We start from the raw sequence: 57,671 nt of genomic DNA, 5'->3' as shown, positions 1-57,671 counted from the left end.
AATAGCCTATGAACGCCACGACAACCACTTTCCCTTCTACACTCAAATTGAAAATTGACTTAACTGATGAGCAATTTTTCCAGATGTGTCAGAAAAATAGTAATTATAGATTTGAGCGTACAGCATCAGGGGAAATATTAATTATGCCACCTACAGGTAGTGATACTGGCAACCGTAACTTTGATATGGTTGTTGAATTAGGAATCTGGAATAAACAGACTAAATTAGGCAAAGGTTTTGACTCTTCAACTGGTTTCACCCTACCTAATGGCGCAGAACGTTCTCCTGATGTTTCTTGGGTGAAAATTGAGCGATGGAATGCTTTAACCCCAGAACAACAAGAAAAATTTGCCCCAATTTGTCCTGATTTTGTAGTAGAGTTGCGTTCTCGTACTGATTCCTTGAAAGAATTACAAGAGAAAATGCAGGAGTATATCGAAAATGGTACTCAATTAGGCTGGTTAATCGATCGGAAAAACAAGCGAGTGGAAATTTATCGTCCAGGTAAAGATGTAGAAATATTAGACAATCCTACTAGTTTATCAGGAGAAAATGTACTACCTGGGTTTGTGTTAGATTTACAGCAAATTTTGTAATTTTATTGATTAGGATAGATATAGCGCATTTCAAAACGACTTTGTTCCCAAAGTGGAATTAAAGCTTGTTTAGCAGCACTTAACTGAGCTTGTGAAAAAGATATTTTACCATTTTCTATAATCCAAATAAATATCCGAGTGATTAAATCTGCTTTGAAACTATTTTCGTATTCACTATTATTTATTCTTACTACTTGCCGTTCTAAGCAATCTATAGCATATTTAAAAGTTAAATTTTTCCAGTCTGTGGAATTGCTATAATTTTCTTCTGGTGAATTTTTCCACTCAACTCGCCGCAAATTTCCGAAAATATAGTCTATGCCTATTATGGAAGAATCTGTGTTACGCACTAAATTTGTATAAGCTTGGTAATATGGTTTCAATAGTGAAGCTGCAATATTTTCCACATAGATATGTAGCCAAGATTGGATGTCACGAAGATAAGGTACTAAATCTATAATATTATCAATTTCTTTAATCAGCGCACATTCTCTTGTGTCATTTGTTATTTTTGCTAGCAATTCAGCTTCAGATAATTGAGAATTTTCTGAATAGTAATTAATAACCTTGGGAATATATTTATCTAATAACCACTGTTTGGTATATCTAGCTGTCCAAGTTCCTCGTACTCCAATATCTTGCTGCCACAAGCCAAATTTAGCTATTTCAATAGATTGTAAATTGATATCATTTAGTTCGTAGATTATATTAACTTGATTGCTTGGTAATAAGGATAAATCTCTGTTAAATTTTGGGAAGAAAAATGTATGATCGCGAATTCCTCGACTCACTTTAATTGATATATTTTCTCTATGAAATAGATGCCATTCTGACTTACCTTTCTTATAATCAAATTCCTTAGCGAACTGCTGCATCAACTCCCATAACTCTTGTCTGACAGAAAATAGCATAAAACCGCGAACTTCTGAGAACTTTACAAATTCAAAATCCCATGTTTCTAGAGCATTCTCAAATTCCATTATTAAATTTTGATATTTCTGACAAATTTCATCAACACACAAACACAAGTCTATTGCTTCTAACTTTGATAAAATGACTGTTATTTGACCCAAATTTACTGTAAAACTATCTTTATCTATCTGTTTTAAAAAACGACGACACCCCCAATCTGGTTGAGTGTGCAATCCCGTCATTAATTGACCTAAAATATCTTGATTATTTAAGTGAATTTTTAAACCTTTAAAAAGAATACTACTGAATTCTATTTGACAATTACCTTCTCCAAAAGCTTTGGGTAAATTACAGGCGATCGCTACTTTTGGTTTAACAACAACTAAGTGGCAGCCTTCTAGTGTAATAGAAGGCTCAAAATCAGATTTTTCTAAAAAATACTGTAAATCTGGATGGCGTATAATTAATTTTTCTATTAAGTTATATTTAGAATATGTCAAAATATCGTCTGTATTTTTATCGATATTTTTAACTACATTAAAATTGAGTTTATTATAAAACTTGGAGGCAATATCGTTATTTTTAAAAGCATCTATATTTAGATCGAATACTAATTCTTCTTGATTATAATCTAGGCGCTGAAAAACCTTAATTTCATATCCATTGGTGAGAATAAAAAATAGTGTGTTAAAATGATTACTATAAAATTTAGCTTGCTCAATAGCTCTATTTAACTTAGTTGTATGCGGTTCTATCACTTCTACAAAAATGAGTGATGTATCTGTATTTTGTTTCTTAACATCATCTGTGGCAAAATAAATCTGAGCAATTTCTGGATTTTTAGTGTGTATTTCTGATTGATATGTTTTCAAAGAGTATTCACGATGACATCTCTCTGGATAGCAGAGATAGTGAAACATGGGCAAAATCAACTTTTCTTTGATATCATCTTCATTCTGTAAAACACGACGATCAAAACCTTGTATCCATGTAATGAATTTTTTAATTGACTCTGGAATAGTCATCAGATAATCTACCTGCTTGTATAAATTTGCTATGCCTTATTTTGTTCGTGTAATTAGCAATTTATCAAGTCAGTTTGGATTATGTCGTGATTGTAGATACTAGAATGGAACCATTTGGCTGAAACTTAACCTTGGCAAAACTTACACCAATAAAAGTTACTACCTTTAGAATTAAACATCTGGTGAAAATCAGGTAGGCAAAATTAATGAATTGTGTATAACAAGGATTTTGGCCAATGCATAATAAATTGCTGGAGATGTCTATGATACAAAAAGGAGTTAGGAGTCAGAATCTAGAATTTTCCTGACTCTCTGAACTTCTGATGCCTAATATATCTATTTACTCTCTTTGGGTAGCGATCGCTAATTTAGCTCCCGGAACCTGACGTACCCGATCCATTACCGCCACCACCCGGCCATAATCAACTTTTTCATCAGCATTAATAATCACTAATACTTCTGGGTTAGAACCAACTAAAGTCCGCACTTGCGCTGTCAAATCATCAACTGCAATTGGTTTACGGTTCAGGCTAACCTGTTCTTTTTCATCTACCGTAATGGTAATTTTAGTGGGAACTTGCTGTTGTTTAGCTGTGGCGGCCTTCGGTAAATTTACTGGCAAACCTTCCGAACGTGTTAAAAACAAAGTTGACATGATGAAAAATGTCAAAATTGCAAAAATCACGTCAATCATCGGCACGATATTGATCTGTAGTGGAAGTTCTGGTTCATCTGGTAGACGCATAGGTTTTTTCTCCTCGTTCATAGCGACGGCGGTAAAGTAATTCTAGCTGTCCTCCATACTCCTGAATTAGTGCAATTTGCCGTTGGTACAATCCCCGGAAGGTATTGGCAAACATGAGTATGAATATCGCAACGATCAATCCTGATGCTGTTGATACTAGAGCCTCACTAATCCCAGCCGTAACACTTGCCGTTTTACTACCTCCCACGTCACCAAGATTTAGGGAAGCAAAAGAAGCTATCAATCCTAACACAGTGCCGAGAAGACCTAACAGTGGTGCCAGACTAATAATTGTCTCGAAAATGTTTTGGAAACGTTTGAGTACAGGTATCTCAGCTTGCGATTCACTTTCTAAAGCCAAACGAAATTCCTCTGGATTTGGCTCTTCTAATTCTAAAGCCGCCAGAAAAATCCGAGCCAGTGGCAAATCTGCGTTTTTCTGAAGTTTATCCATTGCACCGACAATATTATCGAGACGGTAGAGATTCAAAACGTCTCGCACCACCCGGTTTTGACGCTTATTGATCCTTACCCAAAACCTGATCCGCTCAACGATCAGCGCCACACCCAATACCGAAAACGCCAACAGGGGCCACATGACCACACCGCCTGCTGCAAACAAATTCTGAATTCCCATGTAGTGCCTCTATAACGTCGTCCACAATACAAAATCAGACTACCAGAATCTAGAGAAAAGCTGAAACTTTTTCTCAATAAAATATAAAATATAATGATAATTTTTTCAAATGTAATGCTGATGATTTTTATTTAATTGTTAGTTTGTTTTACATAAATTAATTTAATTAAATTGCAACAAAAATTAATTTTGTCCAAAAAGCATGATATTGGTACTTCAAAAAGATATTTTTGTTATTGCAGGGTTCCGTAGAGCGATCGCAATTAATTTTAATTTTTTACTTGATATTTGTAACCTTGCATTCTAAGATAGCTAAATTAGTGAGAATAGGTAGCAATAGCTATGAGCTTTTCTGGCATTACTGTCGAGCAACGTTCCAAAGAAGTTGAGGCTCTCAAGTCTTTTCTGACTTACAGTCTGATAGGTTCACTGGCGCTGCATATCGGCGTACTGTCTTCAGGCATCAGTAATTATTTGACGAGAGTGCCCACAAGAGAAGAAGAACCAGTAGAGATCGCGATCGTGGATTCTCCGACTGCAAAACCAGAAAAACCAATTGCAGAGATTCCAAAAGAAATAAAAAAAGAACCAGAAGTTGTCCAAAAACAGCCTATAAAAACTCCACCAGTAGAAAAATTTGAACAGATTACAGCGGTCCCTCAGAAGCCACAGCCGATAGATACGCCGCCAAAAGCAATTCCGATCGAGCCAGAAGTTGCTGTGAAATCTGCACCTATTCCACGAGCGGTACCAGAAGTACCTGTGAAATCTGCACCCATTCCACGAGCGGTACCAGAAGTACCTGTGAAATCTGCACCCATTCCCCAATCAGCTCCGTCTGAAGATTCCAAAGCAAGTTCAGCAGGTGGCGGTGGCGGTGGCGGCGGATCTGGTGTTGGTTTAGGCTCAGGTAGTGGTATTGCTGTAGGTACAAATAGCGGTACTGGCCCTGGCGGAGGAACTGGCACTGGCACTGGAGGTGGCATTGGCAGTGGAACTGGAACTGGCACTGGTAGCGGCACTGGTAGTGGAACTGGTAGTGGCATCGGCAGTGGCATCGGCAGTGGAATTGGTAGTGGAATTGGTAGTGGCACCGGTAGCGGCATCGGCAGTGGAATTGGTAGTGGAACAGGAAACCGTCCCAGAGTAGCAACAGCGCCTACACCTCCAAAAATTAACAGTTCAGGTAATAGTAATGGTCGTGCAGCCTGCCGCGAATGTAATGCCAAATATCCAGAGGCAGCAAGACGGCGAGGAGTTGAAGGCAGAGTAGAAGTAGCTGTAGATACTGATGCAGAAGGTAATGTTACCAATGTGCGGATTGCTCGCTCTAGTGGAAACCGCGACTTGGATGAAGAAACCGCCAGACAAGCGCGTGACTGGAAATTAAAACCCACAGAAGGTGGTAGACAAGGGGTATCTATAGCCACTGAATATGCTATCAAAGGCTCACGGCGATCGCGCCAAGTTCAAGAACGGAAAACACAAAGACAAGCACAAGAGACACAAAGAAGTCAGCAAACAACGGCTGCTAACTCTACACAGGAAACTCCAAGACGTAGGCGCAGAGAGTTGGCACCCCCATCAAAACCAGCAATATCTGGATTTAGTCGGCGACTGGAACCTCAAAGAGCAGAAAGTCCTGCAAGAAATTCATCATCTGAAGCTAGAACAACTCCTACTCAAGGAACTGCAAGAGAGTCCCTACGCGGCATCCAGCGCGAGCAAACGACTACCGATTCATCACAAAAGCCACAAACAACTATAAATCGGCGGCGGCGAAGAGATAACACTAGCCAGAATAAATTGCGGGACTCTTTGCGTAGTTTACGCCAACAACCTCAATCACAACCTACTACTCCCAGTCAGCAGTAATCTGTCAAGTTGAAATTTATCGGTTAGTAATCAGCGCTTGAGCGCTTAACAAAGGACTAAAGTTCTGACTACAAAGTTATTGACCCCGTGAAGTTGACTTGACATACTACTAATAGAGGGATCAAACTTATTGGAATCATACTTTGATTAACAACGATCGCCGCCTCCTGTTTTAGGAGGCGGTTGTTCTTTAGACAGGAATGGGTTCATTAAGCATTACCCATCTAGCATGAGGAAGAGGGGTTAGGAGTGCGGTAATTTTATGATGGGCTATTAGAGACACTGGCGATCGCTTGATTTGCCAATCAATAGTAGTGCAAGTAAATAATCCTGCACTTTCTCCTATCAACTTTTATGAGCAAGGCAATGTAAATCGCCTACGCTTGAAGAATGATAGTAGTGTTTGCTCATCACCAATTATATGCTGAGAGATATAGTCAACAGCTAACTCTCAAATTGCTCATCTGCACTTTATGTCTAGATGTCAAATTCACTAATTTGAATAAAACTTCTACATAAACACACACTGATGCAGTTTGATTTGCTTGAATAGCTATATTGATAGGACATTGATAACGTCGGCAATTCACAATTCCTGATTATGGCAAGTAAATTCATTGATGTTAGAGAATATACTGTCAGGGCGCACAAAAGACAGATTCATACTCGTGTTTTCCAGTTTGTCTGTAAAGAGTGTAACGATCTGACAAAACGCGAGACTTTCGGTCCTCGACCTTTATATTGTGAGAGATGTCGCCCTCCCCAACCGCCTAAGAAATCTCAGCCAGCATCTCACAAGGCAAAACCCAGAGCAATGTCTTATAAAAGTGACATCGATTTAAATTGATTAAAGCCCTATGACTCAAAATGGACAATTAGAACCGCCTCCGGGCACCTTTCTCTCACCACTGTTGGAATTACGAGACTATTATGCTCGCCTGACAGAAGAGTATGAACGTCTCTTTGTGCAGGCGCGATCGCAGCTCGATCATGTAGAAGCGTTGTTGTCTAACTGGTCTTATTCTGATACCAACAAGCAGATATCAAGATTAACGGCGGCTGATGAAACCTCAAATCATTCTGGAGAAACTTCTCTGCGGTTTTTATCACCTCTTGATGACATCGGCGAAATCAACTTGGTGGAATCTTTAGAGTCAGTAGAAAAAGACTCAGATCGAGTTGAGATAAATAATTCTTTTTCTGCTGTTGATACAAAAGAGAGTCAACCTCAAACGACATCAACAGATTCAAAGATCGCTCCAGACAACAACGATAGTTCAACGAAGGTAGTGGAAATTCCGATGCTACCTCAGTATCAGCACGCTATCTCGCGAATGGAAGCCATAAAACAGCTATTGCAAGAACAGATAGGTACTGTTTGTCATATCGATTTTATCGTGCGATCGCTTTATGGACAGTTAGATCCCTATCTATTCAAAGTAGTTAAAGGTAGAGTGCAATCTTCCCTCACCCAAGGTAGAGAAAGGAATTACTGGGTAACTATTCCCGATGAGCCAGGTTGTTATACTCTGGATTTAAGTTTGGTAGCCCCAAATAATCGCAATGCTGCTTCTAGGAATATCAAGAACAAAAACAAGAAGCCTTTCGTTCCGCCGACAAAAACAGTACCGATGCTCAAAGCTTTTGAGGGTCAATTTTTAATTGATGCCCTCACCTCTCTGTTAAAACAAAATCCAGGTAAAGTTTTCAGCGTGGCTGAAGTCATTACCGGAATTTATGGAGAACTAGATTCTCAGCAAATTAGAGAGATCAAAAATAAGGTGCTGAATGAACTATCTAGAGGCTATCGCACAGGTAGATTTGCTAGGGTTCCTAATCAAATCGGCTTCTATACTTGGGACTCAAATCTGATATCGAAGGGGAATTCTCGTTAAATTGGGGACTGAGCATGGAGAAGAGACAAGGGAGACAAGGAAGAGGGGGGGAGACAAGGGGGAGATTTATTCAATAATTCTCCCTTGTCCCCCTTGTCTCCCTTTTCTCCCTCATCTTCCCAGTCCCCAGTCCCACCTATCCCAAAAACAGCTTGTATGCAGGATTCTTGTTTTCATCCCAATAACGATAGCCCAGATGGTCGAGAAAAGCTTGCCACTCTTGCATTTCGTGGGGAGGAACCTGGATACCAACAACGATCCGACCGTAGTCTGCGCCGTTGTTGCGGTAGTGAAAAAGACTAATATTCCAGTCGGGACTCATGGAAGTCACAAATTTCATCAATGCGCCGGGACGTTCGGGAAACTCAAAACGGTAGAGTAATTCATTGTTAGCTAGGGGAGAGTGTCCACCCACCATGTGCCGCAGATGTAGTTTAGTTAGTTCGTCGTCTGTTAAATCAAGGGTTTCAAATCCATGAGCTTCAAAGATTTCTACCATCTTGACAGCATCAGCACGGTTTTGAATTTGCACGCCGACAAAAATATGGGCTGTTTTTTCGTCGGCAATGCGATAATTAAACTCCGTCAGATTGCGGTTGCCGATACATTCACAAAACTGGCGAATACTTCCCCGTTCCTCTGGAATTGTGACTGCAAAGATTGCTTCGCGGCGTTCGCCTAATTCTGCGCGTTCTGCAACAAAGCGGAGGCGATTCGAAATTCATGTTTGCACCACAGGCGACAGCAATTAAGGTTTGTCCTTCGATTTGTTCTCTTTCGGCGTAGGCTTTGGCTGCTGCGATCGCTAATGCACCAGCTGGTTCTAAAATGGATCGCGTATCTTCAAATACGTCTTTAATCGCAGCGCAAGTATCATCTGTACCCACCAAAATAATTTCATCTACATACTGCTGACATAAACGGAAGGTTTCTTCACCGACTTCCCGCACCGCCACGCCATCAGCAAATAACCCGACTTGAGACAAGCGCACCCGATGTCCGGCTTTAAGTGATTGAGACATGGCATCAGCATCTACTGGTTCAACACCAATAATTTTGATTTCGGGACGCAACCGTTTTACATAAGCCCCAATCCCAGAAATTAAGCCGCCGCCGCCAATTGCTACAAAAATTGCATGGATGGGTTGCTGATATTGCCGTAAAATTTCCATCCCAATTGTTCCTTGTCCAGCAATTACATGAGGATCGTCAAAGGGATGAATAAAAGTCAATCCTTTTTCTATTTCTAATTCACGGGCATAGCTATAAGCATCGTCATAAGTGTTTCCATGTAACACCACTGCTCCGCCCCTCATTCTCACCGCATCTACCTTGACTTGGGGTGTGGTTACTGGCATGACGATAATCGCTCTGGTTCCCAAACGATTGGCTGCAAGGGCGACTCCCTGAGCATGGTTTCCCGCAGATGCAGCAATTACACCCTGCGCCAATATATCTGGGGGCAGTTGCACCATCTTGTTATAAGCACCCCGCAGTTTAAAGGAAAATACTGACTGCATATCCTCACGTTTCAACAGGAGTTGATTATTCAGCCGTGCAGACAAATTCGGGGCATATTCTAGTGGTGTTTCCTGGGCAACATCATACACACGGGCAGTCAGGATTTGGATCAGGTAGTCGCAAAACATGGGCGTGAAGCTGTTAGCAAATGCTGGATGGAAACTAATTTTACGTTACAAGCGATCGCACTGGTTTTATTGGTTTGTTCTCTCTCGAAACTTTGATTGAACAGAATCTAAAAATTACCAATTAATATTCTTTGAAGATAAATTAAGTTCAGTGATGAAAATTGTTTGATTGCTGCATATTTGATGCGATCGTTGATAGGTTGATTTGAAACTAGTTTTGCCAACTATCTGAGTACTTAGCTCGACAGATTAAGTATAGTGTTACCTAAAAACATAACTTCTCCATTTATGTTAAAGTATGCATGGAAGATGAAATTCGGCTGTACAGTTTGTTTTTATATATATTTGTATTACAGACCTCTCCGGATCTAAATCTCTACACCCTCTGATTCTGGAGACATTCTATGTCAATTTACGTCGGCAATCTATCTTATCAGGTTAAAGAAGATGACCTCCGGCAAGTCTTTGCAGAATATGGAACTGTAAAAAATGTTCAATTGCCTGTCGACCGAGAAACAGGTCGGATGAGAGGTTTTGGGTTTGTGGAATTGGAATCAGACGCAGAAGAACAAGCGGCAATTGATGCCCTTGATAAGGCTGAATGGATGGGTCGAAGCTTAAAAGTTAATAAAGCCAAACCCAAAACAGAGGGCGGTTCCTCTGGTGGTAGACGAGGAAACTATGGTGGTGGTGGTGGCCGCTATTAAGGTCTAAAACCAAAAATTTAACTATTAAGTCTTAAGGGGCAGACAAGGAGTCTGCCTTTTTTCTGCTTCGGTTAAATAGACCTCTTGCAAAAAGCACTTTTGCAAGAGGGGGAAAAGGGTAAAGTTTAAAGGGGAAGGGGACTTTTGCAGTACCTTTTCCCCTTCACCTTTCCCCTTTTCCCGACAAATGCCAAGAAGTCTAACCTCCTGCCTTTCTCCGATGAATGATTTTTGCTATATATGCCTGATAATTAATAAGGCAATCTACAGATAGCAAAGATGCAGACTCTCCAAAAACTCTCACTCCCAAGCATGGGCTGCGGCACTTGGGCTTGGGGCAACCAACTGCTTTGGGGATATGACGAAAGTATGGATGAGCAGTTGCAAGCCGTCTTTAACCTTTGTGTAAGCAACGGTGTAACTTTATTTGATACAGGTGATTCTTACGGAACGGGGAGATTGAATGGTCGGAGTGAGTTGCTTCTGGGACGATTCAACCGAGAATATGTAGGTTCAGGCAAAGAAAATATTTGTATTGCAACTAAGCTTGCTGCTTATCCGTGGAGATGGACGCGTCAATCAATGGTGAGGGCTTGCCAGTCATCTGCTCAACGCCTGGGAAAAAATGTTGATTTGGTACAGATGCATTGGTCAACAGCAAACTATGCTCCTTGGCAAGAGGAAGGACTTTTAGATGGTCTTGCCGATTTGTATGAGCAAGGACTGGTTAAGGGCGTGGGATTATCCAATTATGGACCAAAACGGCTGATGCGAGTGCAGAAAAAATTCGCCCAACGAGGCGTTCCAATTACAACTTTGCAAGTTCAATACTCTCTATTGTCTACATATCCTGTCACCCAACTCAAGCTCAAAGACCTTTGTGATGAGTTAGACATTAAAATGATTGCCTACAGCCCTTTAGCTTTGGGACTACTGACAGGAAAATACTCTGAGCAAGGCCCTTTGCCTAAAGGCATTCGAGGTCTGTTATTTAAGCAAATATTATCAGGAATGGCAAGAGGCAAAGCGGCTTCTGCTGGTAAATCGCTTTTGGAATGTTTGCAAGAGGTGGCACAATTGAGAAACAAAACTATGTCACAAGTAGCAATTAATTGGTGCATCTGTAAAGGAACTATTCCTATCCCTGGAGCAAAGAGCGTCGAACAAGCGAAGGAGAATCTTGGGGCGTTGGGTTGGCAATTAAACGCTGGTGAGATTGCAGAGTTGGATAAGGCGGCGAATGCAGACAAAAAAATGATACAAAATATCTTTCAAACGAAGTGAAATTTCAACGTCGCTGAATTTGAAAAGTATTAAATGTAACGATAGGCTCAGGAATATCAACGAAAATCGTAGTGGTGGTAACTAAACTCGTTATTTCACTAACAAATTGGTAATATTGTAACGAAAATAATTATGTTTGTCACAAAAATCGTAGTGGTAGTAACTAAACTCGTTATTTTAGTAACTTAAAGCGATGATTCTCAATTAGCCCCTTAACCCGCCCAGAAATAAATTTCCTGGCTAATAGCTAAAGTCCACTCAAGTGGACTAAAACTTTTTTTCTTAGTCTTCTTTAGAAGACTTTAGCTATTAGCCTTAGAATTCATTTTGAGGCGGGTGTTGCAACCATAAAAAATATTTAATTTTTTACTTTGAGCGAGATGAAAGCATTGAAGTTGTGCGGATTCTGGATGCTGGGCAAGATATAGAAAGGATTTTAGAACAGGATTGATATTGATTAGCGATCGCTTGTATGATTGCGTTGCTGGAGCGATCGTTTAAACAAATCCCACAAATCATACATCCTTTTCAGTGTCTATCTCCGATACATTCAAACCTGTTAATCTCGCTACCTGTTCTACTGTCATCCCAGATTCAAGTAAGTTGCGTGCAGTTTGCAATAACTGCGATTCTGCTTTGTCTGCCCTTTGGCGTTCTTGTTCTGCTCTTTGACGTTCTTGTTCTGCTCTTTGGCGTTCCTTTTCTTCAGGAGTTGGTAGTAATTCTCCTGCCAAATTTGCCCAGCGTAACCAAGTAGCATCAATACCTTTATAACTTCCCTGCCACAACTGCAATCCTAACCCTAAAGATTGACTCACTAACTGATTTTGAGCATTGAATATAATAGGTTGATAAGCTCCTTTTTCATTAGAGAAACCAACAAAATCATCAGGGTTAAAAGGGTCATACCAGAAATATTCTGGTACACGCATTTGATTTTGATAAATCAGCTTTTTCTCATTTTTGTCTGCTTGGGCTGTGCTGTCAGAAAGCAATTCAATGACTACATCTGGTGCTTTCTCCTCTTCCCAAACCACCCAACTGCGACGTTCTCCTTTCGGGACTCCCAACACAGCAAAAAAGTCTGGCCCTTTAAAGTCTTTGTTTCGCACTTGGGCCAGACTGTAGTAAACAAACATATTACCACCGATAAACCCATCCTCTCGTTCTTCCAACCAAGGTATCAAAGCATCTATCAGCAAATCCATCTGGGCTTTGTGTCGTGCGCTTTCCATCGGAATACCGTCATCGTATGGTAATTCTGCCTGGGTGGGTGGGAGCTGAATATCTGGTGCAGCTAGGGTGGTTTCTGACATAGCTTTTCACCTTGTGGTTAGGCGTGGCGGGTATTTTTATGTTAAGCGATCGCAGAAATTTCAGTTAATTTGTTTTCGATAGTTTTGCAATTTGTCCAGTAAAGTATGCTTCTTCATGTTTGAGTTGTTGCGCCAGTTTTAACCCTTGTTGAAAAGCTGTTAATGCTTGAGGAAATTCTTTGCGTTCTAGATACAATTGCCCAATTTGGTCATAAGCTTGCATCATTCCGTAAAAGTTGGCAGCTTGCGCCTGTATCTGCACCAGAATTTCGCTAGCCTGCAAAGCCTCCTGTGTTTGTCCTTGGGAACGATACAACGCAATTAACTTTTGCAAAGCATCACCAGCCCGAACGTACTCCTTTAATTGCCAAGCAGTGGTATAAGCTTCTTGATAATTATTAAAAGCTTCTAGCAGTAAGTTAGGATCTTTCTTAGCTAGAGATTCGTAATCTGAAGCGATCGCTAGCTTTAATTTTAATATTTCCGTAAGATTATTTTCATTGGCATAAATTTCTGTTAGTTTGTTAAGTACATTCAATGACTGCTGCGGTTGGTTTGTCTGCTCGTAAATATAAGCCAGCTGTTGCAGATATGTTACCTCGTTTACGCGATCGCCAAGGGATGTAGCGAAACTCAACAATTCCTCATAGATTGGTGCAGCTTTGCGATAATCAAACCAACTCAAATGCAGTTCTCCAATTGTTTTGAGGGTTTCTAATACTGCTGTCTGGTCTTGTTGTTGTCGCACTACTAGCAAAACTTGGTTGTAAGCTTCTATGGCTAGTTTAGACAATCGCACATTTTTGTAAGCTTCACCTAGCGATCGCCACAATTCTAGATCGATTGGAGCAGCTTTTTTCTGAGATTGGGCTTGTTTTTGAATTGCTTGCAATCGTTCCGTAATATATTGTACTTCTTGTCCATCGTTTAGCTTCCAAGCAATCGCCCCAACTCGTGATAATGCTTGCACTTCTGCTAATGAACCTAAAAAGCGCCGCAAACGTAATTCTCGGTTCCAAATTTCAAACGCCGCCACCTGTTCGCCTGCTTGCAGTTTCGCCGCCGCTTGTTGATTTAGGGCATCTAACGCTGGTTCTAACTTTTGCCGTTCTTGGGGAGTTAACGGCTGTTTATCCTTGGGCGATCGCGGTGACAGTGGATCGGGTGTGGTAATCTCTAGAGGGCTGGGAGGAAATTTATCGGGTGGTTTCGGCGGTTTACTCGCTGCCAGTGTTAAAGAATTGCTAAAGAGTATAGTAGCAGTAGCGATCGCAATTAAGTGCTTGAGCATTCCTTCCTTTACTTTGCCTTGAGTGATTTGCATGAGATAATTAACAATTATCCCCATGCCTATTATTGACTAACTATTCTCCAGCTTTTCTCCAGCTTTACAAGAAAAGCCTACCTGAGAGCAATCTGGCTTCAGCACACAGAGAAAAGATAGTGTAGGGATTTTGCCAAAATAAATGCTTAACGAGTTCTAGTTGTTAGGTACAAGATGTAAAGTTTCACGTGTACTCAAGCGGCTAATTTTCTCCAATCAGAGCATCTATCCTAGATATAATTTAAAAATTGCGATCGCAACCAGGATTTTTGAGTCAGGGGAGTGTCAAAATAATCCTAGATCGTATTTAAGTAACTAGTCAATCGTTTTGTAATGACTCATTCTACTGATATCGCCACCTTAGCCCGTTGGATGGCAGCTGACTTTAGCAATCAAGAACAAGCTTTTGAAAATCCGCCTTTTTATGCTCATATCCGCGTCTGTATCCGTCCCCTTCCCTTAGAGTTGTTCTCAGGGGTAAGTTTGTTTCTCGAACAAGCTTATGATTTTTTGCTCAATCAACCCTACCGAATGCGGGTAATGAAGTTAATTCCGGCAGAAAACCACATTGCGATTGAACACTACACCGTTAAAGAAGAAGAGAAATTTTACGGTGCATCTCGCGAACCCGAACGCCTCAAAGAATTGTCTCTTGACCAATTGGAAAAAATGCCAGGTTGCAACATGATTGTAGAGTGGACAGGTAAAAGCTTCAAAGGCAGAGTTGAACCTGGTAAAGGCTGCATAGTGGTTCGTGACGGCAAAAATACTTATCTAGATAACGAATTTGAGATTGACGCTAAAGAATTTTTCAGCCTCGACCGAGGAAGAGATTTAGACACCGATGAACGTCTCTGGGGTTCTATCGCTGGCCCATTTCACTTTCTCCGCTGGGGTAGTTTTGCCGAAGAAGTAAAAGTGTAACAAGCTAGGAGTGAGGAGTGAGGAGTTGCAACTTTCTTTAATCAGCTAAGATTTGTTTGTGCTGCGATCGACTTGCAATCGAAATTTTATCGCGATCGCCTAAAGCTTACCAAAAACATCCAGTTAACCTACTATCTCTACCTCAAAATCCTATGCTATCATGGTTTAACTAGTGTCCTATGACTGCTAAATAGCTGCTAAGATACCTTAGCAACATAAAAGTAGTTCAGGGAATCTTGCTGTGGCGGCATAGCCAAGTGGTAAGGCAGAGGTCTGCAAAACCTTCACCCCCGGTTCAAATCCGGGTGCCGCCTTTATAGAAATATAAGCATTACAGGGCTTTGAAGCCCTTTTTTAATGGTTGTTGTAGGGCTTGTTTCCAGAGCCTTACAATAATTTTGGGTAGTTTGGGTAAAGAACTGGGGTAAAACTGGGGTAAAAATGTGAGGTAGAGGTTTTTACCCCCAGTTAATTATCCTTATGGAATCTCAAAAATCTCAAAGTATTGCCGTCGGGGTTCAGTGCAGATTAAGAACTCTAACGGCAGTCTCCAATTAGTTTTTTCTCATCCGATTATTACGCCCACTGGAAAGCTAAAAACTAAGCGTTTCTCTCTATTCGTGCAACAACGCCTATCGTGAAACAAATCTGGAGTTGATTCGCAAAGATACTCCATCTTCCGATAAATCTAATTTTAGTGGTTGAGGATTATTTTTTAATCGCTCATTGCCATCTATCCATAAAGCGAACCAAAAATATTGATTTATTACCTGCTTTAAAGCATTAATTCTTTGTTGTGTCGGTGGATGGCTGCTAATTTCTGTGTAGTCTGAAGGTAAACGCGAAAACAGGTTCAAGACTCGCAAACCTCCATTTATATCATAACCAGCCTTAACCATATACGTGTAACCAATTTCATCGGCTTGAAATTCATGCTGGCGACTTAATGCTTGCATGGTTCTCTCAAACTCTTGTTTTTTCTGGATAATAATTTGTTGTTTGATGACATCTTTTGTAGCGGGTGATATGGAAGTTTTCGATTTTCTCCGTTCTTGTACAATCCAATTGTTATATTCTGCTTCTGCTTCTTGGAGTAATTTTTCTTGTAAACTAGCTTCTGCTTCTTCTTGCTGTGCAGAATGCCGTTGTGTATGGTGGGCTAATTCATGACTGATAATAAAAGCTAAAGCTGCATCATCACCGTGTATTTGGTCTAACAAGCCTTTATAAATTACGATTTTGTTTAACTCATCTGCGTAGGCATTGATATCATATTCATCAGTGATTTGTAAACGCCAGGGATGATCGTCAAGTCCATTAGCACGAATCACTCTTTCCGCTACACTGTAAACCCATTGTAAGTTAGTCTTTTTAGGTTGTACTCGTGGAAGATAAGTTGAAGGATTTGTAGTAGTTGAAAGTGATGGTAATGGACTTATTGCTTGCGCGAAACCTGGTGTATTGAGGTTTAATAAAACGCTACTGCTAAAACCTAACGTAGTGAAAAAGATGCTGCGAATGTATGAGGATGTCATAATCGTAAACGCCTATTTGCTTTGTTTGAATGCCTTTGATTATGTTTACGCTCAAACAATGGTGTATTTACGCATTTTCCATTTTTATAGTAAGATATTTTTTACTAAAAAAGCGGGCAAGATGCCCGCGCTATAAGTTTGAATGAAAAATATTCAACACAACAATTATATAAATAATTACTTTTGCTACTACAAAATTTTAAAAGCATTAAAAAATCTACTAGCGTCACCAACAGCAGGGTTCTCAACAAAGAGTACATATATGCGTTGATCGGCTAAAAATACTCTAAGTTTGGTAATTTTTTGCCCCTCTTGATATGTATATTCCTTACCAGGATAACGACCTAATGAGATATTGCGAGTTTCCAGTATTTTTTGAGATTTATCTTGAAACTCGCTGACAAATGCAGTCAATAATTCCTTTGGCTCGACTTGGCTGATATCCATCCGATACTGTCCGTAAAAAATCCCATATTTACTTTCATCGGTTTCTGCTAGTTGCGCCTCCATAAGTATATATTCATTATCTAATTTCATTGTCATGACACCTGGTTCAACAGGTAAGATACCAGAGAAATTCCAGGTACTAGAGGAAACATTTTTCCATCCAGAAATGGTATTGGCTTGTGCTAATACTAATTGCGATTGGGATTGATTAGTTTGGGTTTTTGATAAGTTAATGGCTTGTGCTTTGGGAAGGCCAGCTAGAGTTCCTAACATCATAATTACCAATGTAAAATTCAATGATTTCATGATGATGTATCTCCTATGAATATTGTTGAGGTATTGTTGAGGTCAGTTATATTGTTTGAACCCCTTCATAGGAAGATACGAATTTATTTACGTGCAATTACGCAGTTGGTCAAAAATTTTTTTTGGGGTTGGGTATTGGGAAAAATAAATGTGGTGAATATATTTGACAAATTTGATTAGATGTGTAGTAATAATACGCGATCGCGCTCATCAAATTTGCTGCCACCAAATGCTACGATCGCAGCAAATCGTCAAAGATACCCAGAATTTTAACGATCGCAAAAATTGCGAGCGCACCTCACAAAACTTTACCTATCGCTGTTTTATTCATTACTTGCTAACCCACAGCAAAATCTGTAAATTGTCTTTTATAAGGTGAATGAAATCCGATAACAATGTCTTGTTTTGGAACTCCCATTAAAACTAGCTCTTCCGCAATATTTATCTCTGTTCCATTCCACTGAATCCAAATTTTTTCATTCTTGATATCTATGTGTATTGAACAACCATATACACGACGTTTATTTTCCCAACCTACATGAACAATTTGATAATGGTCGCGTACAGTATCAAATATTTGTTCTACTTCTACATCACCATAAGAAGGTTTATAACTACCATATTTTGTCAAAACTTGCTGAATGCATTCCCTATATTTTTCTAACTTATCCATCTTACTATCTCCTCAGTTTCAGTATCGTAAATCACTAGCTTTAATTGAAATTCTTGAATTTGAAGCTGTATAAATGTCAGCGTAAAAAAATTATTATAAGTTTCTATATCAACAGCTAAATATAGGTGACGCTCTGGTTCTTTCTCTCTCAGAGCAGTACGATAATTAAGAAATTATCCGAGAGCAACATGAAAATCAGTGATAGCTGATGGATTTAGAAAACTTTTGATTTCAACAGCGATTTTTTCTCCTGACTTTTCTGCTGCAAGTAACTTCTCTGCTCCCAAATCGATACGCATCTGAACTTGACCAAAATCAATATACAGAGGGTCGTTTGTAATATTCCACCCGTCTTTTTCCAAAGCTAATCTCACAATATCGTGAAATTTGTCCTTCGCTGACATAACTTACTTTATTCATCTGGGAGTATTATTATTCTACCCCATAGTTAAGGTGTGCAAATTACTATTAGCTCCTACCTAACTTATCAAGCGATCGGTCAAAATTTGAAACTATTTTACCAATTTCGTGGTAAAGTTCCTCATTAGATATTAAAGTACGACATGTAACAAACTGCTCCCTAATCACAGTTTTGTTAGAGCAACAATTGGACGAAGGTGAATGTGAAGCAATAGCTTTAGCAATTGAATTTAATGCAGAATTACTATTTATCGACGAACGGCGAGGAAGAGCGGAAGCTGATAGGTTAGGATTACGAATTACTGGGTTGTTAGGGGTTTTGGTTGAAGCGAAACAAAAAAGATTGATTGTCGCTGTCAAACCTGTGATGGATGGGTTGATTGCAACAGCAGGGTTCAGAGTTGCAGATGCTTTGTATACTCGTATTTTGCAGATAGTGGGGGAGGTGAATGATCTCAACGCTTGATGTTGTCACACAAACGCCTATCTTCTGCGCTGACATCAGGGTTATTTTGCAGGTAGCTTCGTATCAAGCCACACCCCCGCACTAGTAAATTATCTAAATCAAAATTCCATAAAATCACTGTTTTGTCTTCTGATGCGGAAGCAAGGGTTTTTCCATCTGGGCTAAAGCTGACTTCTGTAACAAGGAATGTATGCCCTTTAAGGGTTTTAATTTCACGACCACTGTTGACATCCCATAGTTTCACCGTGTTGTCCGAAGATGAAGAAGCAAGGATTTTTCCATTTGGGCTAAAACTAACGCTATTAACCTGAGATGTATGCCCTTTAAGGGTTTTAATTTCACGACCACTGTTGACATCCCACAATTTTACTGTGCCCCCTGATGTAGAAGCAAGAGTTTTGCCATCTCGACTAAAGCTGACACTCCAAAAAATGTCTATCTGTTTAAGGGTTTTAATTTCACGACCACTGTCTATATCCCACAGTTCCAATGTATTGTCCCAAAATGCAGAAGCAAGGATTTTGCCATCTAGGCTAAAGCTGACTGTTGCAGTAGGGAATACATTATTACCTTTAAGGGTTTTAATTTCCTTACCACTGTTGATATCCAACAGCTTCAGCGTATTGCCCCGATTATCCCAAAATGCAGAAGCAAGAGTTTTGCCGTCTGGGCTAAAGCTGATGCTATTAACACCAGATGTATGCCCTTTAAGGGTTTTAATTTCCCTACCACTGTCTTTATCCGACAGTTTCACTGTACCGTCTTCTGATGCGGAAGCAAGGGTTTTGCCATTTGGGCTAAAGCTGACGCTATTAACACCAGATGTATGCCCTTTAAGGGTTTTAATTTCCCTACCACTGTCTGTATCCCACAGTTTTACTGTTTTGTCCAATGATGCAGAAGCAAGGGTTTTGCCATCTGGGCTAAAGCTGACGCTATTAACACCAGATGTATGCCCTTTAAGTATTTTAATGTCCCTACTTCTGTCTTTATCCCACAGTTTCACTGTACCGTCTTCTGATGCGGAAGCAAGGGTTTTGCCATCTGGGCTAAAGCTGACGCTATTAACACCAGATGTATGCCCTTTAAGTATTTTAATTTCCCTACCACTGTCTGTATTCCATAGTCTCACTGTATTATCATCAGATGCAGAAGCAAGGATTTTGCCATCTGGGCTAAAGCTGACGCTACTAATACCAGATGTATGCCCTTTAAGTATTTTAATTTCCCTACCACTGTCTGTATTCCAAAATTTCACTGTTTTGTCCCATGATGCAGAAGCAAGGATTTTGCCATCTGGGCTAAAGCTGACGCTATTAACCCAGTCTGTATGCCCTTTAAGTATTTTAATTTCCCTACCACTGTTTGTATCCCAAAATTTCACTGTTTTGTCCCATGATGCAGAAGCAAGGATTTTGCCATCTGGGCTAAAGCTGACGCTTCTAACATAGAATGTATGACCTTTGAGGGTTTTAATTTCCCTACCACTGTCTGTATCCCACAGTTTCACTGTACCGTCGTCAGATGCGGAAGCAAGGGTTTTGCCATCTGGGCTAAAGCTGACGCTATAAACTGGGTGTGTATGCCCTTTGAGGGTTTTAATTTCCTTACCACTGTCTTTATTCCACAGTTTCACTGTGCCGTCCAATGATCCAGAAGTAAGCGTTTGACCATCTGGGCTAAAGCTGACGCTATTAACACCAGATGTATACCCTTGAAGAGTTTTAATTTCCCTACCACTGTCTGTATCCCACAGTTTCACTGTACCGTCGTCAGATGCGGAAGCAAGGATTTTGCCATCCGGGCTAAACCCAATATTACTAACAGAGTTTGTATGACCTTTCAGGGTTTTAATTTGGAACTCGTCTACTACTTCCCGCAATGTAGATACAGTCTGCATCTGAGTTTCCTCTGCTATCCAAAGTTTCCAAATGCTTCCTTTGATAAGTTTTCCAGCTTTAATTGCTTCAGTTAATGCTGCTTGATGGTCATTTACTTCAAAATATTTTTCTGCACTGCCGCTTAATCTACCAATTTCCGCATCAGTCCTACGAATTTCACTAACCGTAGCAAATCCCGAAATCACTAGCAAAGCACAAACCAATCCAGCAATAATACTCCGTCGCAACCTCTGCTTCTGCTTCCTCTCCCTCTCCCGCAACGCCACACCCTTCTCAATAAACCGTCGTTGTGCCTTACTAACTTCCCCACGCCGTTGCTGCAACCAATTCTCCGCCACAGCCAAAGTTGCACTCCGCAACAAAGCCCCATCATCTCTATTACTATCCACCCATTGCTGCAACGCCACCATCAACCCTTGTTGCCAAATGCGAAACTTGCGGTTCTCCTGCATCCATCCCCGCAACCGTCCCCAATGGCGAATCAACGCCTCATGGACGACTTCCACCGTTTCCTCATTGGTAGACTCATTGCGGTTCGTCACCACCAACCGCTTATCCGCCAAGCGCGTCACCAAATCCCAATTATCTCTCCCCACTTCCTCACTCGTCGCCAACCTGCGGGTATCTTCCGTTCCTTCCCCTGGTTGCACCAACTGAATAAACACCCGTTGCGCTTTTTCTCGTTCCGAATCACTCAACTTTGCATAAACCGCATCAGCGTAATTTGCCAGTGCTTTCTCCACACCGCCAATATTTTTATACGCCTGATGCGTCAACCTCCCAGAATGCTGCTGCTTCCACAACTGAGTCAGGGTAAACTCCAGCAACGGCAAACGCCCATCACCATCTTGGATATCATTAATTATGGTGTTGCTTAAACCCCGCTCAAACTCAAAGCCCAATTGAGTTGCAGGACGTGTAATAGCTGACTCCAACTCCTGCCGACTCATCCGTACAACAGGTTCTAGTTGATACTCCTGCAACGCACTGCCAAAAGGTTCGTAATCATCAAGCGCCCTACTTAAAAAATCTGCCCGCAAGGTTAGCACCAACTTAAAAAACGGTGCATTTTTTACCGCTTGCAGCAAACTATCTAAGAAAGTTTTACGTGATTCAGATTCCGTACAAAGGGTATAAATTTCTTCAAATTGGTCTGCTATCAACAGCACTCGCGTCACTTGTTCCCCAAGCCGATCGCCATGAGTTAAGTCTGTGATAAAATTTTGCAGCGTGGAGCGATCGCGCTTCAAATTCACATCAAGTTCCAATTCTACCAAACGTCGCTTATCTTCCGGTAAATTTAACGCCGAAACTAACGCCACAGCCAAAGATTCAAAAGGATTTTTCCCCAGACGAAACGCTATAATCACCCAATTATTCACAGTATCCCGACGCAGTTGCGGAATTAACCCAGCAAACACCAGCGATGATTTCCCGCTTCCCGAAGCACCAATCACAGCAACCAAAGGTCTATTATTAACAGCAGCAACTAATCCAGAAGTCGCCTTATCTCTACCAAAAAAATACTTTGCCTTTTCTTCTGTAAATTTCTCTAAACCTTGGTAAGGACAGAAAGAAATTATCCCTAAACTTTGCCAAGTTGGTGGAGTTTCTGTTTGATTTTGGACAATTACAGGAAGCCAACTTGCACAAGGAAATTCTGACTCAAGTTTTTGTAACTCCAACCGCGCATTTCTCACAGAAATATATAGAGATTTCCCACTAGTAAATTGTTGTAGGAAATAGTTTAAAAACTCCTGCGCTACTTTATCAGGTACTGGTTCCCGCATGACGATCACTTGGGGGATATTCAATTGTTCTAATTCGTAAGCAATCCCTAAACCATCACAAGAATTAAAAAACGCTATTTGCAATCGTCTGTGAATTGCTACTTGCAAAGCATCTCGCAATTCTGCCATCGTCAAACTATCGCTGTCATTTAAATAAATCCTTCCCTGCATTCCTTGAGTTTGGGAATGTCCAGAGAAAAACAATATATCCCACCCCAGATTATCTTGCAAGTAATGATTTAATTGCTTACGAGATGGTTGTTGTAATAAAATAATTTCGGCATCATTGCCACAGAAACTTTGCAAATATTGTTTATCTTGGTGTATATTAATTCCGGTGCGATCGCCTAAAATAATTAAAATCCTAATCTTTTCTCTGTAAGGTCTTTCCCCCTGTTCGGCATTTGGCGAACTTAAAGCCACTTCTACCAATGGTAACTCAGTTAAAACACCCCACAAATGCCAGGGAAGCTGACGTAATTCATGGCAAGAAGTTGTAATAATTATTCTAATTTCATCTTTGGGATTTAGTTCTTTGAGAGAATTAGCAATATAAGTAAAAGATGGTGCATTCAGCCATTGATTAAAACTAGCAACTAAGTTGATAGATTCTCTTGTACATTCTTGCTTTAAACACTCCAGACTACCTCTACTACTCCCCTCAGATTTAATCCTAAATTGACTATCTAGACTGCAATATATTTCGTGCCAGTTATTTAATATTTGAGGAATACTAATATTTTCTGGTAAATTAGTTGTGGTGGTTAGATAAGCGCGTTGTCTTTCATTTGCTATTTCTAAATTAACTTGAAACCCTGATTCAAAATTGCCATCAAATTTAAGAATAACCAGCTTTTTCATAGGTGATACAATCTAATTTATGAAATTCTTAAAAATATATGTAGGGTGTGTTAAGACGAATGTCCTTAACGCACCAAAAAGACATATTAAGGCGCGTTAATAACGCACCCCACAAAATCATACAACAAAATCCTGAGTCACTTTCGACTCATCTAAAATTATCTCAACACAAAATTCCTCATTTAACTCTGCACTTAATTTAATATCCACCCAATTATCATGCTGTCGAGAAATAACGGAATCTACTTCTTGACCATTTTCATCACTAACAACTAATTTTAATCCTGGAGGTAAAGAAACACTTTTTTCTGGGTCGGGTTGAATTTGTACGATAATATCAATTTCTCCCTGAATTTGATGTTTCTCATCTGCTATCTCTTTATTTTTGGGATTTAACTTGACAATCAAAACCACAGACTCGCCATTTAAATGCAAACCAATATCAATTTTTTTGCACTTTGTCACGCTAAAATTTCTAGCGAATCTAAAACTCAGTTCTCGTGGGTTAAAGATTTCTTCTAGGTTTAACCAACCTTCTGTAAATACTCCTTTCATCCATTCTCGAATATTGACTTTTGCAGTTGCTTCTTTTGCTGTTAAATAATCGAGCAAATCATCAACAGGTTGTAATTGACTTAAATGTATCTTTGCTATTTGTTGAGTAGTGAAGCCTAAAATCTTTGCTGACCTCAAAGCATGGTTAAACTGCACTGCGACATAAGCAATTCTATCTGTTCTTACTTCGGTGGGAATTTCTAAATATTCCGCATCTGGTAACACCGGACGACATTCAATTTTTCCAATATTTTTTACTTCCAAATCAGCCAAATCAATTAAACTTAACATCCACGGATTACTATTATCTGCATTTGACCAATTAGTTTCAAAATCCATGCAATCAAGATAATAATTGACCGCATATACAGCTAAAGTATTGAGATATATTTTTTTCGCATTCGCAGTATTTGAGATACCCTGTCTTCGTCGTTCTGCTATTTCATGTGCTTTGCTACTCAGAGGAATTGTGAAAGATGTTTGTTCGTTGTTAAAGTTCATGATTTTCATTGGATATGGTTGTGCGAGAGTAATTGTTTGTGAGTCGCTAGTTCAATCAATTAACGATTTACTGAAGGTATCTACGAAAATAATCGAGAAGTTTACGCTTTTTAGCACTGCGTTGATATAGTTCGGAAAGTCTGGGAATAGGATGACCTAATTGTTTTGATATCTCTTCCCAAGTTGTTTCATCAAATCGCATCAATATCACTTTCTGTAAATTGGCATTTTTATCTTTACCAATGTAATTATTTTGCAAAATTTCCTCTGGGTCATTTGCTACGAAAGTCCTTACTGCTGATATTTCAATTTCATCACCATTAATCGGAATGGTTTTATCTTGGCGTTCCTTTGCAACTTCAAATATTTTTTTCTCAACTCTGGATAATTCTTTACTAATAGGTTTATCCGAGTCACTTTTACAATCATCTAACTCATCAAGGGATAATATTTTGATTTGCTGATTTTCAGATTTTCTTAAAACATCATGAAATCGCCAATAAAATAATTGATTTACCCAAGCCATGACAGGATGTTCTGGACGATAATCTTCGATTTCGTTGCAAATTTCAAGGTAAGTATTTGCTTCTGCTTCGCTATAAATATCTTCAAAATTAGGTAAATGTCGATATTTGGAAAACCTTGTTAACTTCCCCGAATTTTGAATTTTGCCAATCAATTGATTTAATATTTTCCGTCGTTCTGCACTTTTTGCGGGATGCTGCTGCGCTGCATAGACTAGCTGACGCAACTGCAAGTCTAATTCATCACCTATCGACATCTCCTGCTGCACCTCGAAAGTTTGGTATTTTGTTGTCGTCATAGATACATAAATACTGTAAGGGTAAATGGTCATTTGATTTGTGGAAATCGCGATCGCAAAGCAAATCATGGCGTTAGCGTCAGCTTTCCGCAGGAATCGCAACCAACCGAGATAAACGGTAAAATATACCGTACATGGACTTTTATCGACACATGGTGATTCCTCCCCAACCTCTTTAAACCTTTCTACGAACAAGCTGGGGAGTTTTTACGCAAATTTTGAGAAAATGTTTGAATATTACTTTTATAGTATGAGGTTACAGAGTTACGAGCGATCGCGAAGTGAGCCGTAGGTATCGCTTGTACATCTTTAGACGTTACTGCCAAACTAACCCCTAAGTTAAAATAGGAGTTAAAGCAAATATTGTGTATTATCTACCTTTAACCAGCCTAATTTTTAGTGTAATGAACTCCTATGGCAAAAGATAGATTTCATAATATTGTCAGAAATGCTTTAGAAAAAGATGGCTGGAAGATTACGGCTGATCCTTATGAAATCAATGTGGATGATGTAGATTTTGAGATTGATTTAGCCGCCGAGGAACTTTTAGGAGCAGAGCGAGAAGGACAAAAAATAGCGGTAGAAATTAAAAGTTTTATTAGTCCATCGAATGTTTCAGAATTTCATACAGCTTTGGGACAGTTTTTAAACTATCGGGACGCATTAGATAAAATTGAACCAGAACGCCGACTTTATTTAGCTGTTCGCGTCCCGATTTACGAAACTTTTTTTCAACGTAAATTTATTGCATCGGCGGTTGAAAAGTATCAATTACGATTGATGATTTACGATGTAGAAGAGGAGGTTATTAGTCAATGGCTGTAGAACAATATCGACAATATATTAAACACCTTCTTTCTGATCGACAAAAACAAGCTTCGATGTCACGCAATTACGAAGAGTATGAAGTGCAAACAATTTTTGACGAACAGCAAGACCACTATCAATTACTTTATGTCGGTTGGCGGGGAAATAAACGGGATTTTGGCTGTATTTTACATCTCGATATTAAAAATGGGAAAATTTGGATTCAACACGATGGTACTGAAATTGGAATTGCCAATCAATTAGTTGAGATGGGAGTACCCAAACAAGATATTATTTTAGCATTTCACGAACCTTATGTGCGTCAGTTTACTGAGTTTGGAACATGATAAATATTATAAATCGCGATCGTTTATCTGTAGTTGCATTTGATTCCTTAATGTTTATTTTCTGGACTGACATTGGGGTTAGTTTTGATATAGTCGTGTAGGTGATTGTAGTTACCCATACCTCCTCATCAGCCACTAATTGTGCTGCGATCATATTTTGTAGTAGGTGCTCGCAATTTCAAACCCTTAAAATATAGGGGTAGTATTGAGTCTGCTATCTCATCTCAATGTTAGGTTAGCAGTGATTTAAATTTTGCAGCATTCACGCACCAGCATCATAGATACTCCTTTGTCTAGAGTAGTTCTCATAAATATGTTGATAAACTTGCTGACATTTCTGTTCATACAATTCAGCAGAATAACTCATGGAGTATCGATTTACTCCATTTTTAACTCAAAAGTTCGGCGTTGGGGATGGAGGAGGTGATTTTCTTATACACAGTTGCAAAGCTTCAACCCAATCTACACAGATCGATCGCAATGCGACAAAGTTTGAAGTACTCCAAAACGACTTTTAGGTACCTCAAAACGACTTTTAGGTACCTCAAAACGACTTTTAGGTACCTCAAAACGACTTTTAGGTACCTCAAAACGACTTTTAAGTACCTCAAAACGACTTTTAGGTACCTCAAAACGACTTTTAGGTACCTCAAAACGACTTTTAGGTACCTCAAAACGACTTTTAAGTACCTCAACATGATTTCTATGTATCTGTTGCTTATGCCAAATTGCCTTTGATTGCCATTTTTAACGCAATATTGAAAGCGATCGCTCAGACATAGAGATCAAAAGATTTGCGATCGCACTTGAATTACACTAGGTGCATCAGCTTGAGTGATTGCCAGCAGTGTATCAAAATCTAAGTGATGGGTGAAAACAATGTAGTCGTTTGTCAGTCCATGATTTCTGGGTTAAATGTGATTCGTTTTAGTGGTTTTATGTGTAGGTTATAAGTTTTATTTTTAATTATTCCCCTTGTCTATTTATGCTGCTATGTCTTTTGTTGTGATTTCTAGCTGTTCTACATCGATTTCTCCTGAGATGAGTTTGGGGAGGAGTAAATCGCGGGTTTGGCGGAGGTTAATATTTTTCTGAATAAGATTTAGAACTAAATCAAACATTGGAGACATCAAAGTACCAAATGCATTAATTAATAACCCAAGTTGCTAGTTATGCGGGAGTGCGATCGCTTATTCCCGGTATGATGGCTCTAGATGTTGTCACCCGTGCATTATTCAAGCTGTCGCTATGATTGCAGCTATAACACCCACTCGCAGACATCTACAGTGTATACACAAGTCAAATTACCCCCTTTTAATCCCTCCGATGTTTTCGGGGGAAACCAGAAAATCAAGTTCTCTCCCCTTTATAAGGTGTACACACAAGTGTTGATGCAGTGTATCTATCCCGCCTCGAAATAAATTCCGAGTCTCATAACGAAAGGCTTCTTTTAGAGGACTAAACTAAATTTCTTGTTTAGTCCTCTTTTAGAGGACTTTAGCTATCAGCCCGGAACTTTAGTTCTGGGCGGGATATTGCACCTTTACTTACTGCATCTCAACACTCACCGAAAGAGCTACTTTTTCCCGAAACTGCAAGCGTCTCCAGTTCCTCTGCACTCTTTTGATCCTATATTCGCCTCACTTTAATAGTTTTTTGCCTGCTCATCCAAAAAACACCATAACCACTGTTCTCCTAACTCAGCCGAGCTAATTACTGAATGTCCAGTTTCTTCATAATGCCGTCGCGCATGTTGATGAAGAGAAGAATCACAGCACAGCATCTTACCGCAACTTTGACAAATACGGAGATGCACCCAGCGACTATTTATTTTGATACACTCTTCACAACGAAATACTGGGTAGTTTGCTTTAGAAATTAGAGTCTCCGCAGTCAGATTATCTAAATGCTCGCAGCTCATAGAGGTTTGAATGAGAGGTTAATCAGAGTATATATTAGTGCAGCGAAACACAGCTAATTTTGTCAGTTAAGTAATAAACCTGACAACCTTCGACATCAGCAGCCAAGATTCGGTCATACGCTTTGTAGTCGCAGTAGTACTCAGTAGCTTCGAGTATATTAACAAAAATTAGTATTGTACAAATGGTCGAAAAAAGAAAAAATTTGTCAGAGTAGAAGCAAGGCTTTTGATATTTTGTCTGTAAATTAAATGACTCAAATATTTAAAGAAACCACCAAGAAAGACAATTATACCCGTGTTGCTCAACTTACAGATGTTCAGGCAGCAGGCAGTTTGTTAATCCGCAAAGAAAAGCATACTATCGTCTTATTTTACTCAGACAATAAAGTTTATGCAATTGATAACCGTTGTCCCCACATGGGTTTTCCCCTACAAGGTAGCACTTGCAAAGATGGTATTGTTACCTGCCCTTGGCATTATGCCCGTTTCGATCTAGCTAGTGGTGGAACCTTCGACTCTTGGGCAGATGATGTGCCGGCGTTTCCTGTAGAAATCCGTGATGGTGAAGTTTGGGTAAATTTAGCACCGCCAGTTAATCCTCATGCCCACCACCGCCAACGCCTTGAAGATGGTTTAGAGCAGAGTATTTCCTTAGTGATTGCCAAATCAACGATCGCACTGTTAGATATAGGAGTAAATCCGGCTGAACCATTTCAAATCGGGCTACAATTTGGCACTCGTTACAACAAAACAGGTTGGAGTACAGGTTTAACTATCCATACCTGCACGATCAATCTCTTACCTTATCTGGATGAGGAAGACAAACCTCGTGCTTTATTTCACGGACTTTCGGCAGTCGCTAATGATAGTGCAGGCGCGCCGCCTCTGTTTGTCGTTCAGCCATTGCCTAACTCTACAGTTGATTTTCCGACTCTTAAAAGCTGGTTTTGCCAGTTTATTGAGGTACGGGATGGTGAAGCCGCACAAAGATGTCTGGTATCTGCGATTCGCTCAGGGGCTAATTTAGAGCAAGTTGCGGATATGCTGTTTTCATCGGCTACAGATCATCGTTATCTCGACATTGGGCATACCCTTGATTTTATTAACAAAGCACTGGAAGCACTTGATGTTGTTGGTTGGCAAGCAGCAGAATCTGTTCTACCTAGCTTAGTTTCGGGTTTAGCTAGTGCATCTCGGATGGAAGAATCTAATTCCTGGCGCTATCCTGTAGATTTGGTGGCAATATTAGAGTCGGCTTTTGAGCAATTACCCACTGTTTTAAATGCGGGAAAATCTCAACGAGGAACTTGGGCAAACTCGGAGCAATTAATACCAATCTTATTAGGTGAAGACCCACAAGCGATCGCCGACTCGCTACTGAATGCCCTACAAGCTGGTTGTACAGAAGAACAATTAGCAAGTGTAGTTACTTATACGGCAGCATTGCGTGTAGCTCGTTTTAATACTAACAATGACTTTGGAGATTGGAATTCCGCACATCATCCATTTACTTTTGCTAACGCTGTGCATCAAGGCTTACGACGAGTGCCAACAGTGGAATTACTTAGAGGTGTGTTTGATGCGGCAATGAGTGTTTATTTGAATCGTTTTTTGAATGTACCACCAGCACGACTTCCAGAACCCAAAGACTCCGTTCCAAATCCCGAAGAATTACTCCAGCAGCTACCCGATTTATTAAATCGTCAACAGCAAGTTAACCAAACAGGTCAATTAGTGGCTAATTATTTATATAGTGGTGGCAAACCTAAAAGACTGATGGCGATGCTAGGGAAAATGATGCTCAGAGAAAACCGTGATTTTCATGTTATTCAAGAAATAGAAGCCGCTTTTTGTCAGTATTCCCTATTAGGTGACACTCCTGCTGGGGTTCATGTATTAGTTGCTGCTGCTCGGTATTTAGCAGCCCATTCTCCCACAATGCGATCGCAAGCACAAACCTATCAAATCGCTTATCGTTTACATAAAGGCGATCGTTTATTTGAGGAATGATGAGTAGAAAATCTCGAAAACCATTGATTGGGATTACAACTTATGGTCGCCTTGCAGCATTACCATTTTCTCTGCCAAGCGAATATATAGATGCAGTCCGTAAAGCAGGTGGCATTCCCATATTATTACCACCAGGAGAAATTGAACTTGGAATACTTCTAGATTCTTTGGATGGTTTAATCATCTCTGGTGGTGGAGATATTCATCCTGCTTGCTACAATGGTTTTGCTCATCCGACTATTTATTCTGTCGATCGCGAACGTGATGCTTTTGAATTGCAGCTTGGCAAGTTAGCTCTTGAACGTCATCTGCCGATATTAGGTATTTGTCGGGGTTTACAAATTCTTATCGTTGCCAGTGGAGGCACTCTAATTCCTCACATTCCAGATGTTTACGGTACATCTGCATTACATCGTCTAGAGCCGGAACCGGGACGACGTTTACATACAGAACATCTTGTCAGGATAGATGGAGAGAGCCTTTTAGCTGAGTGTTTACAGAATTCTCGCATATCTGTAGTTTCTTGGCATCATCAAGCAGTAGATAAAGTACCCCCTGGTTGGCGGGTTGTTGCTCATGCCTGGGATGATGGAGTCATTGAAGCTGTGGAGCACGAACATCATCCTTGGGCAATTGGTGTACAATGGCATCCTGAGCTTTCAATTCTCGATCCCAGTAATCAAAGACTTTTTCTAGCTCTCGTTCAGGCTGCACATTGCCACTAAGATATTCAAAACCAATACCTTTTCCTTTTCCCTTTCCCCTTTCCTCTTTCCCCTTTAACCGAACCGTATTGAGTGTTGACTGGTTCCCAGCCTCCAGGCTGGGAACTCATTCTGGGAGGCTCCGCCTCCATAGCTTGACAAGAGGTAGAACCTCTTTGAATACATTCCCAACCTGGAGGCTGGGAACGAGTCTAAACAAGCTTTTGGGCTTTTCTTAGTGCCATTCAATTCTCGATCCCAGTAATCAAAGACTTTTTCTAGCTCTCGTTCAGGCTGCACATATAAGACACGAATGCCATTAAGATATTCAAAACCAATACCTTTCCCCTTTAACCGAACCGTATTGAGTGTTGTTCTTCCTCAGTTGATACTTTTCGGTTGATACTTTCAACCAACACCGTCAAGAATTAAATTTCTACTGGCTCCTGATCGAATTTTCGCATCAATTCTACAAGAGCATCTCGGTCTTGAGTCTGTCCTTCCTTGAGCAGTTCGGCTAACCCTTCAAAATACTTTTCGCGTTCTCCTGCTGGACAAAACATGATTAATAATTTTGCAGGCACAGTTCCTCGATTAGCGAATGTATGAGGCGTATTACGTGGAACTAATACAAATGCCCCTGGTTGCCCCTGCACTATCTGATTACCAACTTGAATTTCTACTTCTCCTTCTAATACATAAAACATTTCTTCCATTTGCCGATGAAGATGCAGTACCGGGGCAGTTCCACCTGGTTGTATTAAGTTTTCAAACAATCCCAAATGACCATGAGTATCTGTACCAACTACTTTAAATGTTATTTCGCTATTACCAGTAGTTAGATGATTACCTTCTCCTGGCATTAACACAATTTCTTTAACTGGTAAACTCATCAATACTCCTACTTATAAAAAGGTTATTTTTAAATCTCTAATTTCAAGGCTTAAGCGTTTCTTCAATCGATCGCTACTAGATTATATTTCTATTCTGTTGTACATTATAAACTTCAACATCCCTCAATAGGTAAGTTTTTTACAATCCAATCGTAGGTTTTCATTTTGAGTTTGTTTAAAAGCTTGTTCGCTACCAAAAATAGGAACTTCAGAGAACCGCCAAGCTTCTCCTCCAATCCATACTCCGCCAATTAACCGTGCTATGGGATTGAGTTGATAGCGTTCTAAGTAGAAGGACTAAATTAAACCTAACTTGAAATTACCGGGTTTCGACTGCGCGGAAGTTGAGTTTCGACTACGCGGAAGTTGAGCGTAGTCGAAACTCAACCCTCTTTTAGTCGGGCTACTGAGCATTGAGCGGAGTCGAAATGCGTCTTATAAATAATTGTGTCCACCTACTTACTGCTGTTTTAAGCTAAACCACATCTAGTTTGCATAATCTTAAATTGTACATTTATTGTGGGGTGGGCGTCTCGCCCGCCCAATATATGCAAGGTTATTTGTGGAACAGCTTATTTGCCAAAACTAGAACTGCTCCTCCATCATAAGAAAAGTATGGCAGTGCTTTTACCCCAATAAGGGCTTTTGATAAACTAAAAGCACCACCATACATTTTGCTGAGGATCTTGTTATATTTGAAAGATTCAATGCGCTCAAAAAAACCAAAACTTCCTACTTTAATAAATCAGATTAAAACCGAATAAGTCCGTAATAAGCACTTGCAGCAACTAGAACAATTGTTAATACTCCCAAAGTTATGCTAAGTAGAAATTGGATAGAGGTTTTTTGATTTAGAGCTTCTTTACTTCCACCTTCAAGTGTTGTTCGTTCGGTGTTGTTAGAATTGCTTACGTTGTCAGTTTTCATGATTTTATCCTGTTTAATTATTTATTACAATTTTGCCTTTAATCAGAAAAATTACATCTAACTTTAGGATTAACAAAAAAGGTAGAAATAACTAGATATAATTAAAACTGACTTTTGCTCCCCTCTCCTACCAGGAGAGGGGCTGAGGGAGAGGTCAAAATAGCACTCGTCGAACTCACGTTAATTCATGAATTTTCCTTGAATTACCTGGACATATTCTGAACGAAACTTCTGTGCAAATTCTCGATCAAAATACTACAAAAGTTTTCAGCAGGTGGTCGTCACAGGTATGCTGCTGTGTATCCATCAGGTTTACTCCGTTCTTTTTTCTAAGATAATCCGCACAAGAACCGTTATAGGAATTTGTGAAAAATTCTGGATTCAATGCACAGATATAGCAACATTTGTGAGAAACATTTTGTTTGAAAAAAGCGCTAATTTCCCCCACCATTTGAAGCCTGCGGGGAATCATAAACGCCCCAATATTCAATACCCCGATCGCGTAATATGGGTTCAACGCGATGAATTTCTTCTTCTGAGCCTTCTAATATGAGCAAATAATAACTCTGCTGGAGGCGATCGCTATAAACTCTGGCTCTGTCTTCGGGTATGCCTAAATCACCTAATGCCTTCAGTAAATTCTGATTTGCTGCGGCTCCGACAGCAACACCTGCGACGCTACTAACCAATGCTACACCTACGGAACCTGCTGCTAGCACAGCTCCTAAACCGGGAAGTGCCAAACTACTCAAACCAAGTAACGCGCTACCCCAAGTAGTTGCTGTCAGCGTATCTCCTACGGCTCCAGTTGTATCGACATCTCGATCGCCAATGCGATCGCTTATCTGCGCCTCACCTAAGTTTTCACCTTGCTCTACATCTTTAGCAATAACAGAAACTTTTTCCATAGGAAAATTTGCAGTTTTCAATTCATTAATTGCCTGCTCTATTTCTTGAGAATTCGCAAATACTCCTAATGCATGTATTGTGTTTTTAGTTATCATATTTTTCTCCTTTAGATTATTGTATTCGTGCCTCCATATATAGCCTCGGCATTAGACTATAATTCACGAGTAAGTTTATTACAACGCTCCTAAATTGTTATTTATTGAATTATTTCCCCAAGGGGGGATAAATCATCAGTGAAGAATTAGCGAACCAAGTGGAGTACGTCACGCACTAAACTATAGCCAGCTAAATCCCAAAGTACGTAAGAAATAAAGCCAATCATCGCTAAACGCCCATTCCACAACTCTTGTTGCGGATTCCATCCAAAAATCCAAGCATTGCGATCGACACCATTATAGGCTTTAGCTTCAGTAGATAATTCAACCACTTTGTTAGTTTCAGCTGCCATTGCAAATATTCCTGAATAACTCTACTACACCCACATCTTAGTTACTATTACGGTTGCAGTTCTCTGTCTATTGGGGAATCTAAAAGCGTCACGGGAAGTATCTCAGGGCATTGTCTAGACTTTTGATAGTTTCGACTAAAAAGCATTAGCAACTTTTTCCAAAAAGCTTACCAAACATCATTTGTAGCCGTTTAAATACTTCATAATCAACTTTCAAATGACGCAATCTCCTAATGCTATTTACTTTTTTTATAAACAGTCTCTTAGTCTGATTCACTCCTTAAGACAGATGTAAGAGCAGATTTGATGGAACCTCCGGCTTCCTTGATTTTCTGGGCGATGGGTTGCTCATTATGCAAAAACACACGCGCACAGTTACGTCCCGGCAAACCGGAAATTGAACCACCCGGATGAGTTCCAGCACCAGTAAGATACAAGTTATCAATTGGTGTTTTGTAGTTAGCTAATTCCGGCAACGGACGGAAGCAAAGCATTTGTTCTAAGGTCATATCAATGTGGTAATAATTACCTTTGTAACTCCCTAGCCGTTCTCCCAACTCAGCCGGACTTTCCACATGACGGGCGATGATTGAATGTTGCAGATTGGGCGAATATTGCGCCAGTTTATTAATCACTTTGTCTGCAACTTTGTTTTTCAGTTCATCCGTCCAACCCGTACCTTTTAAACCTGTACCGTCTGCACCAGCAATTTGATAAGGTGCAAAAAACTCTATCCATAATGTATGCTTGCCTTCTGGTGCCATCGATGGATCGAGTCCGGTAGGCATTACCACATACATCGATGGGTCTTCATCAGGAATTTTACCCAGAGTAATCAGACTATGAGCTTGTTCTACATGATTGACGGAATCAGCAATCAGAATAGAACCCATTAGATAATTATCTTGATGATTGTGGTGGACAAAGCGCAACGGTTCAGATAAAGCACAATCAATTTTGAGGATGGTTTCATTGTTGTTGACGATGCGGCGGTCTAACCTTTCGCGCAAGTTGCAATCGCTATTATCGACATCGCTACTATCCATTAGTTGCAAGAATAAGCGCTTGGCATCAATACTTGAAATTACACCTTTGTTAGCACGATATTCTTTGCCACCAGCAACCCGCACACCAACTGCTTTACCATTATCTACCAATACTTTTTCTACCTTTTGGTCGGTGAGAATCGTACCACCTTCAGCTTTTACCATTTTCACCAAAGCTTCCACAAGTCCACCACTACCACCACGCGGTCTTGCCATACCGGGATTATGACGCAACATCATCATCATCGCCCCAAAGGACATAGCTTTTTGTGAGGGAGGGGAACTTAGTTCGGCTGAGAGTCTAGCCAGAGGTGCTTTGACAAACTCAGAATCGAAGTACTCGTTAATATTATCTGTGGCACTGCTGAGTAAGGTACGGAGTAAATCAAGGGTTGTGTTAGAGCCACCTAGAAGGGAAAATAAGTCTTGCAGACTATTGAGATTGTAATTACCAGCAATATCAACAATTGATTTGGGTGGTGCATTGAAGAAAGGAGCAATTCCTGTGATAAAGCGCTGCCAAAAATCGGCATATTCAGCGTATTTTTCAGCATCACGCTGACTGTAACGGGCAATTTCGGCACAAGTTTTTTCCACCGATTTGTGAGCTAAGAAATACTTCCCATCTGGATGAGGGCAAAAGGCAACTGGATCGCAGCTAAGATATTCCAAGCCGTACTTATGCAGTTCCAACTCTTGGATGACTGGCCCTAAGAAAATAAACAGATGGTTAATCGCGCAAGGACTAAATTTAAAACCAGGTGCTTCATCAGGCATAAGTTCTTCAGTTGTAGAACCGCCACCAGGGAGCGATCGCCCTTCTAATAACAGGACGCTGTAACCAGCTTTTAGCAGGTAGCCAGCACAAACTAAGCCATTATGACCAGCGCCAATAATTACAACGTCATACGATTCCATGACTGCAATGTGGTAAGTAAAGTATATTCCCTGATATTAGAAAGTGTTGCAGATATCTAAATCTTTCGTGGGTTATAGAATATTTATATATCTAGTAGTAGTATTTTGATCGCCAAGAATGAAATTTATTTTTAACCCACTTTTGTTACTATGTTGTACCCAACCAAGAAACACTATAAATAAATCCAGATTTTATATTTTTGATAGATGGTATCAGTTTTTACCTATATTTTTCTAGTTATTTCTTCTAGTTCTTTGAGGTGCTGTGCGTTCACAAGCCATTTTTCTTCATAATTAGATTTATCTGTACCATATTGACTTTGTTGCTCTTTTAGTATTGCAATTTCATGATTAATTATTGGTAACGCTTTCCCTTGGATAATTACTTTTTTGAGCAACTCAAACCGGGATATTTCATTGATTTGACGCAAGAGTTGCGAGATACAACGACTAATAATAACTTCATTGCTAAAAGCAAGAATGCTATGAGATTCATCATCTTGAGATAATAATTGCTCGCTGAGATCAAACAAAGCTTCTACAACTGAAGGGATGTAATTCACAGGAATTTCTTCGGTGGAATTTTCTAGATTTTCTATGAACACCCTGGCTTGCGTTGTGCCATTTGGAAGTTTTTGTTTAGCAAGTTTTATCAGATAATTTCTAAGTTTTTCTGTATTTTCCACCAAACCAAGGATAATTTTTATCTGAATATTAGACAATTCACTTGCTGATAACGACAGACGAAAGTAAATAGGAAATATTTCTAAACTACACACACGTAGCTGTTCGCGCCATTCCAATTGCTTTTCATCTAGAGAAGTATTATCCATAATGAATTTTAACTTAGGAAAAAGGTGCATTAGCAGGTTTTTAATAGGCTGCTTGTCTTCATCTCGCAGTTGAGCAATCCAGGTATTCAGAAGATTCTTGAGTTCGTCTATTGAAAGCTTTACCTCTCCTACAAAAATATGAGGATTTTGATGGATTATACTATAAATTTTTGGGCAAAAGACTCGCAAAGACTCAATGGCAAGGAAATCAACAGGGTTTACTTCATCTTTTACTGCTGGATACGTCACTGTTAAAGTGTTAATAAAACGAGTAATATCGCGGATACTAGTAAGAAAATGTTCTATTCCTTGAAAGTAAATATCACCCCAGCGAGTTTGGTTAATTTGTTGTTTTGGTGTTTGATAAAATATATAATTCAGCTTTTCAAAAAGCAGCCTCCGAAGCGAGATTTTATCAGGATTAGGTAACTCAAAACTAACTTGAATAATCTTTTCTAAATATGCTTCTTCAGATATTTCTTTAGTATCTGCAATTTTTCTGATTACAACTTCTTTATCAAAAACCATAAGATAGACAAGATTAGTAAAATTCCGCATTGCTTTGAAAATACGAAATAACTGCTTAATATCTTCCGCAGCCAACCGATCGATATCGTCAATTGTTACAACTATTCGCCGTTGTTGCTGTACTAATGTGTTTTCTACTTCTTCTTTTAATTCACCAGCTTCCTTGTCCTTCTCATCCAATAATGCCGCTAATGCTTTGCCTGTTTGAGCATAAGGTAAAGGAATGTCTGAAATAACAGCGGCAAAATCAGCTACTCTCTCTCTCAAGCCTTTTGGCACAGATGACTGTTGGCTTAAAACATTTTTTAATTGATCAAAAAAGCGCCTTGTAATATTTTGGTGTCCAGAGAATAACCAGGGATTAAAAGGAACGATGATTGGTTTCTCCTCCTCTGGCTTTTGCTGAAGATAGTGAACTACAAAGTTTAATAGTGTAGATTTGCCAGAGTTCCAAGAACCGTAAACTGCAATAACGAAACCTTCAGGATAGGTCATTCTGCAAATACTTTCCGCTAAATACTTGGCAAAGTTCGCATGTCCTAAAAGGTCTTTTTCTGGATCGACTAAGGAGCTATCTGCCGATATGTCGTTAATTTCTGTCTGTGCCATAAAAAAATTTGACTAATGTTGCGATCCTGGCACATTTATAAGGATAAGCAGTCATACCTCACGATAGAAATTTCCGGTGAAATAATTTTATCAAGACTTATGTAATTGGTTATAGATTAGATATTTAGCATCGCTGGGGTGAGGAGGTTAAATAGACATAAGATATAGCTATTCTCCTTTGAATGAGGTATATGGGTAGGAGCGCACAGATATGAACCCCTACAAGGATATATTTTCATCTGTAGTTAATTATTTTTTCTATACCTTATCTGGCTGGAAACTGCTATAAATAGCATATCTGGTAAATTTTTTCTATACATCATTTAAGAACGTGACTTAAAGAAGTTCAATTTAAATTCAACTATTAGCTATATAAATGCAGCATGATTTCTATCTATGTGTACTAGTAGAAGCTAAATCTTAGGATTTCTATATAAAGGTATTAATTCTCAAGAATGATTTTGAAAAAATCCTATTATTTTATATTTGGAGAATATTAATTAACTGCTAAATTTATTTTATCCGAAAGCTTCTAGCGAAATCTGTAAGCAATACGTTAAAGAACTGACTTATTTTATAGAAGCCAAACCGCAGTTATATGTTAGTGATTTCTGTTAAAGCAATTTATAGTCAATACTTACTATGAACTATAGCAATTCGCTTTGATTTCTGTTCGCGGAGCGTGGTGTAGGCATACTGATTTGCGTAGACAGGGAATAGGCAATAGGCACTCTTGCAAGGGGAAAGAAGGCTTCATAGTTCTACTGAGCTTTTTCAGAAATCAAATATGAGTCCTATAGCCTTCTGGACAAGTAAGCAATTGCAATGCCTTAGACTTATTGACGAAATCATATATAAGTTTTACTAATTTTGGTTAATCAGAGCTATAACAATTTAAATCTTTAAATATTAACTAGATAATATGGTTCAGCCCCAAGAAGATGACATTTCAGTAGAAGCTAGTTCTCTTCCCCCTGTCCCTATTCAAGAAATCTCAGAGGATAGGGCATTAACAGAGACGGTACTTTTCCCAACTCCAAAACTGTTTCTAAAAATTCCTAAGCCAGAAATTCGCCAAAGTCTCAGGGCGTTAACTTTTGAAAGTGTCTTTGCTGCGGTTCTTTATAGTATCATCGGCGGCGCGTTGCTCAGTAATTTCTTGCTAGAGTTAGGCGCTGGGGCAGCCGAAATTGGTCTACTCGCCGCCATCCCTCAGATGGTGAATCTGCTCCAACCACTGGGAGCGTATTTGGTAAATCGAAGTACCAGCTTCCGTTGGTATTTTATGTGTATTTTCATCCCGTCGCGGCTGCTATGGTTGGTTCTTCTGCCAGCGATTTGGTTGGTTACTTCATCTCGTATTACTGGATACCAAGTAGTACAGTTGACATTGGCAATTCTCTTAGTAGCTAATATCATCGAAGCTTTTGGTCGTGCGCCTTGGCTTGGGTGGTCAGCTGTGTTAGTACCTCAACGGTTACGGGGGCGATATTTCGGCTTTCGCAATAGTATTCTCGGCTTGACTAACCTTGTTGGTGTGCCTCTACTAGGTTTAGCGGTATCAGCTTGGCCTGGTGGAACCCTTCAAGGTTATGGCACTGTCTTGGTTATAGGAATCATATTAGGGCTAATCAGTGTGGGCTGTCAGTTCTGGATGACTGATATAAACCCGCAGCTTTTAAAAGTTGGGGATTCAGACACATCACACTCACAGCCCCAAGGAATAGATTTGAGCTTGTTTAAAGATGCTAATTTTTTGAAGTTTGTGCTTTACCTGAGCATTTGGTGCTTTGCTGTTAACATCAGCAATCCTTTCTTTAACCTCTATATGCTGGATAACCTGGATATAGATATTAGTGTAGTAACGATTTATCACGGCTTAGGAACTGGTGCAAATATGCTAATGCTGCTTTTGTGGGGCAAACTGGCCGACCGAATTGGGAATCGCCCACTACTACTATTAGTGGGAGTCTTGGTGGCGGTGACACCTCTGCTGTGGCTTTTGGTTGGAAGCGATCGCATTTCTTTTTGGATCTGGCTACCCTTGTTGCACATACTAGCTGGCGCAACGTGGGCAGCAATTGATTTGTGTACCAACAATTTGATGATGGGAATAGCACCGTTGGGTCATCAGTCGAGTTATTTTGCGATCGCAGCTGCAATTGCTGGTATCACTGGAGCAATGGGTATTACTGTCGGTAGCTTTCTAGCAACTCTGTCCGGTGTTGCGGGTTTGCTGGGGTTGTTTGTTATCTCAGGCTTACTACGCATGGCTGCACTTGTACCCTTAGTTTTTGTTCAGGAGCAACGCTCTATACCACTAGGCCAGCTAATGCGATTCTTATTCCCAATGAAGCAGTCAACCGATCTGATAGAAGTGGAATAATCAGTTTTCAATTATGTATTTCAACAACATCCCAGCAAACTATAGAGTCGTTGAGCATCACGAATAGCGTTTCCATCGGGGTCGTTGTTGAAATACACGTAAACGTCAATTTCTTGGATTAGAAATGAACGGATACGTTCAACCCATGTAGATAATTCTTCATCGGTATAACCTACGTTCCATTGCCCACTGTGCATACGGATATAAGTCCAAGGGGCAGTCAAACAGATATCAAGAGGAACTGTTGGGCTGACAGGTAAACAAAGAGCTACACCTGCACTTTCTAGTAGTTGATAAATTTGTGGAATCAGCCAACTTGAATGACGAAATTCAACTGTAAATCTTTGTTGAGGGAAAGTTTGCAGTAATTCTAAAAAGGGCTGAAGACGTTCAATATTAATCTGCCAAGTATGAGGAAATTGAAATAAAATAGGGCCGAGCTTTTCTTGCAATCCAGATGCGCGTTCCATTAGGCGAGATAGCGGCTCTATCGGATCTTTTAATTTCTTCATGTGGGTGAGATAGCGGCTACCTTTAACAGCAAAAATAAAGTTAGATGGTGTTTGCCTACACCAAGTTTCAAAGACAGACCGTTCTGGCAAACGATAAAAGGAAAAGTTAATTTCTACAGTAGCAAAATGTTGGGCGTAAAATGATAGTTGCTGGTCACTAGCCAAATGTGGTGGATAGAAAATATCCATCCAATGCTTATAAACCCAACCACTAGTACCGATTTGTAGTTTACTCATTTAGTTATCTCAGTTATATTATTCTCCTAATGTTATTGAATGTAAAATTAATTAAATTTGCTTGTAGTAAGCGACTATAGCCCTATTTTAGGGGCTACAGCCGCTTACTACAAACCTTTAATATCCTTAAAATAATTTTCAAGCTAGTAGTTTCTGGCTGAATTTTTGGAGTTGACATTTAACCCAATTACCGCCCTGAGCTATACATTGATGGCATATATCTCCATAGCTTTCGCCTTGGTCATTGCATACAATTAACCTAGCTTCATCTGCTTGAGAGGTTTGCTGACAAATTAAACATCTTTTGCTAATTTTGCCTGTATTACATTCTATTTGAAATTTCATGTCTCGCCTCCTGTTTAAGGATTCGCTCGCAATCCCTTATCCTGTAATTTCTGCTCGATATGCTGCATTTCCTGGATAGTTTCTCCAGTGACGATCGCATATATTTCGGTGTAAATTTTTCCGTATTTGACCCTTTCTAAAGCCGACAGAACGATTAAGTCCTTGCGATCTAGTTCTGGTTTTAAGGTGACTAAAATTGAATCTAATGTTCCTTCCATGCGGTAGCTACTAGAATATTTAGCAACTTCCTTTCCCAGTCCCAGTAGGGTGTGACGCTGTAAGCACAATGGAGTCGATCCATTAACTCGGAAATTGGCATCGATCGCATAACATTGTCCGTCTCGATCTTCTAGCACATCGAACCCAATTACGCCAAAATAACCCTGTTTGTAAGCATACTGACCAATGGCGGCAATCATCTCAAAGAACTTGCTCATATCAGTGTTGCGGTAGTCAATTAGTCCGCCTAAATAGTTACCTTCTGGAGTGACGAGTTGGCTGGTAGTGCCGATGAGGGTTATCTCTCCCGCTTTGTTGACATAAAACTGTACGCAGTAATTCTGCACCTCATTCTTGACGAACTCCGAGACAATAATCCAATCGAGCGACTTAATATTGAGGTATTTCCTGATTTCCTCAAAGCAGTAGTTCAAATCGTTGAGGCTTTTGACGATATAAGTGCCTTCCCCTGAGAGTCCGTGGGACGTTTTAATTAAGTAGGGAAATTGTGGTAATTGAATCTCTTCGAGATTGACTTTATGTAAATTGTAGCTTTCGTATTTTGGACATTGCACCCCCAATTCGGCTAAAGTTACTTTGCTGAGTAAGCGGTAATGAGTGTCTGAATCAACAGCGTGTTTTTCAGGTTTTAGGCAATCAAAAGGAAATAACGCGATCAGTTTGTCAAAGCGTTCGCTGTGGCTGAGGTCATCCAAATAAGTTGAGCAATCCATCATCGATCGATTGGAGTCGCTGAAGCCAAAATGCTCTTGCCAGTATTCAAGCAGAGATTTTGGTGGTGGAATAATCACAATTCCAGGAATGCGATCGCCTAATACAGCCAGATTTTTCCACGGTTCCTTCTGACAAATCTTGTCGAAGGAGGTTTTGGTGGCTTCACTACTGCCATCTTGAAGAAAATATTTTTTTCGGTTAGGATAAGCAGCCCAACTGGCAGTTGCAGGGTAATTCAGGATAAACCCATAAGATGCATCTGTGATATCAAGAGCAAACAAGTCAGAAAGAGAATTCCCTTGAAAGTATTGAAAGTTATATTTTGAATTCATCTAGTCCTCCGAGAAACCGCATTCATCGAGGGATGCGGTTGTTGATAGCAAACAAGTCTCCTTTTTTTTTATGAGTAACATCAATTTAAAAAAATAAAGCTACACATTCAAACTTTAAAATCTAGATCAAATGTTACTTTCTGAATTACGGATTACATTAGCATTAACCTTGCTCAGGCTATTACAAATTACCAATTACGAATTACGTTAGCGATGCAGGAGCGTCATTACGAATTACGAATTGGTATGAGTTATTTCTTAGTAAATGCAGCCACCTTGTCTTGTCCTGCGGTCATATAAGCACAAGCCATGTGTGATGAGTTATACGCCCAGCCAACGCGTCCTTGACGGTCTATGAGGATGCACCCAGCTTCACCTTTAACCTTAGAAACCAAAGCGTCAATTGCCATTTGTGCGGCTTCATCTGGATGCCGATCGCCACTCAAAAAGTCGATCGCAGTTTTAGCCAAAACCACGGGGATAATCGACTCGCCATCGCCTGTTGTTGAGCAAGCGCCGAATTTATTATCAGCGTACAAGCCACAGCCAACAAGCGCAGTGTCACCGACGCGACCTTGCTGCTGCTTCGTAGTCCCGCCAGTTGAAGTACCAGCAGCTAAGACGCCGCTAGTATCCAAAGCTACACAACCTATAGTGTTGGGGCGATCGATAACTTCTCGATCTTCCTTCCACTGCTGCCATTGTTCTTCGGCTATTAAGTCTTCTTTTTTACACATTTCAGCACCACAATCTATGGCGAAACGTTCTCCACCCCGCGCTACTAGCAGCCTGGGTTTTTCATCCATAATTTTTCGGGCAACCGAGATGGGATGACGTATACCTTGAACTGCTGCAACTGCTCCCCAACTTAAAGAGCCTTCCATAATTGCCGCGTCTAACTCCACTTCTCCGTCGCTGTTGAGAGTTGCGCCAAGACCAGCGTTAAATGTCGGGTCAGCTTCCAAAACACGAGTAGCTGCTTCCACAGCTTCGGCGGCAGTACCCCCACTAATTAGCACAGCCCAACCAGCCTCTACTGCTGCTGTACAGCCTGCATTATTGGCTGCAACTTTGTCGTCTGTGATGGTTTTTGCTCCACCGTGGACAATGATGGTCGGTGTCATATAATTTCTTCTTGTTAGTATGAATTTTGTGGGACTGCAATCGCTTTAACAGGTTCGTCAATTAGTTATAGCGATCGCAAATTTACATACAATTATTGTTCGTTAGCCACCCAGAACGCAAAAGTGCGATCGCTTCTTCTTTTTGTTTGGCTTCGACTTCAATCCACGGTGCTTGGTAGTAGACGTGAGGCATATCGGTAATCAAGTCGCTGTGTTTTCGGTCATTGAAAGCTTGCTCACCATTGGAAATATGGACTAATTGCCAATCTGGATTTTTCCAAGTTTCTCGCGCTGCGTAAAACATGGATGCTACACTCGGACGATCGTAGCTATCCAAATTTTCGTGGCAAATATGGTGATGGGCATCAAATACCATCGGCACATCAGCTTGCTGACATACTGCTAAAATTTCATCGGCACTATAGGCGTATTCATCGTTTTCTAAAGTCAAGCGACTTTTGATGTTTTCTGGTAGTTCGGAAATTACTTTTACTAGTTGTTCAGCCCGTTGAGATTTGCCACCATGAATATTCATCAATGACCAAGGCGATCGCGGTAATCCCAGTAAGTCAAGTATACGTGCATGTCCTGCTAAATTATTGATACTTGCCTGTACCACTTCAGGAGAATCAGAACTTAGCACTACAAATTGATCTGGATGCAATACCATTCTGATGTTCAATGCATTCGCTCGTTGACCAATTGCTGCTAAATCAGTACTCATTGCTTCTAATATATTTGCGCCGATTTCGTCTTCTAAGTCACTTAGGGGAAATAAATTAGAAGACATTCGATAAAGCTGAATTTGATTCTGCTGACAAAAGGAGAGGGCATCATGTAAGCGCTGTAAATTATGCCGATACAGTTCGCTCAGGGCACCTTCGCGATCGCTAAGGGAAAGTTTTAAGTATCGGGTGCGTGTCATTGTCCGAAAGCGCACTTGTTTGTCCGAGGTGATGCAAACTAGCCCTAAAGAGGGCAGTATACTTTTTTGACACTGCTGTGCATTAGGTAAATTTTGAAACTCGATTACGCTCATTAACTAATACTAACTGATACTTGTTTTAAGCCATTCTTTAATTTAAACAAGTTCTACCATTGGTTTACGAGTACCGAAAGAATGAATTCCTAAGCCTTACAGGATGTTTTAAAATGTCTTTATTTATGTCGTTGTTGATGCCATTGCCAAGCATGGGCGATAATTTCGTTCAAATTAGGATACTCTGGATGCCAGCCCAATATTTTAGTTGCTTTGTCGCTGCTGCCAACTAAAATAGGAGGGTCCCCTGGTCTGCGATCGCGTTCTTCTATTTTAATTTCTTTGCCTGTTATCTCTTTAGCAGTTTCTATCACTTCTCTGACTGAAAAACCACTACCATTTCCTAGATTAAATACTTCACTCTCTCCACCTTTGAGCAGATATTCCAAACCTAAAATATGGGCTTGTGCCAAGTCAGTCACATGAATATAATCCCGAATACAAGTCCCGTCTGGGGTAGGGTAGTCAGTACCGAAAATCAAAATAGATTCACGCTTACCAAAAGCAGTTAGTAGTACTAATGGTATGAGATGAGTTTCAGGTTCGTGGTCTTCACCCAGCAACCCATTAGGGTCAGCACCGGCGGCGTTAAAGTAACGGAAACGTACAGACTTTAAATTGTAGGCGGTATCAAAATCAGATAAAATTCTTTCTACCATCCACTTGCTAGTAGCATAAGGACTAATGGGATCTTGCGGATGGTCTTCGGTAAGAGGAACAAACTTTGGTACACCATAAAGAGCGCAAGTAGAAGAAAAGATAAATTTGTTAACAGATGCAGCAATCATTGCTTCTAAAAGTGTCAGAGTGCCTGCAACATTATTTTGGTAATATTTGGCTGGATCGGTGACAGATTCACCCACTGCGATATAAGCAGCAAAATGCATAACCGCAGTTATATTGTGAGTTGAAAATATGTCATCAAGAAGAGAGCGATCGCTCATATCTCCAACAATCAATTTTACCTGTAAAACTTCTTCTACAAGTTCTCGATGTCCGTTCGACAGATTATCTAAAACAATTACTTCATAACCGACGTTTTTCAGGGCTAATACAGCATGGGAGCCAATATATCCGGCTCCTCCCGTTACTAAAATAGTTGACATAATTTTGCGATGGCGAATCGGGAATGGGGAATGGGGAAGAGACAAGGTAGACAAGGGAGAGACTTCGTTCAATAATTCTCCCTTGTCCCCCTTGTCCCCCTTGTCCCCTTGTCTCCCCTTAAAATTAGATTGCTAACCAGACCACTAATTTCTTTCTTCCAAGTAGCGAGAAATTGCACTGTCAAGGTGTGGCATTAATTCACCTCGATTGCTACCGAGAACGCTGTAAGCTGGGCGGGGAGCAATCCAACCAAGTTCTTGCGTAGGAAGAGCAATTAGATTGCTGACACTCACACCTGCTTTTTTCGCCGCTAATCGGGCTAAGTCAGACCAAGCTATAGCACTTTTGTTAGCCAAATGCCACAAACCTTTCTCGCCATCAATCAATAAATCAAGACTGGCATGAACAAGATCGGGTACATAAGTAGGCGAAACGATCGCATCTTCGGCTGCGACAAAAGTATTTCCAGCAGCTAGTTGCCGCAGGGCGATCGTCACAAAGTTGTAATCATCCCACGGGCCAAAAAATGCGCTGGTGCGAATCATTAGTGATGCCGGATGAGCCTGTAATACTAGCTTTTCTGCCAAAACTTTGCTGCATCCATATACATTGAGGGGCGCAACGGTATCAGTTTCGACATAAGGATTAGACTCAGCACCATCGAATACCAAATCTGAAGAGAAAGTTAGCAGCGCCACATTATGTTGAGCGCAAGCAGCAGCTAAAATCGCTGCCCCTTCAGCGTTTACCTTTAAACAAACATCGGGTTCGCGTTCGGCATCGTCTACCCGCACGTATCCGGCAGCGTTCACAACTGCCCACGGTTGCAATTCGGTAAGTACTTGATTGACGGAAGTAGGATTGGCAATATCCATATCTTGGCGTCTTAGCAGACAATATGAAATTCCTCGCACTTCACACAACCGAGCAAAAGCTTTGCCTAGAGTTCCTGTGGCTCCGACGATCGCCAAGGGACGAAGAGAAGCAGGGGAAGAAAACGGGAGAGATGGGGGAGATATGCGACAACTGACGGCTGGGTATAATAGGCGCTCTTCTCGATGCCACCATCCTGGTGTATCAAGTAATGGATGATTGGGTTTATGCCCAGTGGCTAAATCCTGCACCATCTTAGCGATCGCTGTTTGTCTAGGCTGGGGAGAGCGCAAATCGAACACGCCTGACTCGTAGTATCCTGCGGAGCGAGTCACTAAACTATTCCAATCGTAGCTGCCTAAAAGTGCCCAAACAGTTACAGCACGAATATCTGCACCTTGGTCTCGTAATTCTTGAGCTGCATTCCACACTTCATTGAGCCAGCGTAGTTGTTCCTCACGGGTGCAACTCAGGTGAACTTCAGTGACAGCAAAGGGTAGTTTGTAACGTTCCCATGTCTCTTTGAGCAATGTCTGCGGCCCTGCCAAACCCTCAGCGCAAACTCGCACTGCCTCTACATCTGCATACTTATCTCGACCATTACCACCATGCGTCCAAGCTGGATAGTTTTCTAGGTTTTCATCTAAAAAGCGTTCGCTTGTCAGGTAATGGTTAATGCCGATAATGTCGGGTGGACAGATATATTGCAAAAATTCTTCAAGTTCAGTCTCGCTGATGCCACAGTCGCGCAAGTAACTCCACATCGGATGAGTTGGGTTGATTCGACCGCATAATAAATCCAAACTCAACCAGCGACGTTCATTCTCAAATTCTGCTTGATAAGCCAGCTTTGGCGTACTATGAGTTTTACCCAAATCCTCAGTTTGTAGGAGTTGGGCATTGGGATTGACTTCTCTGATTGCCTGCATCGAAACAGCGATCGCTTTGCACTCTCCTAACAAAGCACGGGCAAAAGTTAAATCGTCCTTTCCGTGAGGATACCAGTGACCATACATCCCACTAAATCGTGCTGTTGTCAGTGGCTCGTTGATGGGTGTGTAATGTGTTACCCAAGGATAGCGTTCTGCAACCGCACGAGCAAACAGCGCTAGTTTCTCAGAAAATTCTGGATCTACCAAGCTGGTATCACGCGGCCCACTGCCATGATGCACTAGCCCCACAATCGGACGGATGCCGAGTTCGCGCAAGCGTCCCAGCCGTTCATCCGCCCACGACCAATCAGCATTCTCTAAACCATTGGGCGCTATCCTCTCCCAAAGCACTGGATAACGGATAGCGTGTATGCCAAGTTGGGCGAATAAATCTAGGTCATCCAAGCGGGTTGCATGGCCATTGCGTTCTAACTGATCGAAATACTCTTCACCCACACGATTAACCGTACACTCGACACCAGCCCAAACTTCTAGAGCAAGTTTTGATTTAGGAGTGTTGAGTGTCTTGAAAGCAGAAGTCATAATTTACAACTCAAGCTGATATTTTATTTGATGCGTTCTTTTCAACTTTTGTAGTGGCGGCACTAAGAAAAGCTGAAAGTCTTATTTAACCTCGTTCCCAGTCTTCAGACTGGGAACGAGTTCCAAGAGGCTCTGCCTCTGGTCAAGAAAGAAGAGGCGGAGCCTCGCAAAATGGGTTCCCAGCCTCCAGGCTGGGAACGACGCAACACAAGACTTTGGATTTATCTTAGTGCTATTCCCCCCTGCACCTCCTCTCCCTGCTCCCCTGCCTCTTTTCAAGCCTTAACCGCAATTTGTTTGTATACAGACAAAGCTTGAGCAACACATTGATCCATGTTGTAGTACTTGTAAGTCCCTAGCCGCCCCACAAAATAGATCCCTGGAGTTTCATCTGCCAGCACCTTGTATTTCTTGTAAATTTCCTGATTTTCAGAACGCGGTACAGGATAATAAGGGTCTCCTTCAGCTTTGGGAAACTCATAAACAATACTTGTTTTAGAGTGTTCCTGACCAGTTAAGTATTTAAACTCTGTCACCCGCGTATAAAGCTGTTCATTGGGATAGTTGATGACCGGCGCTGATTGAAACACTGAGGTATTATGCGTCTCATGCTTGAAATCAAGCGAACGATATGGTAGTTTGCCGTAGCGATAATCAAAGAATTCGTCAACTGGCCCGGAATATACCATCTCCCGGCAAGGTATAGCTTTTTGAATTTCCTGATAATCAGTGTTAAGCATTACCTTGATGTTCGGATGATTTAGCATATTGTCAAACATCCGGGTAAAGCCGTGTAGCGGCATCGCTTGGTAGCTATCGGTAAAATAGCGATCGTCACGATTGGTACGGGTGGGAATTCTGGCAATTACTGATTTGTCAAGTTCCGATGGGTCGAGTCCCCATTGTTTGCGCGTATAATTTCGGAAAAACTTTTCATACAGTTCTCGCCCAACTTTGCTCACCACCACATCCTCACTAGTGCGGATGTATTCCATTGGTTCAGCAAGCGATTTGTAAAACTCTTCCACCTCAAATGAATTGAGATTCATGCCATACAGCTTGTTGATGGTGTCGAGGTTGATCGGAATCGGAACAAGTTGCCCGTCTACACTGGCAAGGACGCGATGCTCGTAAGACCGCCACTTAGTAAACCGAGAGAGGTATTCAAAAACTTCGCGGGAGTTGGTGTGAAAGATGTGGGGGCCGTATTTGTGTACGAGAACGCCATGATCGTCATAATGATCGTAGGCATTGCCGCCTATGTGATTGCGCTTGTCTACAACCAGCACTTTTTTACCTTGAGTTGCCAAACGTTCAGCAATGACGCTACCAGAAAAACCAGCACCGACAACCAAGTAATCGAAGACAAAATCTCTGGTAATGACATTTGGTGCTTGTTTACCAGCCGCACCTGTGGAGTTAGCTTTGTCTTCACCATTACGCGCTGCGATCGCAGAGTCAATCAGCTTCATCATTGATGCCCAAGTGCGATCCCAAGAAATCTTTTCTAAAAAGGCATCTACTCGACTCAACCATTCTGAGGCTGGGGTATCCTCTTGCATTGCAAGTTCTGCGGCGGTAACGAACTCAGAAACTGTGTCTGCAATTCGCACCAGTTTTGACTCTCCATAAGGACGCACTACATCACGAATTGAGGTAGATACTACAGGCCTACCTGCGGCAAGATACTCTGGAGTTTTGGTAGGGCTAATAAAACGTGTTGACTCATTACGCGCAAACGGCAACATTGCCAAGTCCCACCCTGCTAAATAGGCAGGTAGCTGTTTATAGTCTCTGCCACCGAGATAATGGATATTTTCATGCTGTGGCAGAGTTGCGGGATCGATTTTGACAACTGGCCCAATAATTACTAGATGCCAGTCAGGACGGGCTTCGGCAATACCAGCAAGCAGTTCAATATCCATCCGTTCGTCAATTACGCCAAAGAATCCAAGGCGAGGATGGGGAATATGAGCTTGATCTTCTGGTTCTTGAAGATTTCTCGCCTGACCAAAGTGGGGGACATCTACACTGCTGGGAAAGGCATAAACGTTGGGGTGCTGGTTCACCTTACTTTCGTAAAGGCTTTGTCCCCCTGTAAATACTAAGTCTGCACGGCTGAATAGTTCGGCTTCGTAATTCTTTAAAGTAGGTGATGCGCCGTGGAATGCAGACAATTCATCCATGCAATCATACACCACGGCTTGGGGTTGCAAGTGGCGCGTGAAAGCGATCGCCATTGGTGTGTAATACCAACAAATGTATTTGTTGATATTATGCTCTGCAAATAAATTATTAATTAGTGCTTGTAAATTTGCGTTGATTGCTTCTTCGCTTAAACCTTGTTGCAGCTGTGGTACAACCACAACTACTCCATGAGAATCTTGGTTTACATCTAACCTTGCCAACGGTTCTTCAGAGAAAATTGGTTCCTCAATAAAGAACACTCGCTTTCCTTGGGCGCAGCGACTAAGAAGATGTTGTGGTCTTTGATAGACGAAATTCCAACGCAAATGAGATAAACAAACTATATCAGGCGTGTCTTTAAAGGTTTCTGTTGATTGAACTTTTTTGTTAGACGAAGTTAAATTCAGCAGTGATGTACTCGATGATTGCGTTTGGGCTAGCTGCGATCGCTTTGTTTTACGCTGCTTCGACGAAATAACATTGCTGACACCGTTGTTTTTGACTTGAGATTTTTCACTTGCCATAGTTCGTCTCATTATTTAAATTATTAATTCTGACTAGCTAAACGCTAATACCTTTTCTATGTAAAGCAACACCAAGCTTACTTCCAGGCAAAAGCTTGCAACATATTTTGCTGCTTTTCAATATTGAATCGGTCTCATCAATACTTTGTTGCATCAAGAATAAAATACTGTTTTATATCTAATTGTTTCATCTATCCAAATAAATATAAAATTACTTTCTTGATTAAGTCTTAAGCACTATATCTTTATCTGAAATTCATTGATTATTGATTTATGTAACGTTTTTTTAGTTATAAACCTATGCAAATATAATTATGTTTGTCTGTTCGGTTTCGTACACAACATCATGAAAATAATTATTTCTAGTATTAAAATTAATAATCTCTGGTTATTTATTAATTTGCTTTGTTATTCATATTAATTTGGAGAATATGACAGTATATACGAACTAGCTATTTTTTAAACATAAAAAAATATTTATTTACAATATCTACATTATTTTGTCATTTAGGATACATATTGTTGTAACAATTATTTTATAACCTATAGTAAATGAAGTAATTTCTTTTATTCTTGGTTTCTGAAAAACAAGTATTATAAATTTCACCTTGATGATATATATATTCTCTCAGCCTTGGGTAGGTTAAAAGCTTTTTGGCTATATGTACAATTGCTCGTAATTCAATTCATAAACCTCACGCGATCGCTTCCAATGATGCCAATCCGTGAAGCGATCGCTTTTATCTAAATATTTCTCTAAGAAAATAGGTAATGCAGCAAGTATAAGCATTGATATTCAAAACTCATAATGTTGCTTTTTAGTAGCATTCAAGATTAATAAATTAACTAGCAAATTTTCTGGATTGAAAAGTTGAGCGCTTCTTTATTAATGATGTAATTATATTTTTAATTAAAATTATTAATTGAGATGTAAAATCTCAAACTCAATCTTAAATCTACTGACAGAGAATACATTGAAACCTGTGACAGATAATTGCAAGTTTCATATTAGCTAAAACTTTAGTTATCACTCCATTAGTCAAAGGAATTACGAGTAATGAATGCAAGTATCTGCGGGTTTTCGTTATATCTTTGGTGCAATTCCTACCAACTTTTTGCATAACATTGTACGTTGCGCCGTAGGATTGTTAGGAATTACTTCTTACAACAATACTACCACTGCGCGTCTATTCAATCGTGGTTTTGCAGTTTCTTATGCCTTGCTGGCAATCGTTGGATTGTTGCCTTTGGGTAAGACATTTTTTGGCTTAATGCCATTGTTCGGTGCTAATGTTTTGCTTAATGCATTAGCAGCGATCGCAGCTGGCTACTATAGCGTTGTTATACCAGCCAAAGTTAGCGGTGTTAATGTATCGCAAAATCTTCAATAGTTGCTGATAGTCTGCGGTGTCCAGGTAGGGCCATTACAAGATGGTCCTTCTGGTTTCCATATCAGCATATCTAAGCAGATTTGCCGCATATCCATGTTTTTCGTCCAAGCATGGTAGACAACATACTCAGTCTTACCATCTGGCCCAAGAACAATAGAATTATGTCCCGGCCCGATGACAAAATTAGGAACAGACTTTAGCACCCGTGGCCCGGTTTCGTTACCTGCATCAGAGTAAGGGCCCATCACGTTGTCAGCAACGCCATAATCTACGCCGTAGTTCTCAGTTTCCCAGCGTCCACCACTATAAAAGCAGTAGTATTTACCTTCATGCTTACGAACGCAGGGACCTTCTAAAGTATGCCAATCATAGATTTCACCATACATCAAACGGTTAGCTAAAAAACGTTGCCAATCGGATCGCGCCCGTAAAACCACTTTCCCTTCACCAGCAAGTTTAGTCATGGTTTGGAGTTTGTCTACAACTAATGCTGTGCCAGCACGCACTCCATCGGATGTATCCAGAAAATCACGGGCGTAAAACAAATACCACTGTCCATCGTCATCCTGAAATGGGTGCGGATCGATCGCAAAAGGACAAGATTTTGGATCTACGACTGGCTCACCAACATCTTGATATGGCCCTAACGGAGTATCGCTTGTAGCTACACGTAACTGATGATTTTTGTCTTCATGCCCTACAGAATAGTAGAGATAAAATTGGCGATCGCAGTAAGCAACTTCGGGGGCCCAAAAATTATCGCCAAGGGCGGGATCTGGCCGCTGTAGCGCGTTCCCGACATAATCCCAATTCACAAAGTCGAAGGAGCGTAACAGAGGAAAGACACAGGATTTTTTATTGGAGTTAACATTTGGTGCGTCCGCTATTTCATCTACCGTTCCTTCTGCTTCTGCTGCGCCAGTGCCGATCGCATAATATACGCCTTCGTGTTGCCAAACAAAAGGATCGGCAAAATAACCTTTGTAGACTGGATTAGTGTAGGTTTGCATCTTAATTATCTATGGAATAATGACAAAAATCTTTCTTCCACTAGTAGTCTGGCAACCCAAAAATGCTGGGTGAGGGCTGGGGAAAGGGAAAAGGGTAAAGGGTAAGGGATTTAAACTCTTTCCCCCTTCCCCCTTCCCCTTTACCCCGCCAAGTTTGCTTGGCGAACTACTAGTATTTGAAATTCACGTAAGTTTCGACTTTGTTCTTAGGTAAGCTTTCTACTAGCTGACACCGTAGCATCTGCTTTAGTTTTTCTGGGAGGCTTTGATAATAGTCTTGTGGGAGAGTCAAATCTACCTTTGGTGTGTGCAACCAATGCATAGCATAGCCCATGACTACCATCGGTCTTGGGTGGTTTGTCCGATTTGGGGAACCCCGATGTAGTGCTAAAGGCGATCGCACCATTACGTCACCTGGCTGCATATAAAAAGATTCCATCGGAATTTCACCACTGGCAACCTTTTCTAATCCCTCTTCACGCGGTATAACATGGGTTCCACGCGCCATTTGGAACGGGCCGTTGTCTGCGGTTACTTCTACAAGGGGAAAGTTAACTGCGAGGGCGTACAGTGGTGTAACTATGCGATCGCTAAACAACGGGCGAAAATCCCGATGGGTTTCCTGATAATCTGAACCTTGGAATGGAACATCAACTCCCATCTGAACCATTACGTACTCTTGGTAAAACACGCGATCTAAAATACCCATAATCACTGGGTTAGCAAAAACTAACTCATTAGCAAATGGGTAAATCCAAGGCAAGGTTAGATAGTAGCGGGAAACTTCACGAGGAGCCAACCCACCCGGTTGATTTTGACGCTCGTGAAATAATTTTTCAAAAGCTTGTGCCCACTCGTCAATTAATTTTTGCTCAAAAACACCGGGAATCACACAAATTCCGTCTTGATTCAGTTGTTGAGCAAATCGGTCTAGGTCGGTAGCTGAATATTTCGCTATACCGCCTATACTTTGAACCATCTTTTTTATCCTCTTCAACTTATAAATAGAGGCGTATTAATATCAGACCTCTAAGAGATTTTTTATTGCTTGTCGATAGTAGCGCACTATTTTTCAAATTGGGGGGGCTTATGCCAATCCTCTGTAACAATTAATTAATATTAATTCTGGGCAAAGGTAAGTGCAACTGCTAGTCAAATTCCAGAGTTACCACTTTACTACTTGTGAATATGGCAGCTTTGTTTGCTCTCGTTCCCATGCTCTGCATGGGAATGCCTGATTTAGAGGCTCTGCCTCCAGTCAGATATTGAGTCAGAGACTCAATGAATGCATTCCCAGTCGGAGACTGGGAACGAGGAAAGTAAGTGCGACTGCTAGCCCAATTCCAGAGTTACTACTCGTTTGTATGGCGGTTTTGCCTTGCAGTGTTCCAGAACCGCGATCAAAATTTTTGCTATAGCTATTAGTCGTTGTCAAAAAATTGTCATAAATTTTCTCGATCTGTACTTGAGTGAATAGCTTTGTTCAAATCCCGCAGCAATTCTTCTTCTGCATCCCGCTCTTGCTTAAGTTCTCGAATCATTTCTTGACTAGAACCAATCAGCAAGCCTGCGACTGCACCAACGATCGCATATTTTTGCTCTAAATCTTTATACATTTGACTTGTGTAAGGGCAAGGAAGTAAATTAGCAATAATAAAGCCAATTCCTGCACCTACAAATGCTGTCACAAAGCCAGAAAAAACGATTAATTTAGCGTTCATTTGCTTTGCTCCAATGCTTATAGCTTTGCTAAATTATCAGGAGATACTCTACATTGTGTCAGTGGTTCCCAAAGTTACAGCTTAATCTTTACCTCTTGTAATAATACCGATTCTGGGTTGAGTTGGTACTGAACCCCTCAGCACCAGCGAGGAGGCAGGGTGGTTTCATACAAGCAGAAAAAAAATGAAACTAGCTTTCTAAGTACAGCTTTGCGTAAAAGCGTAGCGTTTTTAATGCAAGTCGATGCATTAACATTGCAAGTCGATGCATTAACATTGCAAGTCGATGCATTAACATTGCAAGTCGATGCATTAACATTGCAAGTCGATGCATTAGCATTGCAAGTCGATGCATTAGCATTGCAAGTCGATGCATTAACATTGCAAGTCGATGCATTAGCATTGCAAGTCGATGCATTAACATTGCAAGCCCATGCATTACGAATTAATGAAATGCTGTACTAAGCCTCTCTCCGCTTGCCTAACGGCAGGCTGACGCCCAATACGGTTTGATTAAACTTTTTTAATGAAAATTTTAGATCGCTAAAGATACGATAATCGATCGCAAAGACGCGATAAATCGCCGTCTCTACAATAACCAGTCTTTTGTCTTGACGGCGATTCATCGCGTTTCTTGCCTTAACCCTATTCCTTTTTTACTTACTCGAATCATTACGTTTGTTATCATCAGCATTCTGCCTGATAATTACAGATGAATGTTGATGAGCGTTCGTCGCTGGCGCAGCGTCTCCAACTGGAGTTGGCATCGCTCTTGATTGTCCATCTTGGTTTCCATCTGGGGATGGCGGCTGGGTGGGATTAGCAGGTTTTTTCTTCAAGAAGCGTTCTTCCAAAGTCTTGATGATTACGTACAGGACTGGAACAATCAGCAAACTCAAAATCGTTGCTACGAGTAACCCGCCAAATAAGGCTGTTCCTAACGACCAGCGCGAGGCAGAACCGGCGCCGGTGGCAATTACCAGGGGGAAAAATCCTAGCAAGGAGGCGCTTGAAGTCATCACAATCGGTCGGAACCTTTCTTGCGCTGCGGTTACGGCTGCTTGTCGAATTGTCGCGCCTTCTTCCAAGGCTTGATTGGCAAACTCGACGATCAAAATCGCGTTCTTTGACGCTAATCCAATCAGCATCACTAACGCCACGTTTGCGTAGACATCATTAACCAAACCGCGCAATGACAAGGCACTCAATGCGCCTAACAACGCTAACGGTACAGTTAAGAGAATTATCGCCGGATCGATATAACTTTCATACTGAGCAGCCAGCGTCAGAAATACCATAATGATCCCGAAGCCAAAAATCAAAATCCCCAAGTTACCTGCACTTAATTCTTCGCGGGCAGTGCCAATCCAATCACTGCCAACACCTGGCGTTGCTGCTTCAGTCACCGCTTGCTGCATTGCTTGAATTGCCTGTCCACTACTGTAGCCCGATGCTTCTCTACCTTGTAAATCGATCGCGCGGAAGCCGTTGTAATGGGAAATTACAGATGGGCCTGTAGTGGGTGTGATTTTTGCAACTTCACTCAATGGAACCATTTGGTTATTTGCCGATCGCACATAAAGCCGCCGAATATCATCTGGCGATCGCCGATAGTTAGCATCTGCCTGAACATATACGCGGTAGCTACGCTGTCCCAAGGTAAAATCGTTGACATACTGGGAGCCGATCGCAGTTCCAAGTGTGGTGACAGCTTGTTGAAAATCGATGTTAAGTGCTTCTAAACGAGTGCGATCGAAGTCTATTTGAAACTGTGGTGTACTAGCAGTAAACTGGGTGAAAACGCCGCCTTTGAGCGCTGGTTTTTGATTGGCTTGGGCGATTACCGCTTGAGCATTCGCATAAAAATCATTGATTGTTAATCTTCCGTTGGTTCGGTCTTCTAGCTGTAGCTCAAATCCCCCTAACGTACTAAAGCCTTGAATCGGTGGGGGACTGACTGCGGTAATAATAGCTTCTGGAATCGTTGCAAATTCTTTATTGATTCGGGCTAAAATTCCAGAGGCAGTTTGATTGGGTTGAGTGCGCTCCTCCCACGGCTTGAGTTTTGCAAAGAAGACACCGCGATTTGAACCACTACCTGCAAAGCCAAATCCCGAAGTGGCGAAAACGTTACTCACCTCTGGTTCTTTTTCGAGAATTTGTTCGAGTTTTGTAATTACTTGGTCGGTATAGTTGAGGGCAACTCCATCTGGCCCTTGAATAATACCTAAGACAATTCCCTGGTCTTCACTCGGAACAAATCCGGTGGGAACATGGGTAAACATAAAATAAGTGGCAGCTAAACCAACCACAAATAATCCAATTACCACATAACGAAGGCGGATCAGAAAATTCACCGTCGCTAAATACTTGTCAATAATCCATTG

Annotated in this window: 48 protein-coding genes, 1 tRNA gene and 3 pseudogenes (1 of these 52 only partly in view); 16 read left to right on the top strand and 36 right to left on the bottom strand. The window is 40.7% G+C overall.

Annotation, left to right across the window (positions count from 1 at the left end):
- The first annotated feature begins 8 nt into the window (after positions 1-8).
- A complete protein-coding gene (locus tag ACR5KR_RS18110) occupies positions 9-596 on the top strand; it encodes a Uma2 family endonuclease (protein WP_445631138.1) in 588 nt (195 codons plus the stop codon).
- Between the two features lie 2 nt (positions 597-598).
- Here the strand turns inward: ACR5KR_RS18110 and ACR5KR_RS18105 are convergent, their stop codons facing one another.
- From ACR5KR_RS18105 to ACR5KR_RS18095, 3 genes are all read right to left on the bottom strand, one after another.
- Positions 599-2,533: a type I restriction enzyme HsdR N-terminal domain-containing protein gene (locus ACR5KR_RS18105; RefSeq protein ID WP_448267436.1), complete on the bottom strand. Its 1,935-nt coding sequence runs from the start codon at positions 2,531-2,533 to the stop codon at positions 599-601.
- A 340-nt stretch (positions 2,534-2,873) separates the two neighbouring features.
- The gene (locus ACR5KR_RS18100) at positions 2,874-3,278 is read right to left on the bottom strand and encodes an ExbD/TolR family protein (protein WP_094352241.1); all 405 of its coding nucleotides are present in this window, start codon (positions 3,276-3,278) and stop codon (positions 2,874-2,876) included.
- Complete coding sequence (locus ACR5KR_RS18095) at positions 3,262-3,915, bottom strand: MotA/TolQ/ExbB proton channel family protein (RefSeq protein ID WP_335197448.1); 654 nt, start codon at positions 3,913-3,915, stop codon at positions 3,262-3,264. The genes ACR5KR_RS18100 and ACR5KR_RS18095 overlap by 17 nt, the downstream gene beginning before the upstream one ends.
- A 342-nt stretch (positions 3,916-4,257) precedes the next feature.
- Between ACR5KR_RS18095 and ACR5KR_RS18090 the strand changes: the two genes are divergently transcribed.
- The 3 genes from ACR5KR_RS18090 to ACR5KR_RS18080 all read left to right on the top strand — a co-directional run bounded on the left by ACR5KR_RS18090 (position 4,258) and on the right by ACR5KR_RS18080 (position 7,685).
- Positions 4,258-5,790 carry a TonB family protein gene (locus ACR5KR_RS18090; protein ID WP_445631140.1) on the top strand — a complete coding sequence of 511 codons (1,533 nt, stop codon included), beginning with the start codon at positions 4,258-4,260 and terminating at the stop codon, positions 5,788-5,790.
- 601 nt (positions 5,791-6,391) lie between these two features.
- The gene (locus tag ACR5KR_RS18085) at positions 6,392-6,637 is read left to right on the top strand and encodes a hypothetical protein (RefSeq protein ID WP_099099597.1); all 246 of its coding nucleotides are present in this window, start codon (positions 6,392-6,394) and stop codon (positions 6,635-6,637) included.
- A 10-nt stretch (positions 6,638-6,647) separates the two neighbouring features.
- A complete protein-coding gene (locus tag ACR5KR_RS18080; RefSeq protein WP_448267435.1) occupies positions 6,648-7,685 on the top strand; it encodes a hypothetical protein in 1,038 nt (345 codons plus the stop codon).
- A gap of 136 nt (positions 7,686-7,821) precedes the next feature.
- Here the strand turns inward: ACR5KR_RS18080 and ilvA are convergent.
- A pseudogene (ilvA, locus tag ACR5KR_RS18075) lies at positions 7,822-9,334 on the bottom strand (threonine ammonia-lyase, biosynthetic).
- Between the two features lie 404 nt (positions 9,335-9,738).
- On the opposite strand from ilvA, the gene ACR5KR_RS18070 reads away from it, so the two are divergent.
- Together ACR5KR_RS18070 and ACR5KR_RS18065 are read left to right on the top strand one after the other, a co-directional pair.
- Positions 9,739-10,041: an RNA recognition motif domain-containing protein gene (locus tag ACR5KR_RS18070; protein WP_448267434.1), complete on the top strand. Its 303-nt coding sequence runs from the start codon at positions 9,739-9,741 to the stop codon at positions 10,039-10,041.
- A gap of 279 nt (positions 10,042-10,320) precedes the next feature.
- Positions 10,321-11,325 (top strand): aldo/keto reductase, encoded by a 1,005-nt coding sequence (locus tag ACR5KR_RS18065; RefSeq protein ID WP_448267433.1) that lies wholly within the window; start codon positions 10,321-10,323, stop codon positions 11,323-11,325.
- A gap of 515 nt (positions 11,326-11,840) precedes the next feature.
- On the opposite strand, the gene ACR5KR_RS18060 is transcribed toward ACR5KR_RS18065, so the two are convergent.
- Positions 11,841-12,641 (bottom strand): Uma2 family endonuclease, encoded by an 801-nt coding sequence (locus tag ACR5KR_RS18060; protein ID WP_445631144.1) that lies wholly within the window; start codon positions 12,639-12,641, stop codon positions 11,841-11,843.
- A gap of 64 nt (positions 12,642-12,705) precedes the next feature.
- Positions 12,706-13,932 (bottom strand): tetratricopeptide repeat protein, encoded by a 1,227-nt coding sequence (locus ACR5KR_RS18055; protein ID WP_448270250.1) that lies wholly within the window; start codon positions 13,930-13,932, stop codon positions 12,706-12,708.
- 366 nt (positions 13,933-14,298) lie between these two features.
- On the opposite strand from ACR5KR_RS18055, the gene ACR5KR_RS18050 reads away from it, so the two are divergent.
- Both ACR5KR_RS18050 and ACR5KR_RS18045 read left to right on the top strand, forming a co-directional pair.
- Entirely contained in the window at positions 14,299-14,889 is a 591-nt protein-coding gene (locus tag ACR5KR_RS18050) for a chromophore lyase CpcT/CpeT (RefSeq protein ID WP_445631145.1), read from the top strand.
- 243 nt (positions 14,890-15,132) lie between these two features.
- A tRNA-Cys gene (locus ACR5KR_RS18045) sits at positions 15,133-15,203 on the top strand.
- Between the two features lie 318 nt (positions 15,204-15,521).
- Here ACR5KR_RS18045 and ACR5KR_RS18040 read toward each other — a convergent pair.
- From ACR5KR_RS18040 to ACR5KR_RS18025, 4 genes and pseudogenes are all read right to left on the bottom strand, one after another.
- A complete protein-coding gene (locus ACR5KR_RS18040) occupies positions 15,522-16,424 on the bottom strand; it encodes a M48 family metallopeptidase (protein ID WP_448267431.1) in 903 nt (300 codons plus the stop codon).
- A 189-nt stretch (positions 16,425-16,613) separates the two neighbouring features.
- Positions 16,614-17,177 carry a hypothetical protein gene (locus ACR5KR_RS18035; protein WP_448267430.1) on the bottom strand — a complete coding sequence of 188 codons (564 nt, stop codon included), beginning with the start codon at positions 17,175-17,177 and terminating at the stop codon, positions 16,614-16,616.
- Positions 17,178-17,514: 337 nt separating this feature from the next.
- Positions 17,515-17,850 carry an element excision factor XisI family protein gene (locus tag ACR5KR_RS18030; RefSeq protein ID WP_448267429.1) on the bottom strand — a complete coding sequence of 112 codons (336 nt, stop codon included), beginning with the start codon at positions 17,848-17,850 and terminating at the stop codon, positions 17,515-17,517.
- Positions 17,838-18,254 (bottom strand): annotated as a pseudogene (locus ACR5KR_RS18025) (XisH family protein). The gene ACR5KR_RS18030 and the pseudogene ACR5KR_RS18025 overlap by 13 nt, the downstream one beginning before the upstream one ends.
- Positions 18,255-18,457: 203 nt before the next feature.
- Between ACR5KR_RS18025 and ACR5KR_RS18020 the strand changes: the two are divergent.
- Positions 18,458-18,736 (top strand): DUF3368 domain-containing protein, encoded by a 279-nt coding sequence (locus ACR5KR_RS18020; RefSeq protein WP_448267428.1) that lies wholly within the window; start codon positions 18,458-18,460, stop codon positions 18,734-18,736.
- Here the strand turns inward: ACR5KR_RS18020 and ACR5KR_RS18015 are convergent.
- From ACR5KR_RS18015 to ACR5KR_RS18005, 3 genes are all read right to left on the bottom strand, one after another.
- Positions 18,726-23,288, bottom strand: coding sequence for an nSTAND1 domain-containing NTPase (locus tag ACR5KR_RS18015; protein WP_448267427.1), 4,563 nt, complete (start codon positions 23,286-23,288; stop codon positions 18,726-18,728). The two genes, ACR5KR_RS18020 and ACR5KR_RS18015, sit on opposite strands and share 11 nt — an antisense overlap.
- Positions 23,289-23,405: 117 nt before the next feature.
- Positions 23,406-24,344, bottom strand: a complete 939-nt coding sequence (locus ACR5KR_RS18010; protein WP_448267426.1) for a DUF1822 family protein — start codon at positions 24,342-24,344, stop codon at positions 23,406-23,408.
- Positions 24,345-24,411: 67 nt separating this feature from the next.
- Positions 24,412-25,269, bottom strand: a complete 858-nt coding sequence (locus tag ACR5KR_RS18005) for a hypothetical protein (RefSeq protein WP_448267425.1) — start codon at positions 25,267-25,269, stop codon at positions 24,412-24,414.
- Positions 25,270-25,581: 312 nt separating this feature from the next.
- Here ACR5KR_RS18005 and ACR5KR_RS18000 point away from each other — a divergent pair, with 312 nt between their 5' ends.
- Together ACR5KR_RS18000 and ACR5KR_RS17995 are read left to right on the top strand one after the other, a co-directional pair.
- A complete protein-coding gene (locus ACR5KR_RS18000) occupies positions 25,582-25,992 on the top strand; it encodes a XisH family protein (RefSeq protein WP_375476922.1) in 411 nt (136 codons plus the stop codon).
- Positions 25,983-26,321, top strand: a complete 339-nt coding sequence (locus tag ACR5KR_RS17995) for a XisI protein (RefSeq protein ID WP_445631175.1) — start codon at positions 25,983-25,985, stop codon at positions 26,319-26,321. Before ACR5KR_RS18000 ends, ACR5KR_RS17995 begins: the two co-directional genes overlap by 10 nt.
- 983 nt (positions 26,322-27,304) lie before the next feature.
- Here the strand turns inward: ACR5KR_RS17995 and ACR5KR_RS17990 are convergent.
- Entirely contained in the window at positions 27,305-27,451 is a 147-nt protein-coding gene (locus ACR5KR_RS17990) for a hypothetical protein (protein ID WP_448267424.1), read from the bottom strand.
- 515 nt (positions 27,452-27,966) lie between these two features.
- Positions 27,967-28,242, bottom strand: coding sequence for a UBP-type zinc finger domain-containing protein (locus ACR5KR_RS17985; RefSeq protein ID WP_322673005.1), 276 nt, complete (start codon positions 28,240-28,242; stop codon positions 27,967-27,969).
- Between the two features lie 249 nt (positions 28,243-28,491).
- On the opposite strand from ACR5KR_RS17985, the gene ACR5KR_RS17980 reads away from it, so the two are divergent.
- Entirely contained in the window at positions 28,492-30,252 is a 1,761-nt protein-coding gene (locus ACR5KR_RS17980) for a Rieske (2Fe-2S) protein (RefSeq protein ID WP_448267423.1), read from the top strand.
- A complete protein-coding gene (locus ACR5KR_RS17975; RefSeq protein WP_448267422.1) occupies positions 30,252-30,977 on the top strand; it encodes a gamma-glutamyl-gamma-aminobutyrate hydrolase family protein in 726 nt (241 codons plus the stop codon). Before ACR5KR_RS17980 ends, ACR5KR_RS17975 begins: the two co-directional genes overlap by 1 nt.
- A gap of 407 nt (positions 30,978-31,384) precedes the next feature.
- Here the strand turns inward: ACR5KR_RS17975 and ACR5KR_RS17970 are convergent, their stop codons facing one another.
- The 6 genes from ACR5KR_RS17970 to ACR5KR_RS17945 form a co-directional block, all read right to left on the bottom strand.
- Entirely contained in the window at positions 31,385-31,849 is a 465-nt protein-coding gene (locus ACR5KR_RS17970) for a cupin domain-containing protein (protein ID WP_448267421.1), read from the bottom strand.
- Positions 31,850-32,599: 750 nt separating this feature from the next.
- The gene (locus tag ACR5KR_RS17965) at positions 32,600-32,776 is read right to left on the bottom strand and encodes a hypothetical protein (protein WP_448267420.1); all 177 of its coding nucleotides are present in this window, start codon (positions 32,774-32,776) and stop codon (positions 32,600-32,602) included.
- A gap of 434 nt (positions 32,777-33,210) precedes the next feature.
- Complete coding sequence (locus ACR5KR_RS17960) at positions 33,211-33,780, bottom strand: hypothetical protein (protein ID WP_448267419.1); 570 nt, start codon at positions 33,778-33,780, stop codon at positions 33,211-33,213.
- A gap of 146 nt (positions 33,781-33,926) precedes the next feature.
- Positions 33,927-34,133 (bottom strand): high light inducible protein, encoded by a 207-nt coding sequence (locus ACR5KR_RS17955; protein WP_445631180.1) that lies wholly within the window; start codon positions 34,131-34,133, stop codon positions 33,927-33,929.
- A 263-nt stretch (positions 34,134-34,396) separates the two neighbouring features.
- A complete protein-coding gene (gene crtO, locus ACR5KR_RS17950; protein ID WP_448267418.1) occupies positions 34,397-36,097 on the bottom strand; it encodes a beta-carotene ketolase CrtO in 1,701 nt (566 codons plus the stop codon).
- Between the two features lie 224 nt (positions 36,098-36,321).
- The gene (locus ACR5KR_RS17945) at positions 36,322-38,067 is read right to left on the bottom strand and encodes a KAP family NTPase (RefSeq protein ID WP_445631182.1); all 1,746 of its coding nucleotides are present in this window, start codon (positions 38,065-38,067) and stop codon (positions 36,322-36,324) included.
- 922 nt (positions 38,068-38,989) lie between these two features.
- On the opposite strand from ACR5KR_RS17945, the gene ACR5KR_RS17940 reads away from it, so the two are divergent.
- Complete coding sequence (locus ACR5KR_RS17940) at positions 38,990-40,453, top strand: MFS transporter (RefSeq protein WP_445631183.1); 1,464 nt, start codon at positions 38,990-38,992, stop codon at positions 40,451-40,453.
- A 20-nt stretch (positions 40,454-40,473) separates the two neighbouring features.
- On the opposite strand, the gene ACR5KR_RS17935 is transcribed toward ACR5KR_RS17940, so the two are convergent.
- From ACR5KR_RS17935 to ACR5KR_RS17895, 9 genes are all read right to left on the bottom strand, one after another.
- On the bottom strand, positions 40,474-41,202 hold the full coding sequence (locus tag ACR5KR_RS17935; protein WP_448267416.1) for a DUF72 domain-containing protein: 729 nt from the start codon (positions 41,200-41,202) through the stop codon (positions 40,474-40,476).
- 138 nt (positions 41,203-41,340) lie between these two features.
- Positions 41,341-41,547, bottom strand: a complete 207-nt coding sequence (locus tag ACR5KR_RS17930; protein WP_445631185.1) for a hypothetical protein — start codon at positions 41,545-41,547, stop codon at positions 41,341-41,343.
- Between the two features lie 14 nt (positions 41,548-41,561).
- Positions 41,562-42,833 carry an ATP-grasp domain-containing protein gene (locus tag ACR5KR_RS17925; protein WP_448267415.1) on the bottom strand — a complete coding sequence of 424 codons (1,272 nt, stop codon included), beginning with the start codon at positions 42,831-42,833 and terminating at the stop codon, positions 41,562-41,564.
- A 251-nt stretch (positions 42,834-43,084) separates the two neighbouring features.
- Positions 43,085-43,957, bottom strand: coding sequence for an isoaspartyl peptidase/L-asparaginase family protein (locus tag ACR5KR_RS17920; protein WP_448267414.1), 873 nt, complete (start codon positions 43,955-43,957; stop codon positions 43,085-43,087).
- An 82-nt stretch (positions 43,958-44,039) separates the two neighbouring features.
- Entirely contained in the window at positions 44,040-44,996 is a 957-nt protein-coding gene (gene uvsE / locus ACR5KR_RS17915) for a UV DNA damage repair endonuclease UvsE (protein WP_448267413.1), read from the bottom strand.
- Positions 44,997-45,115: 119 nt separating this feature from the next.
- Positions 45,116-46,102 (bottom strand): UDP-glucose 4-epimerase GalE, encoded by a 987-nt coding sequence (gene galE, locus ACR5KR_RS17910; protein ID WP_448267412.1) that lies wholly within the window; start codon positions 46,100-46,102, stop codon positions 45,116-45,118.
- 144 nt (positions 46,103-46,246) lie between these two features.
- Positions 46,247-48,451, bottom strand: a complete 2,205-nt coding sequence (locus ACR5KR_RS17905; protein ID WP_448267411.1) for a family 1 glycosylhydrolase — start codon at positions 48,449-48,451, stop codon at positions 46,247-46,249.
- A gap of 275 nt (positions 48,452-48,726) precedes the next feature.
- On the bottom strand, positions 48,727-51,162 hold the full coding sequence (gene glf, locus ACR5KR_RS17900; protein ID WP_448267410.1) for a UDP-galactopyranose mutase: 2,436 nt from the start codon (positions 51,160-51,162) through the stop codon (positions 48,727-48,729).
- A gap of 658 nt (positions 51,163-51,820) precedes the next feature.
- The gene (locus ACR5KR_RS17895; protein WP_445631191.1) at positions 51,821-51,952 is read right to left on the bottom strand and encodes a hypothetical protein; all 132 of its coding nucleotides are present in this window, start codon (positions 51,950-51,952) and stop codon (positions 51,821-51,823) included.
- Between the two features lie 280 nt (positions 51,953-52,232).
- Here ACR5KR_RS17895 and ACR5KR_RS17890 point away from each other — a divergent pair.
- A pseudogene (locus tag ACR5KR_RS17890) lies at positions 52,233-52,553 on the top strand (DUF4383 domain-containing protein); the annotation flags it as partial.
- Here the strand turns inward: ACR5KR_RS17890 and ACR5KR_RS17885 are convergent.
- The 4 genes from ACR5KR_RS17885 to ACR5KR_RS17870 all read right to left on the bottom strand — a co-directional run bounded on the left by ACR5KR_RS17885 (position 52,547) and on the right by ACR5KR_RS17870 (position 55,284).
- Complete coding sequence (locus tag ACR5KR_RS17885; protein ID WP_448267408.1) at positions 52,547-53,563, bottom strand: glycoside hydrolase family 43 protein; 1,017 nt, start codon at positions 53,561-53,563, stop codon at positions 52,547-52,549. The pseudogene ACR5KR_RS17890 and the gene ACR5KR_RS17885 sit on opposite strands and share 7 nt — an antisense overlap.
- A gap of 169 nt (positions 53,564-53,732) precedes the next feature.
- Positions 53,733-54,542, bottom strand: a complete 810-nt coding sequence (locus tag ACR5KR_RS17880) for a phytanoyl-CoA dioxygenase family protein (RefSeq protein ID WP_448267406.1) — start codon at positions 54,540-54,542, stop codon at positions 53,733-53,735.
- A gap of 291 nt (positions 54,543-54,833) precedes the next feature.
- Positions 54,834-54,998 carry a hypothetical protein gene (locus ACR5KR_RS17875; protein WP_448267405.1) on the bottom strand — a complete coding sequence of 55 codons (165 nt, stop codon included), beginning with the start codon at positions 54,996-54,998 and terminating at the stop codon, positions 54,834-54,836.
- A 7-nt stretch (positions 54,999-55,005) separates the two neighbouring features.
- The gene (locus tag ACR5KR_RS17870; protein ID WP_448267403.1) at positions 55,006-55,284 is read right to left on the bottom strand and encodes a hypothetical protein; all 279 of its coding nucleotides are present in this window, start codon (positions 55,282-55,284) and stop codon (positions 55,006-55,008) included.
- Positions 55,285-55,518: 234 nt separating this feature from the next.
- On the opposite strand from ACR5KR_RS17870, the gene ACR5KR_RS17865 reads away from it, so the two are divergent.
- On the top strand, positions 55,519-55,749 hold the full coding sequence (locus ACR5KR_RS17865) for a hypothetical protein (RefSeq protein ID WP_448267402.1): 231 nt from the start codon (positions 55,519-55,521) through the stop codon (positions 55,747-55,749).
- Here ACR5KR_RS17865 and ACR5KR_RS17860 read toward each other — a convergent pair.
- Together ACR5KR_RS17860 and ACR5KR_RS17855 are read right to left on the bottom strand one after the other, a co-directional pair.
- Entirely contained in the window at positions 55,746-55,910 is a 165-nt protein-coding gene (locus ACR5KR_RS17860) for a hypothetical protein (protein WP_448267401.1), read from the bottom strand. The two genes, ACR5KR_RS17865 and ACR5KR_RS17860, sit on opposite strands and share 4 nt — an antisense overlap.
- A gap of 30 nt (positions 55,911-55,940) precedes the next feature.
- Positions 55,941-57,671 carry the 3' portion of an efflux RND transporter permease subunit gene (locus ACR5KR_RS17855; protein WP_448267400.1) on the bottom strand. 1,563 nt of this gene lie beyond the right edge of the window, so the window shows 1,731 of its 3,294 coding nt (coding positions 1,564-3,294); its start codon lies beyond the right edge, outside the window; its stop codon occupies positions 55,941-55,943.

Source organism: Nostoc sp. DSM 114159 (genome assembly GCF_053470285.1).
This window is presented reverse-complemented; position numbering and strand designations above follow the sequence as displayed.

Excerpts from the sequence above, each read along its gene's own strand:
- ACR5KR_RS18110 (WP_445631138.1), top strand. The coding sequence starts at position 9 with ATGAACGCCACGACAACCACTTTCCCTTCTACACTCAAATTGAAAATT.
- ACR5KR_RS18105 (WP_448267436.1), bottom strand. The coding sequence starts at position 2,533 with ATGACTATTCCAGAGTCAATTAAAAAATTCATTACATGGATACAAGGT.
- ACR5KR_RS18100 (WP_094352241.1), bottom strand. The coding sequence starts at position 3,278 with ATGCGTCTACCAGATGAACCAGAACTTCCACTACAGATCAATATCGTG.
- ACR5KR_RS18095 (WP_335197448.1), bottom strand. The coding sequence starts at position 3,915 with ATGGGAATTCAGAATTTGTTTGCAGCAGGCGGTGTGGTCATGTGGCCC.
- ACR5KR_RS18090 (WP_445631140.1), top strand. The coding sequence starts at position 4,258 with ATGAGCTTTTCTGGCATTACTGTCGAGCAACGTTCCAAAGAAGTTGAG.
- ACR5KR_RS18085 (WP_099099597.1), top strand. The coding sequence starts at position 6,392 with ATGGCAAGTAAATTCATTGATGTTAGAGAATATACTGTCAGGGCGCAC.
- ACR5KR_RS18080 (WP_448267435.1), top strand. The coding sequence starts at position 6,648 with ATGACTCAAAATGGACAATTAGAACCGCCTCCGGGCACCTTTCTCTCA.
- ACR5KR_RS18070 (WP_448267434.1), top strand. The coding sequence starts at position 9,739 with ATGTCAATTTACGTCGGCAATCTATCTTATCAGGTTAAAGAAGATGAC.
- ACR5KR_RS18065 (WP_448267433.1), top strand. The coding sequence starts at position 10,321 with ATGCAGACTCTCCAAAAACTCTCACTCCCAAGCATGGGCTGCGGCACT.
- ACR5KR_RS18060 (WP_445631144.1), bottom strand. The coding sequence starts at position 12,641 with ATGTCAGAAACCACCCTAGCTGCACCAGATATTCAGCTCCCACCCACC.
- ACR5KR_RS18055 (WP_448270250.1), bottom strand. The coding sequence starts at position 13,932 with ATGCTCAAGCACTTAATTGCGATCGCTACTGCTACTATACTCTTTAGC.
- ACR5KR_RS18050 (WP_445631145.1), top strand. The coding sequence starts at position 14,299 with ATGACTCATTCTACTGATATCGCCACCTTAGCCCGTTGGATGGCAGCT.
- ACR5KR_RS18040 (WP_448267431.1), bottom strand. The coding sequence starts at position 16,424 with ATGACATCCTCATACATTCGCAGCATCTTTTTCACTACGTTAGGTTTT.
- ACR5KR_RS18035 (WP_448267430.1), bottom strand. The coding sequence starts at position 17,177 with ATGAAATCATTGAATTTTACATTGGTAATTATGATGTTAGGAACTCTA.
- ACR5KR_RS18030 (WP_448267429.1), bottom strand. The coding sequence starts at position 17,850 with ATGGATAAGTTAGAAAAATATAGGGAATGCATTCAGCAAGTTTTGACA.
- ACR5KR_RS18015 (WP_448267427.1), bottom strand. The coding sequence starts at position 23,288 with ATGAAAAAGCTGGTTATTCTTAAATTTGATGGCAATTTTGAATCAGGG.
- ACR5KR_RS18010 (WP_448267426.1), bottom strand. The coding sequence starts at position 24,344 with ATGAACTTTAACAACGAACAAACATCTTTCACAATTCCTCTGAGTAGC.
- ACR5KR_RS18000 (WP_375476922.1), top strand. The coding sequence starts at position 25,582 with ATGGCAAAAGATAGATTTCATAATATTGTCAGAAATGCTTTAGAAAAA.
- ACR5KR_RS17995 (WP_445631175.1), top strand. The coding sequence starts at position 25,983 with ATGGCTGTAGAACAATATCGACAATATATTAAACACCTTCTTTCTGAT.
- ACR5KR_RS17990 (WP_448267424.1), bottom strand. The coding sequence starts at position 27,451 with ATGTCTCCAATGTTTGATTTAGTTCTAAATCTTATTCAGAAAAATATT.
- ACR5KR_RS17985 (WP_322673005.1), bottom strand. The coding sequence starts at position 28,242 with ATGAGCTGCGAGCATTTAGATAATCTGACTGCGGAGACTCTAATTTCT.
- ACR5KR_RS17980 (WP_448267423.1), top strand. The coding sequence starts at position 28,492 with ATGACTCAAATATTTAAAGAAACCACCAAGAAAGACAATTATACCCGT.
- ACR5KR_RS17975 (WP_448267422.1), top strand. The coding sequence starts at position 30,252 with ATGAGTAGAAAATCTCGAAAACCATTGATTGGGATTACAACTTATGGT.
- ACR5KR_RS17970 (WP_448267421.1), bottom strand. The coding sequence starts at position 31,849 with ATGAGTTTACCAGTTAAAGAAATTGTGTTAATGCCAGGAGAAGGTAAT.
- ACR5KR_RS17965 (WP_448267420.1), bottom strand. The coding sequence starts at position 32,776 with ATGAAAACTGACAACGTAAGCAATTCTAACAACACCGAACGAACAACA.
- ACR5KR_RS17960 (WP_448267419.1), bottom strand. The coding sequence starts at position 33,780 with ATGATAACTAAAAACACAATACATGCATTAGGAGTATTTGCGAATTCT.
- ACR5KR_RS17955 (WP_445631180.1), bottom strand. The coding sequence starts at position 34,133 with ATGGCAGCTGAAACTAACAAAGTGGTTGAATTATCTACTGAAGCTAAA.
- crtO (WP_448267418.1), bottom strand. The coding sequence starts at position 36,097 with ATGGAATCGTATGACGTTGTAATTATTGGCGCTGGTCATAATGGCTTA.
- ACR5KR_RS17945 (WP_445631182.1), bottom strand. The coding sequence starts at position 38,067 with ATGGCACAGACAGAAATTAACGACATATCGGCAGATAGCTCCTTAGTC.
- ACR5KR_RS17940 (WP_445631183.1), top strand. The coding sequence starts at position 38,990 with ATGGTTCAGCCCCAAGAAGATGACATTTCAGTAGAAGCTAGTTCTCTT.
- ACR5KR_RS17935 (WP_448267416.1), bottom strand. The coding sequence starts at position 41,202 with ATGAGTAAACTACAAATCGGTACTAGTGGTTGGGTTTATAAGCATTGG.
- ACR5KR_RS17930 (WP_445631185.1), bottom strand. The coding sequence starts at position 41,547 with ATGAAATTTCAAATAGAATGTAATACAGGCAAAATTAGCAAAAGATGT.
- ACR5KR_RS17925 (WP_448267415.1), bottom strand. The coding sequence starts at position 42,833 with ATGAATTCAAAATATAACTTTCAATACTTTCAAGGGAATTCTCTTTCT.
- ACR5KR_RS17920 (WP_448267414.1), bottom strand. The coding sequence starts at position 43,957 with ATGACACCGACCATCATTGTCCACGGTGGAGCAAAAACCATCACAGAC.
- uvsE (WP_448267413.1), bottom strand. The coding sequence starts at position 44,996 with ATGAGCGTAATCGAGTTTCAAAATTTACCTAATGCACAGCAGTGTCAA.
- galE (WP_448267412.1), bottom strand. The coding sequence starts at position 46,102 with ATGTCAACTATTTTAGTAACGGGAGGAGCCGGATATATTGGCTCCCAT.
- ACR5KR_RS17905 (WP_448267411.1), bottom strand. The coding sequence starts at position 48,451 with ATGACTTCTGCTTTCAAGACACTCAACACTCCTAAATCAAAACTTGCT.
- glf (WP_448267410.1), bottom strand. The coding sequence starts at position 51,162 with ATGGCAAGTGAAAAATCTCAAGTCAAAAACAACGGTGTCAGCAATGTT.
- ACR5KR_RS17895 (WP_445631191.1), bottom strand. The coding sequence starts at position 51,952 with ATGCTTATACTTGCTGCATTACCTATTTTCTTAGAGAAATATTTAGAT.
- ACR5KR_RS17885 (WP_448267408.1), bottom strand. The coding sequence starts at position 53,563 with ATGCAAACCTACACTAATCCAGTCTACAAAGGTTATTTTGCCGATCCT.
- ACR5KR_RS17880 (WP_448267406.1), bottom strand. The coding sequence starts at position 54,542 with ATGGTTCAAAGTATAGGCGGTATAGCGAAATATTCAGCTACCGACCTA.
- ACR5KR_RS17870 (WP_448267403.1), bottom strand. The coding sequence starts at position 55,284 with ATGAACGCTAAATTAATCGTTTTTTCTGGCTTTGTGACAGCATTTGTA.
- ACR5KR_RS17865 (WP_448267402.1), top strand. The coding sequence starts at position 55,519 with ATGCAAGTCGATGCATTAACATTGCAAGTCGATGCATTAACATTGCAA.
- ACR5KR_RS17860 (WP_448267401.1), bottom strand. The coding sequence starts at position 55,910 with ATGAATCGCCGTCAAGACAAAAGACTGGTTATTGTAGAGACGGCGATT.